The 57,671-nt window shown below is 61.5% G+C and carries 50 protein-coding genes (1 of these 50 only partly in view); 15 read left to right on the plus strand and 35 right to left on the minus strand.

Annotation, left to right across the window (positions count from 1 at the left end; all coding sequences use genetic code 11):
- From GSQ77_RS21025 to GSQ77_RS21060, 9 genes are all read right to left on the minus strand, one after another.
- Positions 1-305: type II toxin-antitoxin system VapC family toxin (locus GSQ77_RS21025; RefSeq protein WP_158904693.1), on the minus strand; the 305-nt coding region annotated here is incomplete at its 3' end.
- Positions 302-538, minus strand: coding sequence for a type II toxin-antitoxin system Phd/YefM family antitoxin (locus GSQ77_RS21030; RefSeq protein WP_158904694.1), 237 nt, complete (start codon positions 536-538; stop codon positions 302-304). The genes GSQ77_RS21030 and GSQ77_RS21025, both read right to left, overlap by 4 nt.
- 135 nt (positions 539-673) lie before the next feature.
- Positions 674-889 (minus strand): bestrophin family ion channel, encoded by a 216-nt coding sequence (locus GSQ77_RS21035; protein ID WP_158904695.1) that lies wholly within the window; start codon positions 887-889, stop codon positions 674-676.
- A 61-nt stretch (positions 890-950) separates the two neighbouring features.
- Positions 951-3,236 carry an FdhF/YdeP family oxidoreductase gene (locus GSQ77_RS21040; RefSeq protein ID WP_158904696.1) on the minus strand — a complete coding sequence of 762 codons (2,286 nt, stop codon included), beginning with the start codon at positions 3,234-3,236 and terminating at the stop codon, positions 951-953.
- Between the two features lie 12 nt (positions 3,237-3,248).
- The gene (locus GSQ77_RS29850) at positions 3,249-3,371 is read right to left on the minus strand and encodes a hypothetical protein (RefSeq protein WP_301951177.1); all 123 of its coding nucleotides are present in this window, start codon (positions 3,369-3,371) and stop codon (positions 3,249-3,251) included.
- Between the two features lie 5 nt (positions 3,372-3,376).
- Complete coding sequence (gene cydB, locus GSQ77_RS21045) at positions 3,377-4,375, minus strand: cytochrome d ubiquinol oxidase subunit II (RefSeq protein WP_158904697.1); 999 nt, start codon at positions 4,373-4,375, stop codon at positions 3,377-3,379.
- A gap of 71 nt (positions 4,376-4,446) precedes the next feature.
- A complete protein-coding gene (locus GSQ77_RS21050) occupies positions 4,447-5,835 on the minus strand; it encodes a cytochrome ubiquinol oxidase subunit I (protein WP_158904698.1) in 1,389 nt (462 codons plus the stop codon).
- A gap of 210 nt (positions 5,836-6,045) precedes the next feature.
- Positions 6,046-6,390, minus strand: coding sequence for a BON domain-containing protein (locus GSQ77_RS21055; RefSeq protein ID WP_158904699.1), 345 nt, complete (start codon positions 6,388-6,390; stop codon positions 6,046-6,048).
- A 455-nt stretch (positions 6,391-6,845) separates the two neighbouring features.
- Positions 6,846-7,817 (minus strand): alpha/beta hydrolase, encoded by a 972-nt coding sequence (locus tag GSQ77_RS21060; RefSeq protein ID WP_158904700.1) that lies wholly within the window; start codon positions 7,815-7,817, stop codon positions 6,846-6,848.
- A gap of 291 nt (positions 7,818-8,108) precedes the next feature.
- On the opposite strand from GSQ77_RS21060, the gene GSQ77_RS21065 reads away from it, so the two are divergent.
- Together GSQ77_RS21065 and GSQ77_RS21070 are read left to right on the plus strand one after the other, a co-directional pair.
- Positions 8,109-9,137, plus strand: coding sequence for an alpha/beta fold hydrolase (locus tag GSQ77_RS21065; RefSeq protein WP_158904701.1), 1,029 nt, complete (start codon positions 8,109-8,111; stop codon positions 9,135-9,137).
- Between the two features lie 45 nt (positions 9,138-9,182).
- Positions 9,183-9,836, plus strand: a complete 654-nt coding sequence (locus tag GSQ77_RS21070) for a MarC family protein (protein ID WP_158904702.1) — start codon at positions 9,183-9,185, stop codon at positions 9,834-9,836.
- 6 nt (positions 9,837-9,842) lie between these two features.
- Here GSQ77_RS21070 and GSQ77_RS21075 read toward each other — a convergent pair whose 3' ends face one another.
- The 8 genes from GSQ77_RS21075 to GSQ77_RS21110 form a co-directional block, all read right to left on the minus strand.
- Positions 9,843-12,389, minus strand: coding sequence for a TonB-dependent siderophore receptor (locus tag GSQ77_RS21075; protein WP_254067724.1), 2,547 nt, complete (start codon positions 12,387-12,389; stop codon positions 9,843-9,845).
- Positions 12,386-13,405 carry a FecR domain-containing protein gene (locus GSQ77_RS21080; RefSeq protein WP_254067725.1) on the minus strand — a complete coding sequence of 340 codons (1,020 nt, stop codon included), beginning with the start codon at positions 13,403-13,405 and terminating at the stop codon, positions 12,386-12,388. Before GSQ77_RS21080 ends, GSQ77_RS21075 begins: the two co-directional genes overlap by 4 nt.
- Before the next feature lie 51 nt (positions 13,406-13,456).
- Positions 13,457-13,975 (minus strand): sigma-70 family RNA polymerase sigma factor, encoded by a 519-nt coding sequence (locus tag GSQ77_RS21085; RefSeq protein WP_158904704.1) that lies wholly within the window; start codon positions 13,973-13,975, stop codon positions 13,457-13,459.
- 242 nt (positions 13,976-14,217) lie between these two features.
- Complete coding sequence (locus tag GSQ77_RS21090) at positions 14,218-14,835, minus strand: helix-turn-helix domain-containing protein (RefSeq protein WP_158904705.1); 618 nt, start codon at positions 14,833-14,835, stop codon at positions 14,218-14,220.
- 53 nt (positions 14,836-14,888) lie between these two features.
- Positions 14,889-16,220: an MFS transporter gene (locus GSQ77_RS21095; RefSeq protein WP_158904706.1), complete on the minus strand. Its 1,332-nt coding sequence runs from the start codon at positions 16,218-16,220 to the stop codon at positions 14,889-14,891.
- Between the two features lie 27 nt (positions 16,221-16,247).
- Complete coding sequence (locus GSQ77_RS21100; protein WP_158904707.1) at positions 16,248-17,258, minus strand: dipeptidase; 1,011 nt, start codon at positions 17,256-17,258, stop codon at positions 16,248-16,250.
- Positions 17,255-18,550, minus strand: a complete 1,296-nt coding sequence (locus GSQ77_RS21105; RefSeq protein WP_158904708.1) for an FAD-binding oxidoreductase — start codon at positions 18,548-18,550, stop codon at positions 17,255-17,257. Before GSQ77_RS21105 ends, GSQ77_RS21100 begins: the two co-directional genes overlap by 4 nt.
- A gap of 123 nt (positions 18,551-18,673) precedes the next feature.
- Positions 18,674-19,594: a LysR substrate-binding domain-containing protein gene (locus GSQ77_RS21110; RefSeq protein ID WP_158904709.1), complete on the minus strand. Its 921-nt coding sequence runs from the start codon at positions 19,592-19,594 to the stop codon at positions 18,674-18,676.
- A gap of 237 nt (positions 19,595-19,831) precedes the next feature.
- On the opposite strand from GSQ77_RS21110, the gene GSQ77_RS21115 reads away from it, so the two are divergent.
- Together GSQ77_RS21115 and GSQ77_RS21120 are read left to right on the plus strand one after the other, a co-directional pair.
- Entirely contained in the window at positions 19,832-20,659 is an 828-nt protein-coding gene (locus GSQ77_RS21115; protein WP_158904710.1) for an oxidoreductase, read from the plus strand.
- Between the two features lie 43 nt (positions 20,660-20,702).
- Positions 20,703-21,494 (plus strand): IclR family transcriptional regulator, encoded by a 792-nt coding sequence (locus tag GSQ77_RS21120; RefSeq protein ID WP_158904711.1) that lies wholly within the window; start codon positions 20,703-20,705, stop codon positions 21,492-21,494.
- A 23-nt stretch (positions 21,495-21,517) separates the two neighbouring features.
- On the opposite strand, the gene GSQ77_RS21125 is transcribed toward GSQ77_RS21120, so the two are convergent.
- Positions 21,518-22,846, minus strand: coding sequence for an MFS transporter (locus GSQ77_RS21125; RefSeq protein WP_158904712.1), 1,329 nt, complete (start codon positions 22,844-22,846; stop codon positions 21,518-21,520).
- Between the two features lie 256 nt (positions 22,847-23,102).
- On the opposite strand from GSQ77_RS21125, the gene GSQ77_RS21130 reads away from it, so the two are divergent.
- Positions 23,103-23,927 (plus strand): enoyl-CoA hydratase/isomerase family protein, encoded by an 825-nt coding sequence (locus GSQ77_RS21130; RefSeq protein ID WP_158904713.1) that lies wholly within the window; start codon positions 23,103-23,105, stop codon positions 23,925-23,927.
- 33 nt (positions 23,928-23,960) lie between these two features.
- Positions 23,961-26,117, plus strand: coding sequence for an acetate--CoA ligase family protein (locus tag GSQ77_RS21135; RefSeq protein WP_158904714.1), 2,157 nt, complete (start codon positions 23,961-23,963; stop codon positions 26,115-26,117).
- Between the two features lie 12 nt (positions 26,118-26,129).
- Here the strand turns inward: GSQ77_RS21135 and GSQ77_RS21140 are convergent, their stop codons facing one another.
- Positions 26,130-27,572: an aldehyde dehydrogenase family protein gene (locus GSQ77_RS21140; protein WP_158904715.1), complete on the minus strand. Its 1,443-nt coding sequence runs from the start codon at positions 27,570-27,572 to the stop codon at positions 26,130-26,132.
- A 113-nt stretch (positions 27,573-27,685) separates the two neighbouring features.
- Here GSQ77_RS21140 and GSQ77_RS21145 point away from each other — a divergent pair, with 113 nt between their 5' ends.
- The gene (locus GSQ77_RS21145) at positions 27,686-28,579 is read left to right on the plus strand and encodes a LysR family transcriptional regulator (protein WP_158904716.1); all 894 of its coding nucleotides are present in this window, start codon (positions 27,686-27,688) and stop codon (positions 28,577-28,579) included.
- A gap of 115 nt (positions 28,580-28,694) precedes the next feature.
- Here GSQ77_RS21145 and GSQ77_RS21150 read toward each other — a convergent pair whose 3' ends face one another.
- Entirely contained in the window at positions 28,695-31,418 is a 2,724-nt protein-coding gene (locus GSQ77_RS21150; protein WP_158904717.1) for a glucosidase, read from the minus strand.
- Positions 31,419-31,643: 225 nt separating this feature from the next.
- Positions 31,644-33,794 (minus strand): amylo-alpha-1,6-glucosidase, encoded by a 2,151-nt coding sequence (locus GSQ77_RS21155; RefSeq protein WP_254067727.1) that lies wholly within the window; start codon positions 33,792-33,794, stop codon positions 31,644-31,646.
- Positions 33,795-34,279: 485 nt separating this feature from the next.
- On the opposite strand from GSQ77_RS21155, the gene GSQ77_RS21165 reads away from it, so the two are divergent.
- Genes GSQ77_RS21165 through GSQ77_RS21175 form a run of 3 tightly spaced genes read left to right on the plus strand, consistent with a single transcriptional unit; the run spans position 34,280 to position 36,142 of the window.
- The gene (locus GSQ77_RS21165) at positions 34,280-34,633 is read left to right on the plus strand and encodes a helix-turn-helix transcriptional regulator (protein ID WP_158904718.1); all 354 of its coding nucleotides are present in this window, start codon (positions 34,280-34,282) and stop codon (positions 34,631-34,633) included.
- A complete protein-coding gene (locus tag GSQ77_RS21170; RefSeq protein ID WP_158904719.1) occupies positions 34,614-35,117 on the plus strand; it encodes an SRPBCC family protein in 504 nt (167 codons plus the stop codon). The genes GSQ77_RS21165 and GSQ77_RS21170 overlap by 20 nt, the downstream gene beginning before the upstream one ends.
- Before the next feature lie 44 nt (positions 35,118-35,161).
- Positions 35,162-36,142: an alpha/beta fold hydrolase gene (locus tag GSQ77_RS21175; RefSeq protein ID WP_158904720.1), complete on the plus strand. Its 981-nt coding sequence runs from the start codon at positions 35,162-35,164 to the stop codon at positions 36,140-36,142.
- A gap of 69 nt (positions 36,143-36,211) precedes the next feature.
- Here the strand turns inward: GSQ77_RS21175 and GSQ77_RS21180 are convergent, their stop codons facing one another.
- A complete protein-coding gene (locus tag GSQ77_RS21180; protein WP_158904721.1) occupies positions 36,212-38,053 on the minus strand; it encodes a DUF4153 domain-containing protein in 1,842 nt (613 codons plus the stop codon).
- A 220-nt stretch (positions 38,054-38,273) separates the two neighbouring features.
- On the opposite strand from GSQ77_RS21180, the gene cueR reads away from it, so the two are divergent.
- Positions 38,274-38,669, plus strand: a complete 396-nt coding sequence (cueR, locus tag GSQ77_RS21185) for a Cu(I)-responsive transcriptional regulator (protein WP_158904722.1) — start codon at positions 38,274-38,276, stop codon at positions 38,667-38,669.
- Here cueR and GSQ77_RS21190 read toward each other — a convergent pair.
- Positions 38,663-38,812 carry a hypothetical protein gene (locus GSQ77_RS21190; RefSeq protein WP_158904723.1) on the minus strand — a complete coding sequence of 50 codons (150 nt, stop codon included), beginning with the start codon at positions 38,810-38,812 and terminating at the stop codon, positions 38,663-38,665. The two genes, cueR and GSQ77_RS21190, sit on opposite strands and share 7 nt — an antisense overlap.
- Positions 38,813-38,902: 90 nt before the next feature.
- Here GSQ77_RS21190 and GSQ77_RS21195 point away from each other — a divergent pair, with 90 nt between their 5' ends.
- Both GSQ77_RS21195 and GSQ77_RS21200 read left to right on the plus strand, forming a co-directional pair.
- Positions 38,903-39,103, plus strand: coding sequence for a heavy-metal-associated domain-containing protein (locus GSQ77_RS21195; RefSeq protein ID WP_158904724.1), 201 nt, complete (start codon positions 38,903-38,905; stop codon positions 39,101-39,103).
- 82 nt (positions 39,104-39,185) lie between these two features.
- On the plus strand, positions 39,186-41,711 hold the full coding sequence (locus tag GSQ77_RS21200) for a heavy metal translocating P-type ATPase (protein ID WP_158904725.1): 2,526 nt from the start codon (positions 39,186-39,188) through the stop codon (positions 41,709-41,711).
- Here the strand turns inward: GSQ77_RS21200 and GSQ77_RS21205 are convergent.
- The 9 genes from GSQ77_RS21205 to GSQ77_RS21245 form a co-directional block, all read right to left on the minus strand.
- Positions 41,680-42,519 (minus strand): anti-sigma factor, encoded by an 840-nt coding sequence (locus GSQ77_RS21205; RefSeq protein WP_158904726.1) that lies wholly within the window; start codon positions 42,517-42,519, stop codon positions 41,680-41,682. The genes GSQ77_RS21200 and GSQ77_RS21205 overlap by 32 nt on opposite strands.
- A complete protein-coding gene (locus GSQ77_RS21210) occupies positions 42,519-43,055 on the minus strand; it encodes a sigma-70 family RNA polymerase sigma factor (protein WP_158904727.1) in 537 nt (178 codons plus the stop codon). The genes GSQ77_RS21205 and GSQ77_RS21210 overlap by 1 nt, the downstream gene beginning before the upstream one ends.
- Before the next feature lie 59 nt (positions 43,056-43,114).
- Complete coding sequence (locus GSQ77_RS21215; RefSeq protein WP_158904728.1) at positions 43,115-44,428, minus strand: MFS transporter; 1,314 nt, start codon at positions 44,426-44,428, stop codon at positions 43,115-43,117.
- Positions 44,429-44,559: 131 nt separating this feature from the next.
- Entirely contained in the window at positions 44,560-45,522 is a 963-nt protein-coding gene (locus GSQ77_RS21220) for an NAD-dependent epimerase/dehydratase family protein (RefSeq protein ID WP_158904729.1), read from the minus strand.
- Entirely contained in the window at positions 45,519-46,301 is a 783-nt protein-coding gene (locus GSQ77_RS21225) for a hydroxypyruvate isomerase family protein (protein WP_158904730.1), read from the minus strand. Before GSQ77_RS21225 ends, GSQ77_RS21220 begins: the two co-directional genes overlap by 4 nt.
- Entirely contained in the window at positions 46,298-47,197 is a 900-nt protein-coding gene (locus tag GSQ77_RS21230) for an NAD(P)-dependent oxidoreductase (protein ID WP_158906432.1), read from the minus strand. Before GSQ77_RS21230 ends, GSQ77_RS21225 begins: the two co-directional genes overlap by 4 nt.
- Entirely contained in the window at positions 47,194-48,978 is a 1,785-nt protein-coding gene (gene ilvD / locus GSQ77_RS21235; protein ID WP_158904731.1) for a dihydroxy-acid dehydratase, read from the minus strand. Before ilvD ends, GSQ77_RS21230 begins: the two co-directional genes overlap by 4 nt.
- Positions 48,979-49,133: 155 nt before the next feature.
- Entirely contained in the window at positions 49,134-49,829 is a 696-nt protein-coding gene (locus GSQ77_RS21240; RefSeq protein WP_158904732.1) for a GntR family transcriptional regulator, read from the minus strand.
- Between the two features lie 279 nt (positions 49,830-50,108).
- Positions 50,109-51,995, minus strand: a complete 1,887-nt coding sequence (locus GSQ77_RS21245; RefSeq protein ID WP_158904733.1) for a methyl-accepting chemotaxis protein — start codon at positions 51,993-51,995, stop codon at positions 50,109-50,111.
- 333 nt (positions 51,996-52,328) lie between these two features.
- Here GSQ77_RS21245 and GSQ77_RS21250 point away from each other — a divergent pair, with 333 nt between their 5' ends.
- Entirely contained in the window at positions 52,329-53,978 is a 1,650-nt protein-coding gene (locus tag GSQ77_RS21250; RefSeq protein WP_158904734.1) for a tannase/feruloyl esterase family alpha/beta hydrolase, read from the plus strand.
- Between the two features lie 124 nt (positions 53,979-54,102).
- Entirely contained in the window at positions 54,103-55,515 is a 1,413-nt protein-coding gene (locus GSQ77_RS21255; protein ID WP_254067728.1) for a TAXI family TRAP transporter solute-binding subunit, read from the plus strand.
- On the opposite strand, the gene GSQ77_RS21260 is transcribed toward GSQ77_RS21255, so the two are convergent.
- The 3 genes from GSQ77_RS21260 to GSQ77_RS21270 all read right to left on the minus strand — a co-directional run.
- Positions 55,457-55,822 (minus strand): 2Fe-2S iron-sulfur cluster-binding protein, encoded by a 366-nt coding sequence (locus GSQ77_RS21260; protein ID WP_158904736.1) that lies wholly within the window; start codon positions 55,820-55,822, stop codon positions 55,457-55,459. The genes GSQ77_RS21255 and GSQ77_RS21260 overlap by 59 nt on opposite strands.
- A gap of 4 nt (positions 55,823-55,826) precedes the next feature.
- On the minus strand, positions 55,827-56,306 hold the full coding sequence (locus GSQ77_RS21265) for a hypothetical protein (protein ID WP_158904737.1): 480 nt from the start codon (positions 56,304-56,306) through the stop codon (positions 55,827-55,829).
- Between the two features lie 107 nt (positions 56,307-56,413).
- On the minus strand, positions 56,414-57,671 hold the 3' portion of the coding sequence (locus GSQ77_RS21270; RefSeq protein ID WP_158904738.1) for an ATP-binding protein. The gene runs 266 nt beyond the window's last position; only the last 1,258 of its 1,524 coding nucleotides appear in the window; its start codon lies off the right edge, out of view; its stop codon occupies positions 56,414-56,416.

Consider the following 57,671-nt stretch of genomic DNA (forward strand, 5'->3'; position numbering starts at 1 on the left):
ATCCTGTCAGCCGGGTTCTTATGAAAGTCGCCCGGGAGGTCAACCGACTTAATTGCGATTTCCGCGTCAACCGGCATGAAACGCACGCCCTCGATGCCCGACACTGTTGCGAGCCAACTGCCTACATCCATCGATAAGACAAGCTTTTCGCGCTCAACTAGCATGGCAATTTCCCATGCAGAAATTGCCGAAACAATGATTTCGCCGCCCGAAAGTTCGCGCTCTATAGCGGCTTTGGCCTTCTTGCTCAGCGTAGAGTCACCAGCCACCCACCATACGAGCGCATGCGTATCCAGAACGATCACTGCGCGGCCTCCCAATCGCCTTCTGCCACTGGATCGGTCGGATTGTCGTAACGCACCACCGATCCCCGCAGCACGTCGAGCGGGTTACGTTCGATGCCTCGATACGGCCGGACTTCAAGCGCGGGCTTACCATGATCCGTGACGATTACACTTTCGCCAGAAGCCTCCACTTGCCGGAAAAATTCAAGGGCTCTCGCCTTGAATTCGGATTTGGATACCTGATTGCTTTCCATGATATGCCTATAGTCATTTGTCTACAGTCATAATCATATCACTTATGACTAGCGCAACAAGTCATTTTGATGTGCGGCGAACGAAATCCCCGTCCGACTCGGATTGCAATGAAGCCCAATCGCACCACCGCTTTCTCAGCCCTGCCGCCCCGTCACAGCACCACGTAGTCCTTGCGCCGCGAGCAGGCCGAAAGGCTGCGAGCTCGGCAACAAGCTGCCACGACGCTGCAACCATACGGCCAACAGCGACAACGCAAAGATGAACGACAACCGCGGAATCAAGCCGGGCAGAACGGAACCGCGCCAAGCCGTCAGTGCCCTTAGCCAGTCCAGCGGTGGTCGTACGATCATGTTTGCCGCCCCGGCGAGAACCCGAAATAACAGTGCCGGCCCAAGCCGGCACCGTCCCCCATCAACCCGCTCGACGCAAGATACGAACCGGGATGGACTTGTAAGACGGGGTACCGCATTCCTTGTCGAAGTAGTTCAGCGGCAAGAGCACGTTCGCTTCCGGGTAGTAGGCACCCACCGAACCGTTGGCGATCTTGTAGGCGACCACCGTATAGCCGAGCAGCCTTCGTGGGCGATCGGAAGGAAGAGCAGTCTCGACATCGACGATATCGCCATGCTCCAGGTTCTGCGCGGCCAGATCGTCTTCGCTCATGAAGATGACATCGCGTCGCCCGAACACACCGCGGTAGCGATCGTCGAGTCCATAAATAGTGGTGTTGTACTGGTCGTGGCTGCGCAGTGTCGTGAGCTTAAGCACATCGCTAGCACCGGCTTGCGGATCTTCGATAACGCCTTGGAACGCGATGAATTCCGCTTTACCTGAGGAGGTCGGCCAAACACGCTCGGTAGGCGGCAGCGACAAACGAAAGCCGCCGGGCTTGAGGATGCGTGTATTGAAATCGGCGAAGTCCGGAAAGACCGCTTCGATCCCATCGCGGATCCGATCGTAATCGGCGACCATTCCCAGCCAATCGACCTTGCTTTGCGTCAGCGTCGCATGAGCCATGCCACCGATGATGCTGATCTCGGACCGCAGATGCTCTGAGGCCGGCGGCAGCTTGCCGCGCGAAGCATGGACCATGGACATGGAATCCTCGACCGTGATCGATTGCGGGCCGCCCGACTGCATGTCCTGCTCGGTGCGTCCCAAGCAGGGGAACAGAATCGACTCCTTGCCCACCAGCAGATGTGTACGATTGAGCTTGGTGCCGATATGCACGGTGAGGTCCAGCGTGTGCATGGCCGGGAAACATTGATCCGCATCGGGCAGCGCCACGATCAGGTTGCCGCCCAGGCATACCAGCACCTTGGAACGCCCATCGATGATCGCCTGCATGGCCCGGACCGCATCATGACCATGTGCTTGCGGCGGCTTGAACCCAAACGCTTGCTCGATTCTATTGAGCATGTCCGCCGACGGTAGCTCGGTGATCCCGACCGTGCGATCGCCTTGCACGTTGGAATGACCGCGCAGAGGGCAGATGCCGGCACCCGGCTTGCCGATGTTACCGCGCAGCAAAAGCAGGTTCGCGATCTGATGCACGTTCGAGGTGCCCGTGCTGTGCTGCGTGATCCCCATGCCGTACGTCACGATCGTCGCATTCGATTTGGCATAGGCCTGCGCCACAGCTTCAAGGGCCGCTTGCGGCAATCCGCTGGCGGCTTCGATATTCGGCCATGGCGTTGCACGCAGATCCTCGGCGAAGGCCTCATAACCGTGCGTGTGGGCAGCGATAAAATCATGATCCAGAACCGTGCTGTCCGGACCCGCAGCGGCATCGAGCGCGATCAATGCCTTCATGATGCCTTTGAGCGCGGCGGCGTCACCGCCCACCTTCACCTGATAGTAAGACGAAGCAATCGACGTCGAGCCGAAGGTCACCATCTCCATCGCGTTTTGCGGATCGGCAAAACGTTCGAGCGCACGTTCGAGCAGGGGATTGAATACGATGATAGGGACACCGCGCCGTGCCACTTCGTGCAGCGTTCCCATCATGCGCGGATGGTTGGTGCCGGGGTTATGGCCCATGGCGATGATCATTTCGCATTGGTCGAAGTCGTCGAGCGACACCGTACCCTTGCCGATCCCGATGGATTGAGGCAAGCCGACGCTAGTGGCCTCGTGGCACATGTTCGAGCAATCGGGGAAATTGTTCGTGCCGTATTCGCGCGCGAACAATTGATAAAGGAAGGCGGCTTCGTTGGAAGCGCGGCCGGAGGTATAAAACTCGGCCATGTTCGGGTCCGGCAGCCCCCGCAGAATCTCGCCGATGCGGGCGAACGCCGCATCCCAGCTGATCGGTCGGTAAGTGTCGCTCGCGCGGTCATACGCCATCGGGTGGGTCAACCGCCCTTCATTCTCCAGCTCGTAATCGGTGCGCTCCAGCAGCGACGAAACCGTATGTGCTGCGAAGAACTCGGGCAACACGCGCTTCTTGGTCGCCTCCCAGGTTACGGCCTTCGCGCCGTTTTCGCAGAACTGAAAGGTCGACGTGTGCTCTTTGTCCGGCCACGCGCAGCCGGGACAATCGAATCCGTCCGGCTTGTTGGTCCGAAACAGCGTGATCGGCGCCTCGACGGTTTCCATCTGCTCGCGCACGGCTTTGGCAGTGGCGGCCAGCGCACCCCAACCGCCCGCCGGACTATCGTATCGCTTGATTCCCGGGACGTTACGCTGATCTGACATTTCACGCTCCACTTACCGCATAGCCATATGCATCAACACTTCGAACGGCAGCGCGAGCAGCAACGCGCCGCCGACACCGACACACCATAACGCGATGAACCAGAAGGTCCGGCTTTGCCTGAGATCTTTTCGCATATACGCTAGTGATATTGCGCACCCTGCGCCACTTTGCCTCTGAATATCCAGTAGCCGGCGGTGGTGTACGCGAGGATGATGGGCACGATGATGACCGCGCCGACGAGCGTGAAAATCTGGCTCGAGCGCGGCGCCGCAGCGTCGGCCAGCAGGATCGTGAACGGAATGGCGTAAGGCCAGACACTGACCAGCAAGCCGATATAGCCGAGCAGGACCAGCAGCAGCGTCAAGAAGAACGCGGTTTTTTCGCGACGACGCCTGATCGCGACAAACAAGCTCAGTGCCACTATCGCCACCAGGAACGGCACCACGATCAGCCGCGAAAGCAAGCCGGAGTCAAACCACCTGTGCGCAATTTGTGGGCTGACCATCGGCGTCCACACCGACACCCCCAGGATGAAAACCAGCAGCACCAAGGTCAGCGGCGTGACCAGGCGATACAGACGACGTTGCAGGTCGCCGTCCATTTTCATGATCAGCCAGCATGCGCCCAGCAAAGCGTACGTGGCCATCAAGCCCAGGCCGGTCAGAATGCTGAATGGGTGGAGCCAGAAGAACGAGTCGCCGGCAAAGGATTCATTGACGACCGGGATTCCTTGCAAATACGCGCCCAGAATAATCCCCTGGAAGAACGAAGCGCCCGCCGACCCGACGATGAAAGACAAGTCCCAGAGGTGCTTCGTGCGCTTCGCCTTGCCGCGGATCTCGAACGAGACGCCGCGAAAGATCAGGCACACCAGCATCATGACGATGGGCAGGTATAGTGCCGACAAGGCCACGCCATAGACCACCGGAAACGCGGCATAGAGCGCGGCGCCGCCGAGCACCAGCCAGGTTTCGTTGCCATCCCATATCGGTGCGACGCTGTGCATCATCATGTTGCGCTCTTCGTCGTCGGGAAAGAACGGGAAGATCAGTCCGATGCCAAGATCGAAACCGTCGAGTGCCACATACACGAACAATCCAAACGCGATGATCGCGGCCCAAGCTGTCGTGATACTCATCATGTGGCTCCTGTCTACGGGTCCTGTCTACGGGTCCTGTGACCCGAACGCTGCTGCGTCACTCATTTGCCTTACTCAACAGCCGACATGGGTCGGCGGCCGCTGTGGTCGGCGTCGAGCTCCGGAATCTCCGAGCGCGGGACGGAGGTTGACGACGGGCCCTGCAAGAGCAGCTTAAATATGTAGTAAATCCCGGTGCCGAACACAACGAAGTACACGAGGATAAACACCATCAGCGCCAGACTGACGGCCTGGGCGGAGATGGGCGACACCGCGTCAACCGTGCGCATGACGCCATACACCACCCACGGCTGACGCCCGACCTCGGTGGTGACCCAGCCGGCGATCAGCGCGATCAAGCCCGTTGGGCCCATCAGCAAGACGAATCGTTGATAGAACCGGCTTTCGAATAAGCGGCCACCGCGCCTGAGCAATAGGCCGAGCAGTGCCAGCAGGGTCATCAGCATGCCAAGCCCGGCCATCAGCCGGAAGGTCCAGAAGATGATCGAGGAGTTCGGCCTGTCCTCTTTGGGGAACTCCTTGAGGCCGCGAATTTCGCCATCCCAGCTATGTGTAAGGATCACGCTGCCCAGATGCGGAATCTGCACGGCGTAGCGCGTCGTCTCCGTGTTCATGTCGGGAAAGCCAACCAGGTTCAGCGCCGTGCCGCCGTGTTCGGTTTCCCAGAGCCCTTCGATGGCAGCAATTTTTGCGGGCTGGTATTTACGCGTGTTCAAGCCGTGCTGGTCGCCGACCAGCATCTGGATGGGGGCCAGCGCGAGGAGCAGCCAAAGCGCCATCGAATACATGGTTTTGACGGCAAGGTCGCGCCGCCCTTTGAGCAGATGCCAGGCACCGGTTGCCGCGACGATCAGCGCCACCACGATGAATGTGGCAATCGCCATGTGGGCCAAGCGATAGGGGAAAGACGGATTGAAGATAATCTTGAACCAATCCTGAGGCACCACGTGGCCGTTCTCGACCGTAAACCCCTGCGGCGTTTGCATCCAGCTATTGGACGAAAGTATCCAGAAGGTCGAAACCAATGTCCCCAGGGCCACCAAGACGGTTGCGGCGAAATGCGCGCCGCGACCGACTTTATCCCATCCGAACAGCATGATTCCGAGGAAGCCGGCCTCGAGGAAAAATGCCGTCATGACTTCGTAGGTAAGCAGCGGACCGGTGACCGGGCCGGCAAATTTCGAAAAGCCGGCCCAATTGGTGCCGAACTGATACGCCATGACGACGCCCGACACCACGCCCATGCCGAAGCCGATCGCGAAGATTTTCGACCAATACAGGCAGAGGTCCTTGTAGTGCTCTTTACCGGTTTTCAGCCATGCGCCTTCGAGCACGGCGATGAAACTCGCCAAGCCTATGCTCATCGCCGGAAATACGATGTGAAACGAGACCGTAAACGCAAACTGCATTCTCGAAAGATCTAAAGCGCTGAGATTCATGGCTGGCTTCCAGGTGAAGTGCACATTGCCCCGTGACCCGCAATGAGAGGCTCGCCTGGCGGCGCCAGGGCGCCGCCAGATCTCCCCCGACTCAAATCTCTTTGAGTCAAATCCCGTGAGTCAAATCGCTCTGACTCAAATCTTTGTAACTCAAATCTTTGTAACTCAAATCTTTCTAACTTAAATCGATCCGACTTAAATCGATTTAACTCAGTGACCCACTACCCGAACGGTCAAATTGTTTTTCACGCTTTTGACGCCTTCGACTTGCCCTGCAGTATCACCCGCAACAGGAATCTGCGAGGCATCGGCCACTGTGCCGACAAGGTACACCGCGCCTGCTCGCGCGAGAATCGTAATGTCCGCTGTAGGAACATGCGACCGGTCAAGGTGCCTGCGCACGTTAGCCGCCAACGCACGGTCTTCTTTGCGCATCATCTTCTTGGTGATCGGCACGGAATTCGCCGAGGTGTCCTGCGCATAGACAGTCTCGACGGAGGTCAGCAAGGCCAGAGCAACGAAGGGAACGACGAGTATTTTCCAAGGGCTTTTCATAGCGATCTCCATGATTTCGGGTGGATAAAACCTTGTTTGAAACCGATGCCAGTATATTTTTGTTGATCGGCATGCGTCACATCAACGTTGAAGACTGCCGATCGTCGAACCTCCTTCATTGAATAGATCGCAAATGCGCCCCTCGATGGGATCGGTCGCGCCCGTTATTAATCGCAGCTTGCCAGTGTTGCGCAGCGATATCTTTCAAATTCGCACGGTTCTGACGCCGTATTGCAAATTTGCACGTTTCAGGCAATATTTTCTGATTTTTGGGCTCTTTGATCGATTCGCCGCTTTGATCGACCCGTAGGACAGAAGAAAGACCTGAGCGCGACGTTGTTTGTCAGCGACAGCACTGGGCTAGTCGATTGCTTTCGCTTATGGCCAGCCTTATAGCCCCATTTTTATGCGCGTTGAATAAATGCGGCGCTCGCCCGCTCTGGCATCACCCGGCATCACCCACCATCAGCGCGCGCATCGGGGCTCGAAGCGGGGCTAGAAGCGGGGCTCGATGCCGCCGGGACGTAGCGCCGAATAAACGCCGCCGCCAATCGCAGGCCCGCACGCGCCTCCGGAATAAACGGTGTAAAGCAATGCCACGCATGCGGCAGCCCATGCCAGACGGAAAGCTCCACCCGGCCGCGCGACTGCATCACGCGCCCGGCGAGACGGCAGGTATCCTGATAAAGCGCTTCGGCGTCGCTGGTCTGTATTTGGAGCGGCACAAGCCCATGTAGCGGCGCGCGGGCGGGAGAGGCAAACGGCTCGCCGGGGCTGGCATCTTGCAGGTAAAGCGCGGCGGCCGTTCGCATGGCACGGCGGCTCTGTGCGAAGGCATCGCCGCCGCTTTCCTCATCGGCGTTTAGGTCGGCCCACGGCGATAACAAGATCGCGCACGCGGGCAGCGGCACACCGTCTTCTCTCAATGCGACAAGCGTGGCCAATGCAAGGCCGCCACCGGCAGAGTCGCCCGCAAGCACGATGGCTCCCGGCGCGATGCCGCGCGCGATCAACGTTTGGTAGGCGAACCTCGCGTCATCGAGCGCGGCGGGAAACGGATGTTCGGGCGCCAGCCGATAATCGAGCGCGAAGACGCGGGCGCGCGCCGCGTTGGCCAGCTCGGTGGTGACCGCGCGATGCGTGGCCGGCGATCCCATATAGTACGCACCGCCATGTAGATACAAGATGACGACGCCATCGGTCTGCACGCCGTCGTTGGGCCACACCCACTCCCCCTGGAGCTGCGCATCGGGTCGTGTCGATGAGTGCCGGTACAAGCATCTCGATGCCCATCGACTTGCACCCGACAGCCGATGCGCGCGCTTGCGCAATTCGGCAACGTCGGGTGTCGATTCACGGATGGACTTGAATCGCAGCGCGATCAAAAGCACAATGGCGCCGCGCAAAACCCGACTTCGCCAGCTCATGCGCCGACTGCCTGCTGAATGGGCTTTGAAGCACCGGGGGCGACTGTTGGAAAGCATGACGAACCACCTTGGGAAAAGGCCAGTCTGCCTACCCAGAGTTAGTCGTGAATTAGGTCACTCAATCCATGCATCTTCGCGGCCCGACGGAAAAACCAGGCTTCTTGCTCGACGGAAAAACCGGGCTTAGTACCCAACACTTCGCGCTCAAATTCGCCCCGCCGATCATCGATCTTGTAGACGCCTGGCATTGCCCGTAGTAACTTCGCCGTATCTCATTTACGCCGAGGTCCTATGAATCCTGCCAAGACCGCCGCATCACTGAACGCACCGAACGCTTCGGAACCCGAGGCAGTTTCGGTACGCGAAATAGGGAGTTTTCATCTCGGCGGACGCCTGACGACGCTGTCCGGCATGAGCCCGCGCCAACGCGTCAGTACGACGGGCGGCCCTATCCATTCGATCGACCCGAACGGCGAGATCATGGTCGGCCAGCTTTATGTGCAATACGTCAAACTTGCGGCGCCATGCGGCGCCCATCCTCTGCTGCTCTGGCACGGCGGCGGCATGAGCGGCGTCAACTGGGAAACGACGCCGGACGGCCGGCCAGGCTGGCAGATGTTCTTCCTGCGCGCCGGTTTCGACGTGTTCGTCTCCGACGCCGTCGAACGCGGCCGTGCGTCTTGGGCGCCGTATCCGCAGGTGTATGCCGAACCACCCTACTTCCGCACGGGCCGTGAGGCGTGGGAACAGACGTTTCGCTTCGGCCCCGACGGCTCATGGAACGCCGACGCCGCGCTGCGCGTAACCCATCCAGGCCAGCGTTTTCCGGCCGCGTATATGGAACAGTTCATGAACCAGTTCGTGCCTCGCTGGGGCACGAATAACGCCGCGACCCAGCACGCCTACGACGCGCTCATCGCGCGCCTGGACAGCAGCATCGTGCTGACCCACAGCCAAGGCGGCAATTTCGGGCTGCACGCTGCGCTGCATGCCCCCGATCGCGTGCGCGCCGTCATATCGCTGGAACCGTCCGGGGCACCCGATCCTGAGCAAGTCGATCCGGCAACATTGCGCGGCGTGCCGCACCTGTTCGTGTGGGGCGACTACCTCGACCAGCATCCTTTTTGGGTCAACTCCATGCCGGCGGTGCGCCGCTGGAGCGAAGCGCTGGCTCAGGCCGGTGTCGATGTCGAATGGATAGATTTGCCGGCGCGCGGCATCTCAGGAAATAGCCACGCGCTGATGGCCGACGACAACAGCGATGACATCGCCGCTCTGGTCCTCGACTGGATGCAGCGGCATGGCTTGACGAGGAAGTAAGCCACGCACCTGCGTCTGCACCCAACAAGAAAAACAAGGATCACGATGGCAAATTTTATCGGAACGTTCCTGACCATCGTAGGCGGCTTGCTACCTGTCGTGAACCCGCCTGCAACAGGATTCATTTTGTTCGGCATGCTGCCCAATCTGTCGATCAAAAGCAGGAATTCAATGGCGCTGGCGGTCGCAAGAAACAGCTTCATTATTTTGATTCTTTCGCTATCGATCGGGGCATACGTATTTCAATTCTTTGGCATCTCTCTTCCCGTCTTGCGCGTGGTCGGCGGACTCGTCATCTCGGCCGCAGGCTGGAAACTGCTGCACAAGGAAGACACCCCCGCGACCGGGGCGCAAAACGTCGATGCCGCGGACCCGGCTGAGGTCAAGAATGCGTTTTTCCCTTATAGCTTTCCATTGACCGTGGGTCCGGGTTCGATCGCCATCGCCGTCGCCCTCGGGACCGGTTCGCCAGACGAGGGGCTTTCCGCCAGTCACATCATGGGTGTAGGTGCGGCGCTTGTTTGCGTATGCGCGCTCGTCTATCTATGCATACGGTTTTCGCACTACATGCCCAAGCTGTTGGGCGCAGGCGGCGTCGAGGTCTTTGCACGTCTGTTTTCTTTTATTTTGCTTTGTATCGGCGTGCAAATTTTGTGGAAAGGCTTATCTCAGCTCATTGTTAGTCTGCATTCGATGTGAGCGTAGTCAGTCGAATTTGTACGTCAAGGTCGCCAACAACGTGCGGCCTATGCCCGGCACCGCTCGCCCGCCATCAGAGTTGAGCAGTGCGGTGTAGTAATTTTTGTTGGTCAGGTTCTGCAGATTTAGCCGGACATCATATTTCTTTTGATGGTAGGCGACTTCGGCATCCCAGCGCGTATAAGCGGGCGCCTGCACCAAATCGTTGTTCACCGCGTAACTGGCCGACACATAAGTCGGCCCTCCGCCGATCTCCCATTGCGGCGTGATCTCATAGGTGCTCCACAGCGTCACGGTATTGCGAGGCGTGTCGGCAGGAACATTGCCCGCGGTACCGTCGTCCGCCGCCACGATGCGCGCATCGAGGTAAGCGTAGCCGGCATACACCTGCCACTTGTCGGTGATGTGTCCAACCACACCGGCCTGCACGCCGCGCACGCGCACATCGCCGTCCAGCATGAACTCTCCCGCGCTGATTTCGCTGCGCGCATTGTCCTCCTCGATCTGAAAAGCCGAGGTCGTGACCGACAACTTCCCGTTCAGGAAATCCCATTTGCTGCCGAGCTCGTAGGCTTTGTTGGTCTCGGGCGCCAGGTTCTGCGTACCGTTCACGACCATCAGTTGTTCGAGCGAGGGGTTGAACGACGTGCCATACGAAACATAGTAAGACTGCGCGTCGTTGGGCTGGTAGATGATGCCGCCCCGCACACTGGTGAAATCGTTGGCCTGCGACGTGTAGCCCGGCGCACTGAGCGTGTTGCTGATTTCGGGCCGAAAATTATCCCAGCGCACGCCGCCGATCACTTTCCAATGCTGGCCCAACGATACGGTGTCGTTGAAATAGGCAGCGAATGTGTTGGCCGACGCTTCCTCCAGATTGCCGAGCGAGGTCGTGACATTGGCCGGCGTGGCCTCGGCGACAGGATCGAGCAGCGACAGGATCGGCAGGTTGTTGCGTATCGTCGCCTGGTCCGTAAACGTTTCGTGACCCAGTTCGATGCCGACATCCACATCGTGCTTGATGAAACCCGTGTTGAATGTGTAAAGCAGGTCGGTGTCGTTGTAGAGCGTGTGGTTGCTGATCGTCGCGTCGTGGCTTTGCAACGTCACGAACAATTGCGAGAGCGGCAGCGTCGTGAAGTTGCCGTTGGCCAGCGCCGGGCTGGTCGCAAGAGGTCCGGTCAATACCGAGCGCGCACTGGTTTCGCGCTCATCGACCGTGTAGTTCGCCCATTGCGTCTGGTTTTGTATCGTCAGGTTCTCGTCAACCTCGTGCTTGATCGTGGCATTGAAGATCTGCACATCGATCTGCGAGCTGTCGTCGGTCAGGCCATAGAAGGTGCTCTTGTTCACCGGTGCCAGGTGTCCGTTAATCGGCGGCACGCCAAAATCCGGCATGTCGTCGTTATGCTGGATCAATGCCGACAGCGTGATTTCCGTGGGCGTCCCGATGCCGAAACGCAGCTCGGGCGCGATGCCGTAATCCTTGTTCTTCATCACGTCGCGGGTCGAACCCATGTCTTGCCCGAAGGCATTGATGCGAAATGCCGACGTGTCGGAGAGCGGGTGATTGAAGTCAACCGCCGTGCGATATTGGTCGCCGGTGCCTATCGTGGTCGAGACTTGGCCACCCTGCGTCAAGTTGGCTTTCTTGCTGACCTGGTTCACCACGCCGCCGGTCGAGCCGCGTCCGAACAGCAGCGACGATGGACCGTAGAGCACGTCGATCGATTCGAGATTGAAGGTATCTCGATAGTACTGGCCACTGTCGCGAAAGCCATCCAGATAAATATCGGTCTGCGCGTTAAACCCGCGCAAGTTGATGTTGTTGCCGATCTGTACGCCCTCGGCACCGCCTATCGTGATGCCCGGTACGTTACGCAAGGCATCCTGGAATGAAGTCAGGCCCTGGGATTCGATCAAGCTCTTGGTGACCACCGTTGTAGCCTGTGCAATATCGTGCGGGTCGGTCGTCACCTTTGAACCGACGCTCGTCCGGTCCGCTAGAAAGGAGCCACGATCCGTGCCGCTCGTTACGCTCACTGCAGGCAAGGTCACGGGAACGCCACCGACAACCGCGCCCGCAGCGGTGGTCGCAGCGGTGGCCCATTTTCCCAGCGCGTAGCCGCCGCCCGACTGCGCGGTGGCGCTCAGACCTGTGCCTTCCAGCAATGTGTTCAGGCCGTTCGCGATGCTGAACTGGCCGCTTAATCCCCGGGTGGTTGCGCGACCGATCGAGGCTGCGTCATACGACAGGTTGATGCCCGAGATTCGCGCGAAGTAATCCAGCGCCGGCTCCAAAGGGCCGGGGGGAATATCGAAGGTCCGCGTTGTAATGTTTTTATTAAGCTTTTTCTCAACATCTTCCGCGCTGTTTTGCGTGGGCGCGCTCTGCGCATGAACCTCTTGCCCGGGAACCGCGACGCCGAACACCACGCAAAGCAGTACGCTCGGCATGGCGCGTGCAAGCGGCTTGAGCACCGGACGGCGGACTTTGGCCGCAGGCGCGTCGGGGCGAAACCGCGACAGAGTGTGTATTGATTGAGGGTTCAAATATCGGCCGGCCCTACCGTGACCCAGAACCGCGTTCGATAATCGATACGCAAGCGTAGTGTCTGCGCGAGGAATGCCAGCGTGCGGTCCGTGTCGTCGACCTGATAAATGCCGCTCACCGGCAGATCGGCCACCGCCGGGTCACAGAAAATGCGGCCGCGACGGTAGCGTGACAATTCAACCAGCAGATCGGCCAAGCGCATCTGCCGCGCCTTGATGACGCCGTCGGTCCAGCCCGTCGGATCGAACGCGGACTGGCTCATCCGAACGAGACGCTCGGCGCCCAGACGCCAACTTTCACCGGGGTGGGCGATGGCGCTAAAGCCGGTGTTTGCCGTATGCATCTCGACCGCCCCCTCCTGCACGGCAACCCTGGCGTCGTCGCCATCGAGTCGCACCGCGAAGCGGGTTCCCAGCGCCTGCATGCGGCCAAACGACGTGTCTACCCAGAACGGACGCCGGTTTGGCAACCCCAAGTCGGGCCCGGTGGTCGCGAGCATTTCGCCACGCCGCAGCACGATCACGCGTTGCTCGCCGCTGAGCTTGATGCTGACAGCGGTGTCCGTGTTCAAGACCAGTCGCGTGCCGTCGCTCAGGCTCAACGCGCGCCGCTCACCGGTGTCGGTGCTGGCGTCGGCAATCAGGCGTTGCCACGGCGCTTGCTCGCCGGCGATCCAGCCGGCGGCGCCGATCACACCGGCAATCGACAGCAGCTTGAGCATTTGCCGACGGCTGACACCGTTCGCAATCAATTTGGCTTCCGCCGCCCGCAGCGTGTCCAAGGCCAGCTTCGGCGGGAGATTCGCGAAATCGTGTTTGAGCGACTGGATCCGATGCCACGCAGTCGCATGAAGCGGGTTGGCACTGAGCCACGCATCGAAGGCACTTTGTGTCGCGGTGTCGGGCGCGTTGAAATCGATTTTGACTGCCCAGGCAATCGCTTGGTCGATCATGACCGCCGGCACCGCGTCGGCCGGACCGCCGCGCTCGCCGGGAGGAGAATTCAATGAGCTCACCGAGCTGTCCGAAGGCCGCGTGCTCCTGCTCATGCGACACCTGCGCGCGACTTAATCATGGAAGCGCAACGCATAGCAATGGCGCAACGCCGTGGCAATGTAACGCTCGACCGTGGCCAAGGAAACACCGAGGCGTTCGGCGATCTGCGGGCATGTGAGCGCTTCGAGCCGCGCGCACAAAAATGCCGCGCGCACCTGCGGCTTCAGTCGATCGAGCATCGCGTCGATGCCGATCAGCGCTTGCAGAACCATCTGCCGCGTTTCGGGCGAAGGCGCCTGCGGCTCGGGCATCAATGAGAGCGTTTCCAACCAGGCCTGCTCTAGCGCGCGACGGCGCCAGTGTTCGACCACCAAGCCCCCCGCAATTGTGCGCAGATACGCGCGAGGCGCGTCCAACCCCTGCTGCACTTCGGCCTGCCGCTTGAGCAATACCCGCAGAAACGTATCCTGCGCGAGATCCGCGGCGTCCCAGGTACTCCCTAGTTTTTTGCGCAGCCAGCCCTGCAGCCATCGATGATGGCTGCTGTAGAGGTCATGCACGGCAATAGAAGCGATGTCATGGGTCGGCACGGAGCACGCTCGGAAGGTGGGCCTGCATTATTGTAAATGAGAATCGTTACCGATTATATACAAAATGCAATCGACAAACACGATCGTCGTGCGAGACGGGTTCCGGCGCGACGAAGCTGTCGCTTTAACCCCGAAAACCATCGTTCCGGGCTGCTGAATGCGTCGGTCTGGAAAGCTGCCGCTTAGTTGCCCCTTAACTGCCAGATAAGCCGCCGAACGCTTTCGGCTTGACCTAATGAACGCTACCTCGGGTCCGGGACCGAATTCGTACAAACCCAGAGCACCTCGGCATCGACTTCACTCGTCGATACGCAGGCATGCGCCATCGTGCTGTCGAAGTAGCAACTGTCTCCTTCAGCAAGATCGAACGGCTCGTAGTGCTCGAGATGCACCTTGAGCGAGCCCGACAGCACATAGATGAATTCCTCGCCACTATGTGCGAGCGGCCTATCGAACTCTTCCGGCGAGCGGGCCTTGATGATCGTTTTCAACGAGATAAGCCGGCGCTGCGACAAATCCGTATGCAGCATCTGGTAGATATATTGCTCGGTTTCATGGGTCGCACCCAGGCCGCTACGCGTGATGCTGCGCCGGCCAAGCGGCAACGACTTCCCACCGTCGTCGAAGAGCTGCGCCACGTCGATGCACAGACCCTGCGCCAGACTGACGATCGCTTCATAGGTCGGCGACATCTGGCTGTTCTCGATTTTCGACAACGACGATTGAGCCAGCCCGGTTGCCTCACTGAGCATTTGCAGCGTCAAGCCGGCTTGCTTTCTCAACTCGCGTACGCGCCTGCCCAGCGGAGCGAGGTCTCGTACGCGTTTCTTTCGAGGCGGTCTAAGTACAGTAGTTTCCATGTTCAACGATTGATGAGTCAGTGACACTGACGGATGCCATGACTATAGCCTGTTCAAGCGAGTTCGCTCTTGGCGGTTTCCTTCAGGCACAGCACGAAGATCCCGCCGATGATAGCCGTCGCTATCACGTAGTAGGTGGGTGCCAATGGCGTGCCCAGAGCACCGATCAGCCAGGTTGCGACAAATGGGGTAAATCCACCGAAGATCGCAACCGATACGCCATAGCCCAGCCCCAGCCATTTCGAACGGATGCGGGTTGGAAATAGTTCGGCCACGGTTGCGCCCGCCGGTCCCGAATACATGGCAAGCATGCACGAGAACAGCAATAGGATCGCCACGTAGGCGGGGGTACTGACACCGGCCAGCAGTAGCTTAAACAGCGGATAGGTCAGCACCGCGATGCCGACGCAACTGGCAAGCAGCACGGGCTTGCGACCCACTTTATCCGAGACGAAGCCAAAGGTCGGAATGAGCACAATGTAGAGCAGCAAGGCCGCCGTATTGGCCTTGAACACCAGCGCCGGCGCCAGGTGCAGATAGCGTTGCGCGAAGGTGGTCATGTAGGTCAGGAAGATGTAGTAAGCGACCGACCAGAAGATCAGGAAGATGCCAGCCTTGACCGAAAGCTTCCACGGCTGCACGCTGTACATGCGCTCGTCGGCGGTGGGCGCGGCCGAAATGGCGCGGCGGAATGCGGGCGTTTCATCGACGCCGCGTCTGAGCCAGTAACCGATCGGCCCGACCAGTGTGCCGAGCAGGAAGGGCACGCGCCAGCCCCACGCCTGCAGTTCCGCGGCGCTAAGACTATGCGTGATCCACGTGACGCTCGCCGAGCCGAGCAGCAAACCGCAGCCGCTCGCTACCGATTGCAGGCTGCCGATCACGCCGCGCCGCCCAACCGGCGCCCATTCGACCAGATAGGCCAAGGCGGTGGTGCCCTCGCCGCCGGCCGACAGCCCCTGAATCACGCGCGCCAGCACCAGCAGCACCGGAGCCGCCGTGCCCCAGGTCTCGTAGGTGGGCATGATGCCGACCAGGCCGGTGACGGTGGCCATCAATATCATCGTCAGCGTGAGCGATGCCTTGCGGCCGTAGCGGTCCGCGTAGGCGCCGAACAGCAAGCCGCCGAGCGGTCGCGCGAGGAAGCCCACGCCAAAGGTGGCGAACGCGGCCAGCAGCGATGCGGTGGAGTCGCCCGAAGGAAAGAACGCGTGTCCGAGCAGCGCGGCCAGGTAACCGTAGGTGACGAGGTCATACCATTCAAGCGTGCTGCCCACGCCCGCGGCCAGTGCCGCACGGCGTGCAGTGCGCCAAGTGGGTGCCGCGGGCGGCACGAATTCCGCGGCGGTACGCTTCATTTCGATCACTTCGTTCATTTCGCTCATTGGATCCCCCGGTTCGCGCACTGCGGACTAACCCCAAACGCTGCGATAGACGCGCAGCCAGTTCTCGCCCAACACCTTGCGGATATCGGCGTGCGCAAAGCCGCGCGCGACCAGGCCTGCGGTCAGCGCCTGCAGGGTTGCAGGCGTTTCGATGCCCTGCGGATAGTGGTAAGGCGGCGGCGGATACGACTCCCCGGTCCAGTTGCCGCTCGCCACCTCTCGCTGGTAAAGCGTAAGTGCGACGTCATCGGGACAAATCGGCGCCTGTCCGGCGTAATAGTCGATACCGAGGCCGACGTGATCGATGCCCACCAGGCTCGCGATGTAGTCGATGTGATCGATGAATTGGTCCAGCGTAGGCCGCGTGCCCGGTGCGACGAACGCTGGAAAACCGACTACGCCAATCACGCCACCGGTCGCCGCGATCGCGCGGTACAGATCGTCGTCCACGTTACGTGGAACTCGATGCACGCCGCGTGCGTTGGCGTGCGACAGGATGACGGGCGCGTTGGATGTCTCGATGGCATCGAACGAAGTGCGCACACCCGTATGGGAGCAGTCGACGATGATGCGCAGTTCATTGAGCCTGCGTACCACCGCGCGGCCGTGGCGACTCAATCCGCCGTCCACCTCTTCTTCGCATCCGTCGCCTACATGGCAGCGTTTGTTGTAGGTAATCTGCACGACCCGTAGCCCCATCGCGTGATAGGCATCGAGTATGTCGACGCTGCGATCGAGCGGTTCGGTACCCTGGAAATGCATGATCAATCCGAGCTTGCCGGTCTGCTTGGCTGTGACAATATCGTTGGCCGTGCGCACCAGGATCAGGTCGTCGCGCTCGCGGCACAGCTTGTGCCACATGGCGAACTTGAGAATGGCGTCGGCGCTGGTGCCGCGCTTGGCGGGGATAGTCGGCGCGACCGCGGTCAGTCCACCGCGTTTGTATAACTCGAGGTGAGCCGGCTCTTCCGACAAAAGCGGACAGGTCGCGTCGATGATGATCGCGTCGCGATGCAGCTGCTGGGAGATATCGTTCATGTGTTTAGTCTGCGGGTTGAGAGATCGGTGTGACCGAAGCGGTCGATACGAAACGGCGTCGCGTCGAGCGCCGCAGGTGCACCGTCGACCAGCGCCTGCACCAGTTCGGCGGTGATGGCTGCCAACGTGAGCCCCAAATGCTGATGTCCAGTCGCCACGAACACATTGCGATGGCTCGGCAGCGCACCTATCATGGGCAGATAGTCCGGCAGCGTCGGACGGTCGCCACTCCAGCATGAGAGTTCGCGCGGCGACGCCGGCTTGAAAAGCTCGCGAAAGTGCTGAGTCAACAACGCGGCGCGCCGCCAATCCGGCTCGCTTGCCGCGCCCAGCTCGACAGTTCCCGCCAAGCGGATCGCCGATCGCATGGGATTGCAAATGAACCCGCGTTCGACGAAGGTAATGGGCAACCGGATGTCGGTCGCGCCGAAGTCGTCGAGTTCGACGTGATACCCGCGTTCACGCGCAAGCGGTACGCGATAGCCGAGCGGCTCGATCAGCGCGGCGCTATCTACCCCTGCACACACGAGCACGCCGGTGCAGGGAATCGCGCCTTCCGAAGTCATTACCCGAGTGGCGCGGCCGTTCAGGTGTTCAATCGCCGAAACGTGGGCTCGTGTGTGGACCGCTCCGAGTCGTTCAGCGGCCGTAACCAGCGTGGTCACTAGCGCGTGAGGATCGATCACGCTCATCATCTGCGGAAAGTAGCGCGCACGGGCACAGGGCACCGCCAGTTGCGGCGAGAAGTCGGCGGTGACGCGCGCGGGCGAAATCTCTTCAAATTGCACACCGTACTCGTGCAATAGTCGGTCGCCGGCATTGACTCCGCGCAGCGCTCGTTCGTAGACATACAGCACGCCGCTATCGCGAAACAACGCCTGGGCGTCCGCGATTTTCGCCAAGGACTGCCAAGCTGTGCGCGCAGCGCCAAGCAAGGAGGCCAGCGCCGCTGCGCCATGCTCGAAACGTGCCCGGCTCGATGCCCGGACAAAAGCGCCCAGCCATGCGGCCATGCCCGGCAGACCGGCAAGACGCAGGAACAGCGGACTCGATCGATCCAGCATCAGCGCGGGTAAGGCGCGCAGCGTGGCCGGACTCGCCAATGGCGCGATGTGATCGATTGCGATCAAACCTGCGTTGCCGTATGAACAGCCGCGGCCCGCAGCCGCAACGTCCAGCAGATGGACAGTGTGCCCGGCCTCTTGCAGCCGCAGCGCGCACGCGGCGCCTATGATGCCGGCCCCAACGACGACAAATCGGCCGGACGGCGGTGCCTCTTTCGACGAGTCCATCTACCCTCCTTCGAATCTCATTTTTTTAGTATAAGCATAAAATATTCGTAAAGGAAACATTTAAAAAAGCCCGTCGCAGGAGTGCTATGGGGTGCTTAGCTACGGCAAAGCTCGATAGAAGCGCTAGGCCCGCATACTCAACTGCACGCGCCGGGCTTCTTCGGCGGCAATGTCGATAAAGTCGAGGACCAGCGGATTGCTCTCGTCTGGGCGGGAAAACCGATGGACAGTCAATGCATCGAACCCCTCGATCGGACACGCGAGCAATCCCGCGGGCAATGAGGTGAACACATACGCCGCGCCTAGCATGGTCCCGAGCCCCTGCTCCACGAGCGCGTAGCCGACCTGAGACTGCATGGTCTCGTAGACGAAGTTGGGCATGAAGCCTGCCGCCCGGCAACGCTCGACCGCGATGTCATACAGCGGCGGATTGACCGCTCGCGCGAAGATGATCAAACGTTCCGCAGCGAGGTCGCTGATCTCTAACCGTTCCAGAGAGGCGAGCCTATGGTCTGCCCGCATCAGCAGCGACCACCGCGCGGTCAACAAGGGTTCGCATTGCAGTTGCGCGTCCGGCGGCAATGGCGCGGTCGGCACGCCGAAGCCTATGTCGATTTGCCGTTTTGCGAGCGCATCGATCTGCTGCACGCTGTTCATCTCGTGGCGCACGATCTTGACATCGGGATAGAGCGCTTGCAGACGAATCAGTGCCGGCGGCACGAACGGCAGGTTGGTGTACTCGACCAAGCCGATCGATAGTTCGAACGTGGCATGATCGCCCGCCTCGCGCGCAAGACGCAGCGATAGCTCGATTTGCGCGAACACCTTGTCCAGCCCATCGCGTAACGCGGCACCGGACGGCGTGAGCGTCACTTGCCGGCGATCGCGCACGAAGAGTTGCATGCCAACCTGTTCCTCCAGTTTTGCGATCTGCTGGCTCAAGGCGGGTTGGCTGACGAAGGCCAGATCGGCGGCACGGCCGAAATGCAACTCCTTCGCCAGAATTGAAAAGTAGCGCAGTTGCCGCAGTTCGATCGATCGCATCAGGGTGTCCGAGTTGAAATGTGGCGGTTCAGGCGACACTAATCCTGCCGCCGAGCCATTGTAGTGAGTTTGCGGCCACCGTACCGGCCGCTCATTGGCGTGGACTCGTTAGCATGGTCATTGGCGTGGCTTATCACAGACGTGCTCACTTCGAATTGGCCGTTCGAACGCCCGGCGCGCACACTACTTCTATCGCATGCCCGCGATAAACCCATCTCATCTCAACGGAGTCGCACAATGAAAACGTGGTTCATCACTGGCGTAAGCAGCGGCTTTGGCCGCGCATTGGCGCAAGCCGCCGTCGCCCGCGGCGATAAAGTCGTCGGCACACTGCGTAACGAAGCCCAGCGCGCCGCCTTCGACGCGCTCGCCCCCGGCCTCTCGTTCGGCGTACTGCTGGACGTTACCCACAATGACGACGTCCCGCGCGTCGTGGCATCGGTCGAGCAAGACATCGGCCCTATCGATGTGCTCGTCAACAACGCCGGATACGGCCATGAAGGCACCGTGGAGGGCACGCCGTTAGCAGAATATCGCGCGCAATTCGAAGTCAACGTGTTCGGCGCGGTCGCGGCGATCCAGGCGGTATTGCCTTATATGAGAGCCAGGCGCCGTGGCCATATCATCAATGTCACGTCGATGGGCGGCTTGGTCACATTCCCGGGGCTGGGCGTTTACCATGGCAGCAAGTTTGCGCTCGAAGGTATCAGTGAGACGCTCGCGAAAGAAGTCAGCGGCCTGGGCATCAAAGTGACGGCCGTCGAGCCGGGCGGTTTTCGCACTGAGTGGGCCGGCGGTTCGTTGAAACGCGGCGAGCAAAACATCGCCGATTATGAAGCGCTCTTCGCGCCGTTGCGACTGGCGCGTGCCGAGCGTAGCGGAAAACAAGCGGGTGATCCGGCTAAAGCGGCGCTGGCGTTCATGCAGATCGTTGATGCCACCGACCCGCCCGTGCATCTGCCGCTGGGCACCGATGCTGTAAGCTTTATACGCACCAAGCTCGAATCGCTTAAAGAAGAGATTGATCGCTGGGAAGCGTTGAGCACGAGTACCAACTTTTCATAACACGCCACCGCACCACGCCATAGCCCAAGGGTCAGCATCCCCGATGCCAGAAAAAAAGCCGCAGCGCCCTGAACGAAAAGGCACGCCATCGAATCGCTCGCTTGAGCGTGGCCTTTTGCTGCTAAGGGCGTTTGCCCCGGGCGCCGCGCTGCTCGGCAACGGCGACCTCGTCGAGCGCACGGGCTTGCCGAAAGCCACCGTGAGCCGCCTTACGCGAACGCTCGTGGCCGACGGTTATCTCGAGCACGACTTGCTGCGCAAGGCTTATCGTCTTGGCGTCCCGGTACTGAGCTTGGCGCAAGCGATGCGCAGCGGTTCGACTATTTTGCAAACCGCAGCTCCTCTCATGCGCGAGCTAGCGCAAAAACTGCGCATCAACGTCGGCTTGGCCTCCGCCGACGGCGAGGAGATGGTCTACCTGGAATCGATCCGATATAACCAGCGCGTATCGTTGCGCAACGTGGTATCAGGCCAGCGGGTGCCAATGGAGCTGACTTCGCTCGGCCGGGTGCACCTCGCGATGCTGTCAGACGTAGCATTCGATTCCATGATGGCCGCATTCGAGCGACGCGGACGCAGCGGTTGGCCGCAACTCAGGACGCAGATCGATGAAGCCGTACGCAGCGTGCGCGAGCACGGCTTTTGCGTGGCGAGCTGGCAACCTGAAGTGATTGCGTTGGCCACCCCACTTGCGATCCCCGGACACAGTCTGCTAGTGCTGAATCTCAGCGTACGCTCCGCGGAATCGAAAGCGAGCATAGTGCGCGAACTGTCGACTCCGATGTTGAACCTGCGCGACCAGATCATTACCGAGGTCGCGAGGATCGAAGATTAGCCCAAGACCGATTGAGGACTGGCTCAAGATTCCTTGATAGCCTTGGCCGGAACACCCCAGACCACCGCCAATCCACCGAGGATGGACACGACCGCCACCGCATACAGCCCTATCGCGCTGCTGCCGAAATGCGTAGATGCATAGCCGATTGCCGATGGCGCGGAGATGCCGCCGAACTGTCCGAGACTGCTGATGAGACCGATCCCGCTCGCCGCAGCCGTACTCGAAAGATAGGCCGGCGGAATAGTCCAGAACAAGGAAAGCATGCCGAGATAGCCCGCCGTCGCGATACAAAGCAACACGACCAACGCCGTGGCGCTACTGGCCGCAGCCGGTAGCAACGCCACCCCGACAGCTGCCATCACCGCGCTCGCCATGAAGTGCCAGCGGCGCTCCAGCATACGATCCGAATTGCGGCTCAGCAGGTACATGGCCGCAGCACCCGTCACATAAGGGATCGCCGACAGCAGGCCGATGTGCCAGAAGTTCTGCACGCCGCTTTTCTCGATCACGCTCGGGGCCCAGATATGCACCACGATGCTTGCCCATGGCACGCTGAAATAAGCAAAGGTCAGGAAGTAAAATTTCGGCTCTTTGAGCGCCGCCCAAATCGACCCTTGCGCATGCCCCGACTTGACCTGTGCGTCACGATCGAGCTCCCCCAGAAGAAACCGCTTCTCCTGCGCGGATAACCAATCTGCCTGCTCGGGCCGATCGGTCAGGAATACGTAGGCGAACAGCCCCGCAATAACGGACGGCACCCCTTCGATTACGAACAGCCACTGCCATGCGCGCAAGCCCCATAACCCCGACATGTTCTGCAGGATGAACCCGGACAAGGGGCCACTCATCACGCCCGATACACAGATTGCCATCATGAAGATCGAGGTGACGCGGGCACGCCGTGCCGACGGAAACCAGTAGGTAAAGTAAAGGATAACGCCGGGAAAAAAGCCGGCTTCGGCAGCGCCGAGCAAGACGCGCGCGATATAGAACTGCATCGGTGTCTGGACGAATGCCGTGCCGGCCGAAACAATGCCCCACAGCGCCATGATGCGCATCAAGGTCTTGCGCACGCCGACTCGCTGCAGCAGCAGATTGCTCGGCACCTCGAACAGCATGTAGCCGGCATAGAAGAGACCGACGCCCAGCCCGAACGCCGCCTCCGAGAGACCGACGTCTTGCGAAAACCGCAGATGCGCGAAGCCGATATTGGCGCGATCGAGGTACGCAAACATATAGCAAATGAAAAGAAACGGCAGCAACCGCCAGGTCACTTTCTTGTAGATGGCTTCGGCGACGTTGCGATCTATCGCGTCGGCTTCCAGCGCATGGGATGGTGCTGCTTGCATGGCGTCTCCGTCTTTATAAGGTCGTTGCGACTTCTCTCGAATGGCTCGATGCGTTCGCATATGTGGCAATTATCGGCGGCATTGCTCGATTGCCAAGACCTGAGTTTCACAGAGTGAAACTGCTGGGGTGTCACCGCATCGTCGCAGAGCTAAGCTTGGTCACTCGGATCGGCACGTGATTGCGCGCAGATATCACGCCACACCGCGCCGGACGAGCCGAAATTCCCATTTGCCTATAGTTTTCCCTGAGATCGCCATGAGTACATCGACCATCGAACTGACGCTCGATTCGCGGATCGCCACGATCACGTTGAATCGCCCCGAAAAGCGTAACGCCATTACCGACGACATGCGCACCGAATTGATTGCCGTGTTGGAAAAGGTATCGCGCGACAGCCAAGTGCGCGCCGTCGTGTTGACCGGCAACGGCCGGGGCTTCTGTGCCGGCGGCGATGTCAGCGGCATGGCGCAACGCATGGATGCGCCAACCGGCGAGGTCGCGTTCAACGGCTGGTCGCGCCAGCAACGCGTGCATCACACGGTCAACCTGCTGTATGCCATGCCCAAACCGACGATCGCCGCGGTCAACGGCGCGGCGGCAGGTTTGGGCGCCGACATGGCGCTCAGTTGCGATTTCATCATCGCATCCGATCAGGCGAGCTTCGCTTGGAGCTATATCCGACGCGGCTTGATTCCCGATGGCGGCGGCATGTACTTCCTGCCTCGCCGCGTTGGGCTCGCACGGGCCAAGGAACTGATCTTCAGCGCACGCAAGGTCGAGGCGCAGGAAGCGCTGGCGATCGGCATCGCCGACCGCATCAGCCATCCGGAAACGCTGCTCGCCGACGCGCAGGCATGGGCGATGGAACTCAGTAGAGGTTCGCCTACGGCGCTCGCGTTGGGTAAGAGCATTCTCAACCAAAGCTATGAGCTTTCCGCGCAACAGGTGTTCGCGCAAGGCAGTCAAGCGCAGGCGGTGTGCTACACGAGCCACGAACATCGCGAGGCGGTACTCGAATTTTTAAACAAGACGCCGTCGAACAAAACCGCGAATGAAACCCGCACCGATAAGGCCCAGTAAGTGCGCACCAAAGACAGTACGAAGGACACTCAAATGAACGCAATTTCACGCCTGATGCGCCCACGCAGCGTCGCGGTAATCGGTGCTTCGGCCGATGCCATGAAGACCGCGGGACGGCCCGTCGCCTACCTGAAGAAGCACGGATTCACCGGACAGATCTACCCCGTCAACCCGCGTTACGAAACGATCGCGGGGTTGCGCTGTTACCCCGACATCGCGTCGCTGCCGCAAGCGCCCGATGTCGGCATCGTGCTGCTCGGCGCTGAGCGGGCGCACCTCGCGGTGAAAGACCTCGCCAGCGTTGGTACGAGCGCGGCGATCGTATTGGCAAGCGGCTATTCCGAGGTCGGCGAAGAAGGTCAACGGCGCCAGGCGCAGTTGATAGAAGCCGCGGGCTCCATGCGCATACTTGGGCCCAACACCATAGGGCTGGTGAATCTCACCGACCGCATCACGCTCTCGGCGAGCGGCGCATTGGAAACCGATGCTTTCACCACCGGTGCGATCGGTATCGTGTCGCAAAGCGGCGGGATCCTCGGCTCGATTCTCTCGCGGGCGGCCGCGCGCGGAATCGGTTTGTCGAAACTCGTATCCACGAGCAACGAGGTCGACCTCGATATGGCCGACTTCGTCGAGTACCTGGTGGACGACGAATCGACCTCTGTCATCGCGCTGTATATGGAAGGCCTGCGTAATGCCGATAAGTTTCGCGCGGCCGCGTTACGTGCCGCGGCGGCGGGCAAGCCCATCGTCGTGTTCAAGATCGGGCGATCCGAATCGGGCGCTCGCTCGGCCGTCTCGCACACGGGTGCGCTCGCGGGCGCGGACCGGATGTATGACGCATATTTCAAGGAATTGGGGGTGATACGTGCAGAAAGCTTCTCCGACCTGCTCGACATTCCCAATGCCCTAGCCATGCGCCGGCCGCTCGCAGGCAAGCGGGTTGCGATCCTGACATCGACCGGTGGCGCGGGGACATTGGTCACCGATAGCCTCGGCATGGCAGGCTTCGATACGCCGCCCCCCGATGCCGAGACCGCGAGTCAGTTGAGAGCACTGCAGACCGGCGATCATGCCGCACTCGACCGCAATCCGATCGACGTCACGCTTGCAGGTTTGCAGCCGGACTTGCTGCGCGGTGCGATACGCACGCTTCTCGCTAGCGCGAGCTATGACGCGGTGGCAGTGATCATAGGCTCTTCGGGCCTCGCGATGCCCGACCTCATGGCCGATGCCATTCGTGACTCCATCCCCGGCAGCGACAAACCGCTGGTTGCCTTCGTGAGCCCGCATGCACCAACGATCACCAGCCTATTGAACGGACGGGGGATACCCGCATTTGTCACGCCGGAAAGTGTGGCGAGCGGGCTTGCGGCCATGTGGCAGCACGGCGAATATGCGCGTCGCAGCGCGGCGTTCGCGCTGGCCCTATCCGCCGGATCGACATCGGGATCGGCGTCAGCATCCGCATCGACGATGCGGCCGCGTCCCGACATCAGCGATCTACCGAGCGGCTCACTGAACGAGGCCCAAGCCAAAGACCTTTTTGCGCGATTCGGTGTAACGCCTGTGCGTGAACGGGTGGTGGTCAACGGCGACGAGGCGCAAGCGGCTGCACGCGAACTCGGCGGCAAAGTCGTTCTAAAGCTGCTGTCGAACGAAATCACGCACAAGAGCGATGTGGGCGGTGTGGCGGTCGGCCTGACGGCCGAGGACATCGGGGGCCGTCTGGCGAAAATGCGCGATGACGTGCAAGCGGCAACAGGCATTCAGCCTGCTGCTTTTCTCGTACAGGAAATGGTATCCGGTGGCACCGAGCTGATCTTCGGCTTGCATCGGGACCCGCTGGGCGTCGCAATGCTGCTCGGCATGGGCGGTGTCACGGCTGAGCTGTTCAACGACACCACGTTGCGGCTTCTGCCCAAGGACCGTCCTCTTGCGCGCGACGAAGCGCTCGAAATGATCCACTCGCTGAAAACGTGGCCACTGCTCGACGGCTATCGCGGGCGCCCACGGGCGGACGTTGAAGCGCTGATCTCGGCGATCGTCGGCTTCTCGCGTATGGCAGTGCAACTGGGCGAGGGCCTGGTGGAAGCCGAGGTGAATCCGTTGTTCGTACTACCCGTTGGACAAGGCGTGCGGGCAGCGGACGGCGTCGCGGTGCTGGCGGCGCAACCGCGCATCGAATAACGTAACGCCGCGTCATGCCGCGCGGCGTATGCCCAGCACCGCCTTGGGCTCCAAGTGCGCTTCGAGTCCAAACACGCCATACTCGCGGCCCAACCCCGATTGCTTGAAGCCGCCAAACGGCGCAAGCGGTTCGTGGTGAAAACCGTTGATCAGCACGCGTCCGGCGACCAGTTGCATCGCCACTGCGTGTGCCCGCTCCTCGTTCGATGAACTGACATAAGCATGCAGGCCATAGACGGTATCGTTGGCGATAGCAATCGCCTCCTCTTCCGTCCGATAGCTGATGACGCACAGCACCGGACCGAAGATCTCTTCCCGAGCAATGCGCATGTCATTCGTGACGTCGACGAATACGGTCGGTTTGACGAAATAGCCTTCATCAAGATCTGCCTCAAGACCTGCAGGACGCCCCTCGCCGCCGATCAACACCGTTGCGCCCCCTTGCGCCCCAAGCTTGATGTATTGCTGGACTCGCTCGTATTGCGTACGGCTAACGAGCGGGCCGACCGCCGTATCAGCGTCACGCGGATTGCCAACCTTGACCGCCTCGACTGCGGTTCGCAACAGCGCGCAAAACTCGGCCAGCCGAACTTCGGGCACGAGTATCCGCGTGCTGGCGATGCAAGCCTGCCCGTTGTTGGAAAAACCTGCGAGCAGCGCTTTCGGCACGGTGTCGGCGAAGTCGGCATCGTCCAGCACCAGCAAGGCTGATTTGCCGCCCAGTTCGAGCGTCACCCGCTTCATCGTGTCGGCGCTGTTGCGCAGGATCGTCTTGCCAACGACGGTCGAGCCGGTGAAGGACATCTTGGCGATATCCGGGTGTGTGCTTAGCTGCGCACCAACAACATCGCCGCGTCCGTTCACGATGTTCATGACGCCGGTCGGCAAACCCGCTTTGTGCAAACACTCAGCCAGCACCTGAGTCTGCGTCGCACTCATTTCGCTGGGCTTGATCACGGTCGTGCAACCTGCCGCAATCGCCATAGCGAGCTTGCCGCAGATGAACCCGTAATTGTTGTTCCATGGCGTGATGACACCGACCACGCCGAGCGGCTCCATGACCACCTCCGCGTCCTTGATCCAGCGCGTGTAAGCGTAGTCTTCAAGCGTTTGCGCTGCGCTAAGAAACGATGCTGCGGCCAGCGATGCCCGCCATGAGGCTTGCGCGATCGGGCCGCCATACTCCTCGACGGCGGCAGCGGTCAGTGCGTCGGCACCGGCTAGCACGACATCATGCAGCCTATGCAGCATCGCGATGCGCTCCTGCTTGCTCGTGCGGGAGAAAGCCGGAAATGCGCGCTTTGCCGCAGCAATCGCACGATGCGTGTCCTCTTCATCGCCTAGCGTCACGTGACCGATTATTTCGCCCGTCGCCGGATTAAAAAGCGCCCCTCTTTCGACGCCGTGCGGCCGAACAAAAGCGCCGTCGATGTAGATGTGTTCGATGTTGCGCATTGCTACTCCTTACAGGGACTCGCGGAATTGCCCGCTGACGTCCCACTATATGCAAGTAGAATTGCGTTGATAAGAGGGATAAATCGACGCGACTTGATGATGGAATCGGGACAATGCACAAAACCGGGCTGGTCGAACTGAACGCGGTGGTGGCTGTCGCCCGGCACGGCAGCTTCCGTGCTGCGGCGATCGAACTAGGCATGTCGTCGTCTGCACTGAGTCACGCCGTGGCGGGACTAGAGGCGCGTCTAGGCGTGCGGCTTTTCAACCGCACCACGCGCAGCGTCTCGTTGTCGGCCGCGGGACAAGAGTTTGTCGCCGAGGTCGCCCCCGCGTTGTCGAGCATCCAGGGTGCGATCGAATCGATCAACAGTCATCGCGATACACCGACCGGGACGCTGCGCATCAACAGTTCGGTCGGTGCTGCGCGGCAAATTCTCGCGCCGGTCGTATTGGAATACCTGCGCCGCTATCCGGAGATGCGAGTCGACCTAGTCACCGAGGCGCGCATGATCGATATCGTGGTGGAAGGTTTCGATGTCGGCATACGCACGACCGACACGGTTCCCGGCGACATGATCGCCGTGCCGTTCGGCCCGATCAGGCGTCACGCAGTCGTCGCGTCGCCCGCGTATTTCGCGCAGAACGCGCCGCCGCGTACGCCCGGCGATCTGCTCGCGCACCGCTGCATTCGAGCGCGGCTCGCGAGCGGCACGATCTATCGATGGGAATTCGAGCGCGGTGGGGAAGCATTGAGCATCGACGTTCCCGGTTCGCTCACGCTCGACGATCCCACCTTGATGGTCGAGGCAGCGCTGGGCGGGGCCGGCATCGTTCACGTTGCGCAGTGGTCGGTCGCCGCCGATATCGCGGCGGGACGGCTGGTCCCGGTCCTGGAAGACTGGACGCCGCCGCTTTCCGGGCTATGTCTTTATTACCCCGGTCGCCGCCATGTACCGGCAGGGTTGCGCGCGCTGATCGATCTGATTCGGGAGATCGGCCGCTGAATCGCCTGCAAGCAGACTGCAGGCGTGCTGTTTGCAGGGTCCATAGAAGGGCGGCTCCATCGGCGCTGCGTCGATAGTCGCCGCTTCAATCCGCGCCGGGTTGATTCGACGCTAATTACTTCGTCACCAGTGCCTCCTCCTGTTCCCCGGCCAGCGGCACATTCCCTGACGGACTCATCGCTCGCGGTTGCAGCAACAAAGCAACCAATCCACTCCAACCCGTTTGATGCGACGCGCCTACCCCGCGCCCATTGTCGCCATGGAAATACTCGTGGAACAGCACGAGATCGCGCGACCGTGGATCAGCCTGCAACTGCGGATACGCCGCCATCACCGGTCGGTCGCCATTGCGGTCTTTGAGGAACAGCCTCGTCAAGCGCCGCGCGAGCTCGTCGGCGATCCGGCTTAGCGACAGCTTCTCGCCCGAGCCGGTCGGATATTCGACCTGGAAATCGTCGCCGTAGTAACGGTGAAACTCATATAGCGACTCGATCAACAGGTAGTTGACCGGCATCCATATCGGGCCGCGCCAATTCGAATTGCCGCCGAACACGCGAGTATCCGATTCCGCCGGCAGATACTTGACGCAAAGGTCGGTGCCGTTGTGATGGAACACAAACGGTTCATCGCGATGCACGCGCGACAAGGCCCGCACGCCGTAATCGGAGAGAAATTCCGTTTCGTCCAGCATGCGCCGCAGCAACGCTTTCATGCGATGCCCGCGCAACACGGAGAGCAGCAGGCTATTGCCCTTGCCCGGTTCGTTCCAGCGCGATACCAGCTTGGCGAGATCGGGGCGATGCTCGAGAAACCAGCTCAGCCGTTCACGCAATCGCGGCAGGTCGCCGTGCAGCCGCTGCTCCAGCACGCGCACCGCAAACAGCGGAATCAAGCCGACGATGGAGCGCATGCGCATCGGGATGGTGTTTCCATCGGGCAAACGCAGCTTGTCGTAGAAAAACTCGTCCTCTTCGTCCCATAGCCCGGTATCGCAGCTATCGCTGCAACTGACGGCCTCGGCGATGTACAGGAAATGCTCGAAGAACTTCACGGCAATATCGACGAATACTTTGTTTTCGATCGACAGTTCCAGCGCGATGCGCATCAGGTCGAGTGCGTAGGCCGCCATCCATGCGGTACCGTCGGCCTGATCCAGACGACCGCCAGTGGGCAACGGCGCCGAGCGATCGAAAATGCCGACGTTGTCCAGCCCGAGAAAACCGCCCTGGAAAATATTGTGGCCGTCGGCATCCTTGCGATTCACCCACCACGAGAAGTTGAGCAGCAGTTTATGGAAAATCAATTCGAGGAATTCGCGGTCGGGCTTGCCGGTGATCGCCCGGTCGATCTCGTAGACGCGCCATGCGGCCCATGCATGCACGGGCGGATTCGCATCGCCAAACGCCCATTCATAAGCCGGCAACTGGCCGTTCGGATGCTGATAGCGATCTTTGACGAGCAGCAATAGCTGGCGCTTCGCGAACTCGGGATCGATCAGTGCAAACGCCGCGGAATGAAAGGCCAGATCCCACGACGCGTACCACGGATATTCCCACTTGTCCGGCATCGACACGATGTCCGCATTGCACAGATGGCGCCAGTCGGCGTTGCGCCCACGCCTGCGAGCGCTCGACGGCTTGGGCTGCGCCGGATCGCCATCGAGCCAACGCGTGACGTCGAACTGGTAATACTGCTTGGACCACAACATGCCCGCGAGCGCTTGGCGCTGGACCAGGCGCGCATCGGCGTCGTGCATATCCTGTTGCAGCGCTGCATAAAACTGATCGGCTTCGGCGATGCGGTGCGCGAACAGCGCGTCGATATCGAGCGGAACCTCGTCGGGCGCCGACTCCGGGCGCCAACGCATCGTCACGACCGCGCGCCCATGCGGCGCCAGTACAAGATGCGCATGAGCTGCCGCGCGCGTACCTGAATCGCGGCGCACCGCCGCGGCGCGGCCCTCCACGATGCAATCGTTGAAACCATCTTTGAACGGGCCCGGGCCGTCCATGTTGAACAGGCGCTTGACGTTGGTTTCGTTTTCGCAGAAGAGCCATTCGATGGTCGGCGCGTCTTGTGTCGATGCCGTCACGACGATGGACTCGTGGCCGCCATGGCGCCCGATCACATGTGTCTCGCCGCGCACCGATGCGATGGTGAGCGACGGCTTGGCGCTCGGCGTCTTCCACGACCACGTGTTGCGCGCCCAGATCTGCGGCAGGACATCGAGCGTGGCACTCTTGTCCGCACGATTCTCGACTGTCACGCGCATGACGATATCGTCCGCGGTGTGCTTCGCATACTCGACTTGCACGTCAAAATAGCAGTTATCGTCGAACACGCCGGTATCGAGGATTTCGTACTCGGGCATGTCGGCACCGCGCCGCGCGTTTTCCTGGATCAGGTCATCGTAGGGAAACGCCGCATGCGGATACTTGTAGAGCATGCGCATGTACGAATGCGTCGGCGTGCCGTCGAGATAGAAGTACAACTCTTTCACGTCTTCGCCGTGATTACCCTGTGCGTTGGTCAGGCCGAACAGCCGCTCCTTGAGAATCGGATCCCGGCCGTTCCACAACGCCAGCGACACGCACCAGTTGAGCTTGTCGTCGCCGAAGCCGGCCATGCCATCCTCGCCCCATCGATACGCGCGGCTGCGCGCATGGTCATGCGGGAAAGAGTCCCAGGCGGTGCCGTTATCGCTGTAATCCTCACGCACCGTGCCCCACTGCCGCTCGCTCAGATACGGCCCCCAACGCTGCCAGCGCGGACAATCGGTTCCATGCAGGCGAGACCCTTCGATGGTCTCCAATAGGTTCGTTTTTTTCAACGGTGGCATGTGCACATCCCCTGGCTTTACGCCGTTAGGTAAGGCTTGCAACCTGACGGTGCCGCGAACGAGCGTTCTCGTTCGCCTATCGTCTCGGCGCGTTGTCTTGGTACTTTACTCCTCGGCCAGTCGGCTGGCGAAAGGTGTGTGAGACTCAGCAAACCCAGCAAACCCAGCAAACCCAGCAAACCCAGCAAGCTGATTCCCACGCACACTCGCAGGCCTCGGTCTTTATTATTCGGCCAGCAGGCTCTCGATGCGCAGCAGCTCGCCAAGCGACCACGCCTGGAACGGCGTGCCGCCCGGGGTATGAGGCGCATCGCCATCGGCGACTTCGCTGATATGGTCCAGCCCCGCATGATCGAGATGCGCATGCAGCGGCGCGAGAAAACGCGTGCGCGCCTGCGCTCGGCTTGCAGGGTCCGAGCCGTGAACGCGCAGCCACGCTTGGACGAACGGCCCTAACAACCACGGCCACACTGTCCCTTGATGATAGGCGCCGTCGCGTTCCAGCGGCGCTCCACTGTAGCGCCCGCGATAAGCGGGATCGGCGGGCGCGAGCGTTCGTAAGCCTAGCGGGGTCAGTAGATGCGTCTCCACCTGCTCAACCACGGCGCGCGCCATCTCGCCTTCCAGCAGTGAGAACGGGAGTCCGCCGACCGTAAAGATCTGGTTCGGTCGAATCGAGCGGTCGACCGCCCCCGCCACATGATCCACGTCGACGACATCGAACAGCGCACCGGTAGATGGGTCGATGAAACGATGCTGGAATGCAATCGAAGCCTGTGCCGCCGGTTCATCCCAGCGCGTATCCCAGTGTGCGGCGATACGCAAGGCGTTGATCCATAGCGCCTGCACTTCGACCGGCTTGCCGATGCGCGGTGTCACGACCCAGTCGCCCGCTTTTGCGTCCATCCAGGTCAGTTGCACGCCCGGCACGCCGGCGCGTAGCAGCCCGTCGTGATCGGCGCCGATAGCAAAACGAGTGCCACGCGTGTAGCTCTCGAGTATTGCGTCCACGGTATGTTGCAAGGTGTTGCGCGTGGCGTCGCCTGCATGATTCGTGGCGAGATATTCGTGCACGGCGATGACGAACCACAGGGATGCATCGACGGCGTTGTACTCGGGCGTCCCGCCCGAGTCGGGGAAACGGTTCGGCAGCATGCCTTCGGAGAGAGCGCCGGCCCATGCAAGCAGGATGGCCTCGGCATCGTCGTGGCGCCCCGATGCGAGCAGCAGGCCACGCATCGAGATGAATGTGTCGCGGCCCCAATCGGTGAACCATGGAAAACCCGCGACTATGGTGTGGCCCTCGCCACGCGCGACAACATACGCGTCGGCGCTGCGTAATAGGCGAGAAGCGAAGCCAGAAGCGAAAGCAGAAGCGAGGCGTGGACCAGGAGCGAAGAGTGAATCCAAAGCAGGACGTGAGTCTGAGGCGAGGCGTGAATCGGAAGCGAGACCTGAACCGAAAGCGGCGCGGCGTGCCTGCTCGATTTCGACCAGATAATTCGCATGCTCGACGACGGATGTGGCACCGCCTGCTCCTGCTCCTGCTCCTGCTCCTGCTCCTGCTCCTGCTCCTGCTCCTGCTCCTGCTCCTGCTCCTGCTCCTGCTCCTGCTCCTGCTCCATCGACAGTTCCTGCTCCATCGACAGTTCCTGCGCTCAAAATCATCAGCGCCTCTGCTTCGGCAAGGTTGAAAGCGAACACCCCAGGCGTGGCCAGATCCTCACTGAAATCGAGTCCGCGTTCACGCTCGCGGAGATAACAAAAGCCTCGGTACCAATCGGGCTCGTGCGTATAGGCGCCGTTCGTGCAGGCGACGATCGCGGGTAAATCGCCATAGGGCTGCCACCTGACTTGGCCCCGATCGACTCGTGCGTCGAAATTGAATGCGGGGTTTTCGTGGTGAAGCGCGTGATAGTCGCGCCCGGAGAGTAAAGGACGGACCTTCAACGTGACAGCGCGCGGCACGCCGTCGTCGCAATGCCATCGCCAGCGCAATACGGTTTCGCAGCTCGCCTTCGCGACAAACAGTTCGGCAACCACGACCGAATGCTCATCGATGCGGAAATGCCACGTCGGCCACGGCGTCGTATCGAAGCTCGATAGACACGCCGACAGATCGGGGGAAACCACATCGGGCACGTAACGCTGCGTACTCAGTGGATAACGTTGCCCCTGCACTTCTAGCCATGCTTCGATGCCGTTGACCAGGACGACGCGCCCGACCGGCGGGTGCAACGCGGCGAGCAGCACAGCGTGATAACGACGCGTACGCGCAGTTCCAACGGTGCCCGATGCGAAACCGCCGTAACCATCCGCTTCCAGCCATTCGTCGTCAGTACGGCCGGCGTCGAATGGCTTGTCGATTTGGGTCATTGCTCGTGTTGCCGACGTTAGGCGGCAAGTCTCCTGCATGCGTCAGAGGCTGAGCGCGTGAACGACGAAAAAGTCGCCGAAGAAGCGCGAACGCTCAGCCGCTCAACGATAAGGCACCGGACGATGAGGCGGCGGCCGATGGCGGTGGTGGTAGTAGTGTCGCGGCGGCAGCGGCCGGCAGTGGCGGACCCAATGCCCGCGGACCCACACCCGGTTACAGACCATCCGCGGGCGCGCCTGCGCAGGCGACGGCGCCAGCGATGCCGACGCCGCAGCAGCGAATAAAAGCGACACCACAAGTTTCCGCATAACGGCTCCAATGGAAAATCGATTGTTCAACTGCTTAGGACATAACGTAGCTAGTATCTCACCGCGCCCCGGATCGCGCAGGAATCCTCCTACGCGGGAATCCTTTTGGACCGATCTTGACAAAACAACCTGCGCAATATACTTTACCAATAGGTTAATTAACCAATAAGTATTTTATGCCCTCTGATGCACTCAGCAGCACCTTCGCCGCACTGGCCGATCCAACACGCCGGGCGATCCTCGCGCGCCTCGCGCTAGGCGAAACATCCGTGACCGAACTCGCCAAGCCGTTTGCCATCAGTGCCCCGGCGATAACGAAGCACCTCAAGGTGCTGCAGCGCGCTGGGCTCATCTCGCAGGGCCGCCAGGCGCAGTGGCGACCGTGTCGACTGGAAGCGCTACCGCTGCGGGAAGTCCGCCAATTCGTCGAGCAATATCGGCAGTTTTGGGAACAGAGTTTCGATCGGCTCGATGCCTACCTTCAAGAATTGCAAACCCAGGAGAACCATCATGTCGGAAAGAAAAAATAGCCCCGCCGCCGCGGATGCCACGGGCACTGCGGATCGAGAGATCGTTGTCTCGCGTGTTTTCAACGCGCCGCGCGAGCTTGTGTGGGAAGCGTGGACCAATCCCAAACACGTGGCGAACTGGTGGGGGCCGACCGGCTTCACCACCACCATCGAAAAAATGGACGTCAGGCCGGGGGGTGAGTGGAAGCATGTGATGCATGGCCCGGATGGCACGGACTTTTCCAATCACAGCGTGTTCACTGAGGTCGTGAAACCGGAGCGCATCGTTTTTTCGCATGGCGGCGGCAAGCAAGGCGCACCGGAGGTGAAATTCGAGTCGATATGGACGTTCGATGCGCTGGGCGACAAGACCCGCATGACCGTGCGCATGGTGTTCGCCACCGCTGCGGAGAGGAACATTGTTGTCGACGTCTATGGCGCCATCGAAGGCGGCAAGCAAACCTTCGAACGCCTCGCGCAATACCTGTCTAGCGTTGAGCTTTAGTCTAGACTGGCCATCATTGCCTCCTCCATCCGGGATGGTCTGTCATGACTAAAACTCCACCGACTCAAAATGCCGTGAGTCAAAACCCCATAACTCAAGCGTCGGGAACGCCAACACCGCTCGCCCACGGGTCATTTGCGCTGCGGCATGTCCGCACGTCGGTATTGGATCTCGCCTTTGAGGAGCATGGCCCCCAAGACGGCGAGCCGGTCGTGCTGCTGCACGGCTTTCCCTACGATCCGCGCGGCTACGACGCCATGGCGCCGGAGCTGGCTACACGCGGATATCGGGTGATCGTGCCTTACTTGCGCGGCTACGGGCCCACGCGGTTTCTATCGGCGCAGACCCCGCGCTCGGGACAACAGGCGGCTCTCGCGCGCGACCTGCTCGAGCTGCTGGACGTTTTGTCGATCGAGCGCGCGGCCTTGGTCGGCTACGATTGGGGCGGCCGCGCCGCGTGCATAGTCGCCGCACTCTGGCCGCAGCGCGTGCGCTGTCTCGTGACGGGCAACGGCTACAACATCCAGGACATCGCCGGATCGGTTGCTCCGCAGGCAGCGGAAAAGGAATACCGGCTGTGGTATCAGTATTACTTCCATTCGCCGCGCGGCTACGACGGCCTGACGGCAAACCGGGCCGAAATATGCCGGCTGCTGTGGCGCCTTTGGTCGCCTTCTTGGCGCTTCGACGACGACACCTATGCGCGCAGCGCCTTGTCGTTCGACAATCCGGATTTCGTCGATGTCGTGACCCACTCGTATCGTCATCGATTTGGCTATGTGCCGGGCGACCCCGCGCTGGAAGATATCGAGCGCGAACTCGCCAAGCGCCCCGCCATCGCCGTACCGACCATAGCGCTGTGGGGTGCCGATGACGGCGTCGGCCCACCGTCCATCGAGGATAAAGACGCGCCTCGTTTCTCCAGCCGCTATGAGCGCCGTGTGCTGCCGGGGGTCGGCCACAATATCCCGCAGGAAGCCCCGGCCATGACGATGACCGCGCTCATCGATTTGCTGCACGCATGACGGCGGCTTCTGGCACCAGGCGCCACAAGGGCGAGTGGCAGTGCACGGATGGCTCGCAGTAAGCGTAGATCATCGTTTGCACTCAAGGGGCTCCGAGGCGGCGGCTTCCACACGTATGCGCCGTCCGTTGATTTCGAGGTCCGGCAAGAGCGGTGGCACCGCCTTATAAGACCCCTGCATCAAGGCCGCGCGCTCCTCCACGCAGCCAGGCGGGATCTTGAGCCTGCCTAGCACTTGCCACGTACCGGCAGCGTCTTGATCGAATAACGTGCCCTCACTGCCTCGCGGTGCCAGCAATAATATGTTCTGCCGGCCGTCGCCGCTTAGCCGGACAAGATACGCATCGCACTTGTCGCCCTCTGTACTTAAGCACGACGGCACCCTCCAGGGCCAACCCTTGACGTTTTTCCAGTCGTTGGCCATGAACGATGGCGGCAGGTTCTGCCCCGGCGTGCGCACATCGATGTTATGCACGACATTGACGACGTGCGGACCGGATTTCTCCGTGTCGATCAGTTGCTCCGTTTCTAGGCTCCTGTCCCTGATGGCGGCTGCATTGGGTCCAACAGAGGTTGACTGCAACCGCGCCAACGCATTGCGGCCATAGACTGTCGACTGAAAACGCAGGAAACGGAAATCGAATTCATCCGGTGCAATGCGCCCGGACAACAACCTGTCGACCTGGCTGGCCACGGCCAACCGCGCCGGGTCGGCAATCGGTGTAAACAACGCAACCAGCAACGCGAGCGTAATGTAGCTGGTCAGGACATTGGTCGACGCTACGCGCTTGAGCCAACCACTGCGCTCCAACGCTGCCCATGCATATCCAAGCGCGTAACAAAGCGCAACTAGCGCGCACGCAGCGCCCGAAACGCGGCTGATCGTCCAACCATATTGATCGATACGCAGCTTCAGCGCATAGACCGCCAGCGCAACCAACGCCAGCAACATCAGGCAAGCGAGACGGGCACACAGGCGCAGGATGCGAGGCACGGTGTCCGCTTCGCCCCCGCTCGCCTCCATCCCGTTCTTGTATGTCGCGTTGATCAACACGATCTCCAGCGCCGCGACGCCCAGCAGCAGAGCTGTCGCATGGCGGGTTTCCCATAGCGGCGCGAGGCCCGTCACCGGCAAGCTCAGCAAGAATCCCGCGACGATCAGCACCAGCAGGGGCAACAGCCACGACAAGAGCGTAAGCAGCAGCGTCCTGATGTCGCGAATGATATTGGGCCGCACGTCCGTGATATGCAGACCGGTTGCGAAGGTCATGGCAAGTACCGGAACGTTGAACCACAACCGATCGAGCAGATCGCGCAGAAAATTTAGCTTCAGCAGCATGAACAAGTTGGCGCCGAGCACGAGAATAAGAAAAAAGACGCCGGCAAACATCAGCGACAGGCCGATCTGCAGCGCCAGTTTCCAACTGGATTCGAAATACGATTCATACGGTGCCAGCCACCGATGCGTCGCTTCACCGGCACTAATCAGCGCGTAGCCAATAAATACAAATACAGCGCTAAAAAGGCTGACTTCAAACGAGGGCGGATCCATCGTGAACGAGAGATCCTCCCGTGTCGCCAGGGCCTGCAGGTCCATGACGCGCCACGCGTCGTTGTATCCCAAGGCGGCCACGACCGCGGCCAATAGCGCGCACCATAAAAGCAGCCTGAGCCGCGGCAGGTGACCCACCCCGACAATCAGCACCGGCGGAATCAACGAGCTCACCAGCAGCAACGGGATGAAGTACACGCCATGCGTCGCGGCCCATATGCCCTTGCCGTCCGATATCACCGTGAGCAAGATGTAGAGAATGTACCCTTGCAAAAACCCTATCCCCAGGCGCGTCAACCATAACGCTTTCGAAGACAGTGTGTGGCCATCGGGGGCCGGCCCAACGTGGTCATTTAGCATGCTCTTGCCCCTACGCTCGTTGCGACGAAGACTGCCTATTCATTTAGAACGTTAGCACCGCTTAATTCTCCAGCGCCTTGCTAGTCATCATAGAGGGTTCTACCCGAATTTTCTGGGATATGTTCCTGGCTTGACCTTCCCATTATGGTAAGGTTGAGAATGACGTTGTAGCGCACACTCGGCATACCTGCCCCCTTTTGCCTTTCCAGGAGAAAACGCGATGAATATCGGTGAAGCCGCCAAGGCGTCCGGCGTCTCGGCAAAAATGATCCGTCATTACGAAGAAGCCGGCTTGATTCCCGCCGCCACGCGTACGGAATCCAACTATCGCGTGTATTCCACCAACGACGTGGCCATGCTGCACTTCATCAAGCAAGCCCGACGCCTCGGCTTCGCGATGAAGCAGATCGCCCTGCTGCTCAGCTTGTGGCAAGACCGCAGCCGCTCCAGCCGCGAGGTGAAAGCGCTGGCGCGCGAGCACGTCGACGAACTGAACCTGCGCATCCGTGAACTCACGGAGATGCGCGACACGCTGGATGACTTGGTCAAGCACTGCCGCGGCGACTCTCGGCCCGAGTGCCCGATACTCGAAGGCATCTCGGCCCACTGTCATTGAACGCAAATGCGATTTATCGGCAAGCAATTGGCCAAGGCATCGCCCAAGAAAACCGCCAAAGAAAGCGGCAAAAAATCCGGCGATGCGGCATTTTCGATATTTCGCTTAAAAAGCCTTGACCCTCCCATGATGGGAATGTCCATACTAGATTCATCGAGTCACTTACCGGCTTATCTGCCACCTCATTTACCGACTCATTTGCCTCTCATTTACCTTATCAAGGAGCGACGAAAATGGAATTCGAAGTGAACGACATGACATGCGGCCATTGCGCTAGCCGCATTACCCAGGCGGTCAAAGCGGTCGCGGCCTCGGCAAACGTCGATATCGACATTACAAGCAAGCGCGTGAAGGTTGCCGCCACGACGACGCCGGTCGAAGTTGTGCTGAACGCCATCGCCGAAGCGGGCTACACCCCGGTTCTGCAGCCATAGGCCCAAGCGGCGCGCTAACGCCTCGCCAACGACCCGCTAGCACCCCGCTAATAACGCAGCACTGCACCAAAGGAGAACAAACATGGCAGCCGGCACCGCATTGCCCCAGGAACCCGGGCGCGCCCGACAATGGTCTGTCCCGATCGAGGGCATGACCTGCGCATCCTGTGTCGGCCGCGTCGAGAAAGCGCTCGCCGGCGTGCCGGGGGTGAGCGGCGTCAGCGTCAACATTGCGACCGAACGTGCCCAGCTCGACACCGACGCCAGCGTCGCATTGGATACGATAGTCGATGCGGTCAAGCGTGCCGGTTATGCAGTGACGCAGGACTCGATCACGCTCGATGTGCAGGGCATGACGTGCGCGTCCTGCGTGTCTCGCGTCGAAAAAGCATTGCAGCGCGTGCCCGGCGTGGCCAAAGCCTCGGTCAACCTGGCCACGCAGACGGCGACGGTCGGCGGCGTCGGTCTTGAGGCCGACGCGCTGATCGCCGCTATCTCGAAGGCCGGCTACGAAGCTGCGCCGCATTCGGATGACACGGATCAGGTGGCACGCCGCTCGCCCGGGCTGAGCGAAATATCCGCCGTGGTCATATGCGCGCTGTTGGCCGTGCCACTGGTCGTGCCAATGGCGGCCCAGGCTCTGGGCACGCAAGTCATGCTGCCGATTTCGGTGCAATTTGCGCTCTCGACTCTGGTCCAGTTTGTATTCGGCGCGCGCTTCTATACTGCCGCCTACAGAGCGGTGCGGGCCAAAGCCGGCAATATGGATTTGCTGGTCGCGTTGGGAACCTCCGCCGCGTACGGCTTGAGCGTGTACGAGATGGTGGCGCACCCCGGCGACATGTCGCATCTGTACTTCGAGGCTTCCGCCGTTGTCATCACGCTGGTGCGCTTCGGCAAATGGCTGGAGATGCGCGCCAAACACAAGACCATGGCGGCGATCCAGGCGCTCAACGCGCTGCGGCCGGCAACGGCGCGGGTGCGCACGGGCGGCGAAGACCGCGATACCCCGGTATCGCAGGTGCGGCTTGGCGATCTCGTGATCGTTCGCCCCGGCGAGCGGATGCCCGTGGATGGCGTCATCCTCGAAGGCCAGAGCGAGCTCGACGAGTCGCTGATCACCGGCGAGAGCCTGCCGGTTTTCAAGCAGATACACGACACCGTGGTGACGGGCTCCATCGTGGCGAACGGCTATCTGGTGGTACGCACCGCCGCCGTGGGCGCGGACACCATGCTCTCGCAAATCGTGCGCCTAGTCGAATCCGCGCAGGCGGAAAAAGCGCCGATCCAGCGTCTGGTGGACAAGGTCAGCGCCGTTTTCGTGCCAGTGATACTGGGCATCGCTCTTTTGACCTTTATCGGCTGGATGTTCTTCAACGGCAATGTTGAGGCGGCGGTGCTCAACGCCGTCGCGGTGCTGGTCATCGCTTGCCCTTGCGCACTGGGTCTGGCCACACCGGCGGCGATCATGGCGGGCACCGGTGTAGCAGCTCAGCACGGGGTGCTGATCAAGAACGCAGAAGCGCTTGAACTCGCGCATCGGATGAGCGTGGTGGCCTTCGACAAGACCGGAACACTGACTGAAGGCAAGCCCAGCCTCGCCGTGTTCGAGGTGGACCACGTTTCCCGGCAAGCGGCTTTGCAACTTGCGGCTTCGATCCAACAGGCCAGCGAACACCCGCTTGCACGGGCCATTATCGAGGCGGCAAAGGCCGAAGGCGTGTCGTTGCGCCCAGTGAGCGACGCTCAAGCGATGCCGGGTCAAGGCATACGCGCCACGGTCGACCAGCTTGATCTGTTTATCGGCAGCGACCGGTGGCTCAGTGGGCGAGGTGCCGAGCCGGGCGTGGGTTCGGGCGTGAGTTCGGGCGTCGATCGTAACGCCGGATCAGTCGCCGAACCCGCCGACGACCGAGCCGCCAAGCACCTCGAACCGAGCCCGGAATTACGGGTGGCCGCCGAGCGCGCGCTCGAATCGGGCTTGACGGTATCGTGGCTGGTGGAGACGGCACCGCAATCGCGCGTGCTCGCCCTGATGGCTTTCGGCGACGCGATCAAACCGTCCGCCGGCGAGGCAATCCGAGGTTTGACCGCGATGGGTATCAAGACCGTGCTGCTGACCGGCGACAACCGCCATAGCGCGCAACGCATCGCCACGCAACTGGGCATCACCGAAGTTCACGCCGAAGTATTGCCCGAGGACAAAGCGCGGGTCATCTCGGCTCTGCGCGGCGGCAACGCGGTGGTCGGCATGGTGGGCGACGGCATCAACGACGCGCCCGCGCTGGCCGCGGCAGACGTGGGCATCGCCATGTCCACCGGCACCGATGTGGCCATGCATGCGGCCGGCCTGACGCTGATGCGCGGCGACCCTAAGCTGATCGCCGACGCCATCGACATTTCGCGCAGAACCTACGCCAAAATCCGCCAGAATTTGTTCTGGGCGTTCTTCTACAACCTGGTCGGCATCCCGCTCGCCGCTTTCGGCCTGCTCAGCCCCATGGCAGCAGGCGCCGCGATGGCATTCAGCAGCGTGAGCGTGATCTCGAACGCACTATTGCTGAGGACGTGGCGCCCTAAGAGGACAACTGACCGCGCAAATCCGTGACAAAGCCGTGCAATTCGTCCTCGCCGGCGTCGGTAATCGCCCAGTAAGTCATACCACCGGCGCTCCAGTGGGCAAAGTGATAGCCCTGCCGCTCGTGGATAGCGGGTTCGCGTAGCTGAGTCGTGCCAGTGCCGATGCCGGTTCCATTGCTAGGCCACACATACAGGTTGATCGGGTGCAGCTTGTACCGGTACACCATGACCGCGACCGCGCGCCCATCGACATAATCCAGCCTGCCACCGATCAGCGGATACCCCTGCTGAACCAGATCGATCACCGGCGGTGCGAAATCGAGCTTGCCGTTGAACCAGGGCTTGACGGTGTGCTTGTCGGTGGAGATCACGTCCGAGAGGTGATTGAATTGCAGCGAGCGGATGTGATCGTCCACCACCTCTTGCGTCAGACGGTCTTCACTCGAAGGGACCGCGAGGTAGAGGCTCATGCTCACACTGAGCGCGGCCACGCTTGCCACCATTACGCCGGCCGTGGCCCAAGTCGGCCACGTCAGCCACCGGCTACCGACATTTCTGCTGTTTCCGTTATCCTGCCCCTTGAAGCGCTCGCCCAGCCGCGCCCATGGCGCACTGCGACCCGGCAGCGCGGCCTCGATCCGTTTGACCAATTCGGGTGGCGCGTCCATCCGCAATTGCGCCGAACGCAGTTGAGCGCTGACGTCGCGGTGCTGCGCAAGCACCTGCGAGCATTCACCGCAACTATCCAGATGACGCTGGAATTCCAGCGCTTCCGACAAACTGAGCTCCTCATCGAGATAGCCCGGCAATAATTCCAACGCCTGTTCGTGATTCATCACGCCTCCTGATCCATCGGTGCGAGGAGCGTCGCGAGCAACTGACGACCGCGCCCGAGACGCGACATCACGGTGCCCATCGGAATGCCGACCACGGCAGCGATCTGCTTATACGACAACTCCTCCAGCTCCCGCAACATCACGACCTCCCGAAATTCGAGCGGCAACGCCCGCAATGCCTGATGCACACGCTTCTGGCTTTCGCTGCGTATCAGCATCGCCTCCGGATTGTCATGGGGGTGCGGCGCCGCCATCTCGGCGCTGTGTATCTCCTCATCGAAAACGGTGGCGGATGCCTGCCCACGATTTTGCTGATACCAGGTGTAGAAGGTATTGCGCACGATGGCCAGTAACCAAGACCGCGGGTCCTCACCGCGAAACCCCGGGAAAAACCTGTACGCACGCAGATACGCCTCCTGCACCACGTCCTGCGCGTCGTGATCGTTGCGCGTAAGCCAACGCGCCAGATTGAAGGCCGAATTCAGATGAGGCAGTACAAGTGCCTTGAAGCGTTGCGCGACGATCGGATCGGCCATTCCATATTCCCGCGAGTTTCCTTGCTTACCCAATCTACAAGACTGCCGGGATGCGGTTTTTATTCCCGAATCCCCATCTCGATCTTCCCGCTCAGCGACTTCAAACCGAAACTCGCCACCAGTGCCAACGCCGCACACGCCGCCATGAAATACGCAGGCGAAGCCGTGTTGCCGGTGGCGCTGATCAGCCAAGTCGCGATCAAGGGCGCGGTGCCACTGAACACCGTGAAGCTCACGTTAAAGCTCAATGCCACTCCGCTGAAACGCACCCGGGTCGGGAACATATCCGCGATGATGCAGGCAAACGTGCCGTTGGCCAGGCATGCAGCCAGGCCGGCCAAGACCAGCAGCACGACCACGTCGAGGCTGTGATGGCTGGCCGCCAGATAGAACGGGTAACTCAACACCAGCAACAGCGCCGAACCAATGCGCAACACCAATCGCCGGGGGACTTTGTCGCCGAGCCAGCCGGAGAGCAAAATGCCCACCGAAATCACCATCAACGAAACGTTCTGAGCAACCGCAACCCGCTGCGGGTCGTAATGCAGCACCTTCACCAGATACGCAGGCATATGCGCGAACAACAGGCCGTTGAATGCGGCCACCACCGCCGTTGTCGCGATACCGAGCAACACCGGGCGCCAGTGGTCGCGCAGCAATTCGGCCAGCGGATGCTTGGCGGCCAGATGCTTCATCTGCGCAAATTCGGGCGTCTCCTCGAGTTTGCGACGCAACCAGAAGCTAAGCAAGCCGATCACGCCGCCAAACAGAAACCCGATACGCCAGCCGTAGGTCGCGATATCGTCGCCGGTAAGAAACGTATGCACGCCCAGATTCACCACCGCGGCCAGCGCCACACCTGAGTTTACGCAAAAGAACACGATGCCGCACACCAGCCCTGCGCGTCGAGGTACGGTTTCGACCACATAGGTGATCGACCCCGGCAACTCGCCGCCCAGGCAAAAGCCCTGGATCAAGCGCAGCAGCACCATCAGCATGGTCGCACCGATGCCCCACGTGGCGTAGGTCGGTATCAATCCCATGCCGATGGTGGACAGCGACACCACGATCACCGAGACGATGAATACTCTGCGGCGCCCGTATCTGTCACCAAAATAACTCAGCACCACCCCGCCCACCGGGCGCGACAGATAGCCGATCGCAAATACCGCAAACGACAGCACCAAGCCAACGATAGGATCGTGCATCGGGAAAAACGCTTGCCCGATATATTGCGCAAAAATGCCGTAGACGACGAAATCGTAGAACTCCAGCGCGCCGCCCAGGCTTGCCAGCACGATCATGCGCCACTGCCCGGCCGTCAGGCGCGCCGATGCGCCCGGCAGTGTTCTGGTGGATTCAAAACTCGACATGGTGATCTCCTTGGCCCGGCTTATTTGATGGTGGACTGAGATGGCATGAGCTCGACGCGGGCTAGTCACCCGGCGGCGGCTTTCTGTTCGGGTCTGTTCTGGTCAGTTGCGCTGGATTGCGGCATTGCGATTCAGAGATCGACCAACACTGCACGTATCAATTGACTCAAGTCGCCGTCGTGACGAAAACCCAGACGATCGGCGCACGGCGTGGCCAGCGGCGGAAGCCGGCCGAATTGCGCTTCGAGCTGCGCATCCGGCTCGTAGCGAATCAATTCGCGTACGCCAGTGCCAAACTCGTGTGCAAGCGCATCGACCAGGCACGCGACCGAAGTGTGTAACGCCGGCAGCGTGAATGCGCGCCGCTCAGCGGCAAATGCAGCGCCGGGGACCACCGCTGCGTGCAGCAGATTGTCGACGCAGCGTTGCAGCGACATCAGCCACAAGGTCGCCTGCGCGGACACCGGGCAGGTGTAGCGCTGACCTGTGGCCAATGCGCGGATCAAATCGGAGTTGAACGCGGACAATGCGCCACCCTGCACGAGCGGCCTTGCGACGATGCCCGGCAGCCGCAACGAGCGAGTGTCGAGCCAGTTGCGGCGGCTATAGTCGGCCAACAGGATTTCGCCAATCTGCTTTTGCGCCCCGTAACTCAGGGCCGGCATCAGCGGCGTGTCGTCGTCGATGTGATCGGGCATCGGTGCGCCAAATACCGCGATCGAGCTGGAGTACACCACGCGCGCACCGCGTGCCTGACGGCGCAAGCCTTCGAACAGATGGATGCTGGCTTCGAGGTTGACACTGTGGCCCAGCTCGAAATCGGCTTCGGCTTGCCGGCTCGTGATACCGGCCAGATGAAACAACAGGTCGACCGGCTGCGCGAGCGCTTCGGTGCGAACCCGCGCATCGGCAATGCTGCCGGCGACGCAATGCACGCGCGCATCGTCGGCGAGCTCCGCTGCATCGAAGCGCAAGTCGACCAGCGTGAGCTGGGTGAATGGCGTTTGTCCTGGACCCGTAGCGCCGACGCTGAGCAGGCGTCGCACCAGGGCACGGCCGATATAGCCGTTTGCGCCCGTAATTAGTATATTCATTGCAGCCATCCCCGTTGGATTAACACTGTGCGCCAACCGAGTCCATCGGACGGTAGGCCGCGCGGCCGGTATTCGCAACCGACATAGCCCGCGTAACCGGCCGCGGCCAGATCTGCGAAAGCCTGTTGCAGCGATGGTTCCGAGAGATCGGGTTCGTGGCGCCCCGGCACGCCCGCGACTTGCACGTGATGGGTCCACGGCAGTGCCGCGGCAAGCTCGGCGCGCAGATCCAGGCTTTCCCGCATGGCATGGTAGAGGTCGAATTGCAGCCGAACGCGTGGCGTATTCAGCGCTCGCACGATTTCAAGCGCGGCGCCAGGCACGTGATAGAAATAACCGGGCGAATCGGCCCGGTTCAGCGCTTCTAGCAGCAACACCAAGTCGGGCGAACGAGACTGGGCCCACGTGAGATTGTCCTGAAGCGTGGCGCGCTGCGCAGCGTACTCGAACTCGCCACGGCGCATGCCCGCCATCACATGAATTGCGCCGCAGCCACATGCCGCGCATACGGCCTGCGCCTGTTCGAACCCCGTCTGAAACGCGGCGACCGAATCGGGTTGAGCCGCGTACCCTTTTGCCTGTGGCGCCGCTCCGAGCGGTGTGTTGATCAGCACCAGTTTGAGCGCGTGTTGTGCGAGTTGTTGCGCGTACCACTCGGGCGGATGGTCATACGGAAATAGAATCTCGACCGCGTCGAAACCATCGGCACGCGCAGCCGCAAAACGCTCGGCCACCGGCAAATGTCCGTATAACAACGTCAGGTTGGCGGCTAGTTTCATGGTGTCGATTTCCTTGGCGTGTTCAGCTCACCCGGTTGCGACAAGCGTGCAATCTCCGACAAGTCGGCCCCGCCCAATCCCAGCGAAGACGCGAGGCGATAGGCCTGTTGCACAGCGCCGCTGACCAGCATCGGCGTGCCGCTTTCGCGTGCCAGCACTGCTACGCCATCGAGGTCTTTCAGCATGGTGTCGAGCGCGCCGATCGATACCTCGGGCGGCGCTGTCATGCGCGGCACAAAAATCTGCAGCAGTTTCGAATCGGCCCAGCCGCCGGCAAGCGCCTCGGTCAGCTTGGCGGGATCGATCCCGCTGTTGCGCGCCAGCCCCACGGCCTCGCCGATCGCCGCGATCGTCGCCGCCACGATGGTCTGGTTGCACAGCTTGGTCGCCTGCCCGGCGCCCACCGGCCCCATATGCGTCACGCGTGCCGCATAGGCCGTGAGCAAAGGCGTGATCTGGGCGATGGCGCCAGCCGGGCCGCCTGCCATCACCGCCAAGGTGCCGGCCGCAGCGCCCGCGACACCGCCCGAAACAGGCGCATCGATCCAGACAGCGCCGTTCGCTTTCATCAGCCGGCTCGCAAACGTTTGTGTGGCTCCTGGAGCGATGCTCGAATGATCGATCACCCAACGCGCACCGGTGACGCTGGCAATGCCCGCCGGTCCGAACACCACCGATTCGACCGCCGCGGCATCGAGCAGGCACATGCAAATCGCGACGCTCTGAGCCGCCAGCGCGGCAGGCGTCGCTTCGATGATCGCGCCGGCCTCGGCCAAAGGTGCGAGCTTGGCGACGGTGCGATTCCAGACATGTACCTCGTGGCCCGCCGCAAGCAGGCGACGTACCATAGGCGCGCCCATCAGGCCCGGTCCGCAAAATCCTATTTTCACGTTCAGCCCTTGTTTGGGTTATTGGCGTTGTTGGCGTTGTTGGCGCCATGTGCTTGAGGAGCACCGGCTGTGCCATCGGCCTCCGGCGTCTCATACGGCCACACGACACCGCCCGAATGCGTGACCGCACCGTGTTTGGCGGGTCCCACCAATTTTTCGTACTTCTCCAGCGCGCCGCCCAGCGACGCGCGCGCGACCGGCCGCCACGCTGCGCGACGTGTCTCCAGTTCAGCGTCCGAGAGCTCGACGCGCAGCGTGTTGGTTGCGGCATCGATCACGATGACGTCGCCGTCCTTGAGTAGCGCAATCGGGCCGCCCAGCACCGCTTCCGGTCCCGCGTAGCCGATACACATACCGCGCGTTGCACCCGAAAACCGGCCATCGGTCAGCAAGGCAACCTTCTCGCCCATGCCTTGGCCGTAAATGGCCGCCGTGACGCTGAGCATCTCGCGCATGCCCGGCCCGCCTTTGGGGCCTTCGTTGCGTATCACCAGCACGTCGCCTTCACGATAATCGCGCGCCGAGACCACCTTCATGCAGGCCTCTTCGTTTTCAAACAGACGCGCACGGCCCGTGAATTGCAGCGATTTGAGGCCGGCGATTTTGAGTAATGCACCGTCGGGCACGAGGTTGCCTTTCAGCACCACGACGCCGCCACTGTCGTGCAGCGCGTGCTCGCAACTGCGCACCACGAGGCCATCGGGTTCGCGCACGTCGCGCAACGCTTCTTCGAGCGTCTGGCCCGTCAGCGTGAGTACGTCGCCGTGCAAATAACCGGCCTTGAGCAACGCTTTGAGCACGGCAGGAACGCCGCCCACATGATGCAAGTCGCGCGCGAGGTAACGTCCGCCCGGCTGCAGGTCGGCAATGAGCGGCGTACGGCTGAACACGGCGGCCACATCGGCGAGCGTGAAGCTGATGCCGGCCTCGTGAGCGATCGCCGGGATATGCAACGCCGCATTGGTCGAACCGCCGGTGGCCGCGACCGCTGCGCACGCGTTCTCGCAACTCTTGCGCGTAACCAGATCGCGCGGCAACGGGCCACCCGCGTTGAGGATCTTCATCACGGTTTCGCCGGCGCGACGCGCCAGCGCGATCCGCTCGCTATAGACCGCCGGCATCATGGCCGAGCCCAGCGGCGACAATCCCAGCGCTTCGGCCACCATCGCCATGGTGTTGGCCGTGAATTGGCCCGGGCAGGCGCCCGCGGTCGGCGAACACGCATGCTCGATCGCCGAGAATTCCTCCGCGGTGATGGCGCCGGCCTGGAAACGCCCGACCGCTTCTATCGTGTCGAGTATCGTGATCTCCCGACCATCGGTGCCGGTGCCCGGTAGCATCGCGCCGCCGTAGATGAATACCGACGGCACATTGACGCGCACCATCCCCATCATCACGCCGGGCAAGGTCTTGTCGCAGCCGGCGAAACCGACCAGCGCGTCGTAGGCGTGTCCGCGCACCACCAGCTCGATGCTGTCGGCCACCAGCTCACGCGAGAGCAGGCTCATGCGCATGCCGGCATGATTCATCGAGGTGCCGTCGGACACCGACACGGTCGAAAACGCGATCGGCACGCCACCACCCGCGGCCACACCGAGCTTGGCGTTTTCAGCCTGCGGTCCGAGCGACATCGAACACGGGGTATTTTCACCGGCGGTGCTGACGATGCCGACAAACGACTTCTGCATCGCTTCGTCATCGAGCCCGGTGGCGCGCAAAAAAGCGCGATGCGGCGCACGCGTCACGCCGTCGGTCACCATTTTGGAGCGGTGTTTGTGCAGGGACATTTTCGAGCTTCCTTTACGCCCATTCATTAGGCGATGTTTCTCAGTGTTTCTCTCAGCCGCGGCGGCGTGGGTCGATTTAGGCGAACGCCTTATGTGGGCAGCTCACGTGGCCGAGTCATGTCGCCAACGCAGGCGGACAATTCATGTGGGCCAATTCATGCAGACTCGATGCGCGCCACCGACGGCTGCAGATGATCGAACGCCCAGCAGATATCGCGCTCGAGCGCGGCGCGTGCAGCCACGGCGTCACCGCGTTCGATGGCGTCGACGATCTGGGCGTGTGGTTCGTTCAGGGGACGGCTGGCCTCGGTATGCATGAGCTCGCGCGCCGCGCGCAAGTACGGTCCCGATTGCAGCCACAGGCTTTCTATCGTCGCCATACTTACCGGCGAACCTGCCGCACGATAAATGGTGAAGTGGAACACCTGATTACGCTGCAGGCCTTCGCTGGCTGCACGCGGCGATTGCAAGGTGCCCTCGATCTCGTCGGCGAGCTTGCGCAGCAAGCGAATCTGCGCCACGGACAAGCGCGGTGTCGCCCACTCGGTGGCCGCACCTTCGATCAGCACGCGCACGCGGCGTATGTCCTCCAGGCGCTCCGGCGTAATCAAGGGCACCCGCAGCGAACGGCTTTTCATCGGTTCGATCGCCCCGTGAGTCGCGAGACGGCGCAGCGCCTCGCGCACGGGCATGGTACTGACGGCAAGCGCGTCTGCCAGCTCCTGTATGCCCAGCACTTCGCCTGCGCGATATTCACCGCACATCAAGCGATCGCGGATGGTCCGATAGACCGCTTCATTGATCGACGTGTGCTCGATCGGCTTGAATGCAGACGATGGGTTTATCGACATATCAGCCCCACGAGCCACTTGCCGCAAGGCAAACCATATGCCGCGTCGTGATGCGCGTTCAGGTACATCGTCGTCTCCCTCTGTGCTCCGGCCGGGTTCAGGCATAGGCCAAACCCATCGTCCGAGGCACGTTTGATTTTTGATCAAAGATCATTTTGCCGACGATGACAGACGCCGACAATCAGGGTTTGCGTGAAGCGGGGGGATTTTGGCGATGCGATGAAATGCGATGTGCGCGCCAGCCCGATATTGGACTGGCGCTCGGGGCCTCGCTGGGGCTTAAAACGTCTCCCAGTCGTCGTCCGATCCAGCTTTAGCCGCCAGTTTGGGCGACACGGCTAATGGCGCGATCGACGCGCCCTTCGGCGCCGCCGAGGGTCGGGCGGCTGGTCGGGCGGCGGCCTCTACCGCCCGAGGCGGCTGTACCTCGGCGCCAGATCGATGCGCCTCGGTCACCGCGCTCACTGTGCCGGCCGCAGCCGCTGTGCTTGCCGCACCGGTGCGCGCTCGGCCCAACACCGATGGCTTATGCCCCATGCCACGCCGCACCGCGGCAGGCGTGCCTGCAGGACGCGTCGCTTGCACCGCGCGCGTCGGCGCGGCCACAGCAGCTTGCCCGTCGAGCTTGAACACGGCGATCGCCTCTTCAAGCTTGGCGGTCTGCACCGTCAGCACGGCGGCCGACGCGGATGCTTCTTCGACCAGTGCCGCGTTGCGCTGCGTCGTTTCGTCCATGTTCGCCACCGCCTGGTTCACCTGGCCGATGCCACTCGATTGTTCCTCCGAGGCCGCGCTGATTTCGCCCATGATGTCGTTGACTCGACGCACCGCAACCACCACGTCCGCAATGGTGGTACCCGCGCGCGTCACGAGCTGCGCGCCTGTTTCTATCCTGCCGGCCGACTCTTCGATCAAGCCTTTGATTTCCTTGGCCGCCGAAGCGCTGCGTTGCGCCAGCGTGCGCACCTCGCCCGCCACCACGGCAAAGCCGCGCCCTTCTTCACCCGCCCGCGCAGCTTCCACCGCCGCGTTGAGCGCCAGGATATTCGTCTGAAAGGCAATGCCTTCGATCACGCTGATGATCTCGACGATCTTGTTCGACGACACCGAAATGTCCTGCATCGTCTCGACCACTTCGCCTACCACGCTGCCACCGCGCTCGGCGGTCTCGGACGCATTACGGGCCAGTTGGCTCGCCTGACGCGCGTTGTCGGCATTTTGCTGCACGGTGGCGGTGAGCTGCTCCATGCTCGATGCGGTTTCGCTGATCGACGCCGCCTGTTGTTCGGTGCGGCTCGACAAATCCGAATTGCCGGCGGCAATCTCGCGCGCGGCCTGGGTAATCTCGCCGGCACCGTCGCGGATCTGACCGATCGTCTGCACCAGCTTTTGCTGCATGCGCTGCAGCGCCGCCAGCATGCTGACCGTGTCGCCAGGTCGAGTCGCCACCACCAGGTTCAGTTCGCCGTCTGCAATACGCGTCACCACGTCGGCCGCGTAACTGGGCTCGCCCCCCAGCAGTGCATGGATATTGCGCGCGATCAGTATCATCAGCGCCGAAATCACAACGCACAACAACCCGCCGGCAAGCGCATACTGGATCAGCAGGCCGTAAAAAGCGTGATCGATATCGTCGGTGAAAACGCCCGTTTCTAGCGTCCAGTCCCACGGACGGTAGAGTCGGACGTAATTGATCTTGGGCGCCATCACGTTGGTGACCGGCTTGAGGAACAGCAGATCCTTGTAACCTTCGCCGCTGCTGTGAGCGAGATCGACGGAGTCGCTGAACACATGGCGGCCCTGCGGATCGGTGAAGCCGCTCATATCCTTGCCTTCGAGATCGGCGCGCACACCATGCATCAAGACTTTGGAGTGCGGGTCGACTACGATGAGGTAGCCGCCCGATCCGTCATAGTGCATGACGCGCAGGTCGTCCAGCGCATTACGCTGAGCCTGGTCCAGCGGCATCTTGCCGGCGCTCGCCAACGACTGATAATGGTCGACCACGCCGTAGGCCACGCTGACGATATTTTTCAGCTCGGCCTTGCTGCCGTCGATCATGCTCTGTCGGGCCTGATACGCGCCCCAGCCGGAGATTGCGAAAATCCCGATGCACATCACGGTAAGCGCCAACCACAGACGGGAGCTCAGGCGAGCTTGATTCATATTCCAACTCCAAATCTCAGGGTAACGAGCCATACGCCGTAGAGCGGGCAAGCGTATAACCGGCTTAACGGCAACTTCGCGACAATTCTTTAGGAGCGAGGCCGTGCCCGGCACACTATTTTCGTGGCAGAATTTCGGCGCGGGCTCGTCACGGCGAGCGTGGCCCTGCCCGCCAACGCAAGGAATCCGATTGACCTCCACCAGCCAAATCACTGCATGACCGCGCGGTATCCTGCCGACCTCCCCTGCATTACAGCGTTTTCGCCGGTTGCCGTCGGCTGCGGAATCGCGTCCGTAGAAATCACGTCCGAGGAAATTGCGTCTGAAGAAATCATGCGCCCGGAAATCGCGCCCGTGGCAGCGCGGTCCGTGGCAACCCTGATCAGGCTCGCCTGTGCGGTGCTGGGTGCGGCGCTGTTCGGTATGGTCACGCCCGCCCACGCCCAGTGCGTCCAGTTCGCCGGACAAACCATTGCCGCTGGCGAGATCGGCTTGCCCACCCGCGGCGCGCTCGTGACCAGCGCGATGATGGTCGGCGCCACGCAATCCGGCAACGGCAACGGCGATTACTGCCGGATCACGGGCGAAATTCACCCGGTGCGCGACGACGCCCCCGACATTCATTTCGAACTCAACCTGCCCAAGCGCTGGAACGGCCGCGCCTTGCAGCTGGGCGGCGGCGGCTACAGCGGCGAGGTGGTCAGCGGAACGGACATGGTGCCCTTCGCGCCACGCACCACCCCTCTGTCGCAAGGCTATGCGACCTTCGGCTCCGACTCCGGGCATATCGGCACGTCGGCGCGTGCCGAATTCGCAGTCAACGACGAAGCGCTGTTGAATTTCGGCTACGGCCATCTGAAGAAAACGCATGATGTGGCGCTGGCGCTAATCGCCCAGAACTACGGCAAACCGCCGCGGCGCGTCTATTTTGCGGGCGGCTCGACCGGTGGACGCGAAGGCTACACCGTAATCGAGCGCTTTCCCAACGACTACGACGGCGTGATCGCCGATGCACCGGCGATCAATTTCTCGGGCGTGCGGCTGATCGGCGTAAAAATCGGCCAGATGGCCTACGACGTGCCCGGTGGATTTGTCCCGCCAATCAAACAAAAGCTCGTGTATCACCGGGTGCTGGCGGCATGCGACGCGCTCGACGGCGTCGCCGATGGCATTGTCAGCAACGTCGACGCATGCCATGCGCTCGAACGCCAGATCGTGGCGAGCCTGCGCTGCCCCGATGGTACGGATCAGGGCAACGACTGCTTGTCGGCGGCGCAGATCGACACACTGAACGCCCTGAACAATGGCCTTGATCTGCCCTATGCGCTGGCCAATGGCGCACGGGTCTACCCCGGCTACAACGTATACGCCGGCAGCGATTTCTCCGGCATGCTCGGCCTGGGTCGATCTCCCGTGCGACTCGCGAGGCCCGACATCATCGCCAATGGCTACCTGTTTGCGCAAGCCGACGCCTATATGAAGTATTTCGTGACGCGCGACCCGAACTTCGAGACGCTGAATTTCGATCTTGCGCATCCCGACCCCTATGAGGAACGGCTCGTCGAACTATCGCAAATGGTGGGCGCGATGAACCCCGATTTGTCGGCCTTCGTCGCCCACGGCGGTCGGGTGATTACGCTGCACGGCCTAGCCGACGAGGTCATCAGCCCGAACGAGACGATCGCTTTCTATCGCTCCATCGTGGCGAAATTCGGCCTGGAGAAAACCGACACGTTCATGCGGCTTTACATGGTGCCGGGGTTCCAGCACGGCAACGGCGTGTTCATCCCCTCCTGGGATGCGTTGGGCGCACTCGATAAATGGGTCACCTACGGCGTCCCGCCTGAAACGCTGGTGACAACCGATATCGCAGCGGCCACCAACGGACGTTCGCGGCCGCTGTGCCGCTTCCCGGCCTTCCCGCGTTATCTGGGCAAAGGCAACGTCAATCTGGCGGCAAGCTTCCGCTGCGCGACATCCTAGCGGCCGAACGAACGGCACGGGGCCACCGAACACAAGATGCCCCCGCGCCGTTTGTTCGGCGCCCCCGCTTATGGGGCTCAATACGTGGCATGATTGGATTGTTACCCACCGTCCGGCGCACTCTGTGAAACCGAAAGACCCGCAAGCCGGGCAGGCGTCCGGCGGTAATCGATTCAAGGCGCGTTTCGTCGCGATCTCATGGCACGATCTCGCCATCAGCATCGGCCCGATCGTCATCCTGACAGCGATCGTTGCAGGGCTCGCGTTCTGGCTCGTCAACCCCGCACCCCCGAGTACCATCACCATCGCCGCCGGCCCCAAGGACAGTGTGTTCTGGAGCAACGCGCAAAAATACCAGGCCATCCTCGCGCGCAACGGCGTCAAAGCCGTGCTGTTGAGCACCGACGGATCGGTCGACAACTTGAAGCGGCTGGCCGATCCCCATGCGAAAGTCGACGTCGGCTTTGTCCAGGGCGGCTTGTCCGATGGCGTAGACCTGACCCATTTGATGTCGCTGGGCAGCATCTCTTATGTGCCCGTGGCCATCTTCTATACCGGGACGAAAACGATCAGCATCCTGTCGGAACTCAGCGGCAAGCGCGTGGCTATCGGCCCCGAAGGCAGTGGTTCGCATTTACTCGCGCTCGCACTCCTCAAGATCAACGGCATCGTGCCGGGCGGCAGCACGACGCTCAGCGACGTGTCGGGGGACGAGGCGGCCCAGGGTTTGAGAGACGGCACGCTGGACGCGGCATTCTTGATGGGCGACTCCGCCACACCGCCGACCCTGGCCAAGCTGCTGCACACCCCGGGCGTCAAATTGATGGATTTCTCGCAGGCCAGCGGCTATGCACGGCGCTTCAGTTACTTGAACGAATTGCAGATTCCCAAAGGCGTGTTCGACTTCGGCAGGAACATACCCAATCACGTGCTCCACCTGATTGCGCCCACCGCGGAATTGGTCGCTCGGGACACATTGCATCCAGCGCTGTCCGACTTGTTGATCGATGCGGCCCAGCAGGTGAATGGTCAGCCCGGACTGCTACAGCACGCCGGCGAATTCCCGGCGCCGCTCGCGCATGAGTTCCGCATCAGCGACGACGCATTACGCTATTACAAGTCGGGGAAAAGTTTCCTGTATCGGAATTTGCCGTTCTGGCTCGCCAGCCTGGCCGACCGGCTGTTGGTGATTATCGTGCCCATCATCGTGTTGCTGATACCGGGCGTGCGCCTGGTTCCCGCCCTGTACAGCTGGCGCATCAAGTCGCGCATTTATCGCTGGTATGGCGCGCTGATCGGACTCGAACGCGGCATCTTCGAGCAATCGGGTGACTACGATCACGTCGCGATGCTCAAGCGCCTGGATCACATCGAGGAAGCGGTGAATCGAATGAAAGTGCCGCTCGCGTTTGCCGACCAATTCTATGTGTTACGCGGGCATATCGATCTCGTGCGTTCGCGCTTGATCGAACGCGAATCTAGCCACCATCCGGCCCCCAAAGATCAGACTGAAACGGCAACGGTGCCGGTATCCTGAGCTGCACATCGCTGGTGGCGCACGCCACGCACGGCAGGATCCAGCCCTCGGCTTTTTCCTCGGCGGTGAGGCCCGGCCATTCGATGCTGTAGACCACCTGGCCGCTCAACAAGCTGCACATGCAGGTACGGCAAGTGCCGTTGCGGCACGAACTGGGCAAGGTCAAGCCAGCGGCGCGCGCTGCCAGCAGCAACGAGACGCCCGCGGGCGCTTCGAATCGCCACTCGCCGGGTTCTACGCTGACGGTGCAGGCTGCGGGGCTGGCTTCGGAGTTGGGTGCTGGGTTAGGTGGAACGGGAGCGGCCATGCGATCACAGTACCGAACCGATCCCGCAATACAGTGTCAGCGCCCGGGCTTCGGTCTCGTGCACCTCGACCGGGAACGCGACCGCACCGGCGTAAGCCATGTAGCGCGCGCGATGCTGACCGTTGCGAAACGACACCACACCTTCATGGGCAAGTCCGAACATGCCTAGCAGCGAAGGGCGATGACGCGTCGAAAAAGTCACGTAGGGCATCTCCGGCACACGGTTTGCACGCGGATCGAGGAATTCGCGTATGCCGCGGGCTTTGCCGGGGTGCCAATACGTCACTTCGGGCAACACGTAGTCGGTGGTGTCGCGGTCGGCGCACTGCAATAATTTGCGGGCGTCGACCATCACCACACAGTGGCGTGAGTCGCGCGCAGTGAATGCCGCTTTCAATCGCGTTGACGGGTAGAGATCATGCGATGGCAGCGCCACTTCCCAGACGCTGTCGACAGACTGCCCGACCGTCGCAGGTGCTTCCATTAAGTCTTCCATTCCGACCTGTTCGCATCCCTAATATATGCGGCTAAGTATAGCAGCGCGATCGGGCGCTTACTGTGCTGGCATGGGGCTCGACGACGATACTGTGGCTAAAAAGTCGCACCGCGGGTGGCATGGCTCGGGCCATGGCCGGGGTCGTGTTTGGCGTCGTGGTTGGTGTCATGTCCGACGTCGCGGTTTTCCAGCGGAACCGGCTCCGGCGCAATCCGCCAGCCAACCATCGTAACGGTCAGTCCGGCGACATCTCGAGCTGGCTCGGTGGCGTCCCGAGCAGGCCCGCTGGCCTCCCAATGCGGCGCCGCACGGTTGTGCAAACGCAAGCTCAGGTGGTGGTGTTCGGCGATCCTGTGTGCAATCGCCAGGCCCAGCCCGCTACCGACGGCCCCCGCTTTGGAAGCCGCTATGCCGCGGTAGAAGCGGTCGAACACGCGCTCGGTTTCGCTGTGCGCAATACCGGGCCCCTCGTCCTGGACCTCAAGCACGATGTGTCCGTCCTCGCGTGCGAGTGTCACGTCGACTCGGCTTTTTGCCGGGGCGTAGCGCACCGCGTTGTCGACCAGGTTGCGCAAGCACACGAACAGCGCGGCCGCGTCGCCCTCCACCCAATAGAGACCGGCGTCGCGCACCACCAGTCCGAGATCGATATGCTTTTGGCCCGCCAACGGCGCGTATTCCCCGACGACCTCGCCCGCAAGCGCTTCAAGGTTCACCGGAGCGAACGCCGAGTCCACCGCCGCGTCGCTGCGCGCCAGCATCAATAGCTGTTGCACCAGGTGGATCATCCGGTTCAACCGTTCGTCGAGCTTGGTCAGCATCACCGCGCGGGTCGCTTCGAGCGGTTCCAACTGGACCAGTTGCAGTTGCAGCTTGAGCGCAGTGAGCGGTGAGCGCAGTTCGTGCGCGGCGTCAGCCACGAACAGCCGCTGCGCCTGCAAGGCGGCCGCGAGTTGCCCGAGCAGCGTATTGAGGGCGCTGACCAGCGGCCGGATTTCGGTGGGAACGCTTGCGGCCGACGCAAGCGGCGCGAGGCTGTCCGGGGTGCGCGTGCCGATCGCACGCGCCAGTGTGCTCAATGGCCGCAGCCCGCGCCCCACCACCACCCAGATAAACAGCGCCACCAGTGGCAAGCCGGCGACGATGGGCAGCACCGTGCGCCATGCCATGCGGGCCGCCAACGCGTCACGCACCCATGTCGGTTGAGCGACCTGGACGAAGCGGTCCGGACCGCTGAGCACGAATACGCGCCAGCGCTGATCGTAGGCGCGCAAGTAATTCAGACCAGGCGGTTCGAGATGGGTCAGTGCAAATTTTTCGGAGGATTGGTAAAGCACATGGCCGTTCAGATCC

Origin of the sequence: Burkholderia sp. L27(2015), from assembly GCF_009765705.1 — a bacterium.
In the GTDB taxonomy this organism is placed as follows: domain Bacteria; phylum Pseudomonadota; class Gammaproteobacteria; order Burkholderiales; family Burkholderiaceae; genus LMUX01.

What these genes read in the sequence shown, in the direction of transcription:
- GSQ77_RS21030 (WP_158904694.1), bottom strand. Translation starts at nt 538, where the DNA reads ATGGAAAGCAATCAGGTATCCAAATCCGAATTCAAGGCGAGAGCCCTT.
- GSQ77_RS21035 (WP_158904695.1), bottom strand. Translation starts at nt 889, where the DNA reads ATGATCGTACGACCACCGCTGGACTGGCTAAGGGCACTGACGGCTTGG.
- GSQ77_RS21040 (WP_158904696.1), bottom strand. Translation starts at nt 3,236, where the DNA reads ATGTCAGATCAGCGTAACGTCCCGGGAATCAAGCGATACGATAGTCCG.
- GSQ77_RS29850 (WP_301951177.1), bottom strand. Translation starts at nt 3,371, where the DNA reads ATGCGAAAAGATCTCAGGCAAAGCCGGACCTTCTGGTTCATCGCGTTA.
- cydB (WP_158904697.1), bottom strand. Translation starts at nt 4,375, where the DNA reads ATGAGTATCACGACAGCTTGGGCCGCGATCATCGCGTTTGGATTGTTC.
- GSQ77_RS21050 (WP_158904698.1), bottom strand. Translation starts at nt 5,835, where the DNA reads ATGAATCTCAGCGCTTTAGATCTTTCGAGAATGCAGTTTGCGTTTACG.
- GSQ77_RS21055 (WP_158904699.1), bottom strand. Translation starts at nt 6,390, where the DNA reads ATGAAAAGCCCTTGGAAAATACTCGTCGTTCCCTTCGTTGCTCTGGCC.
- GSQ77_RS21060 (WP_158904700.1), bottom strand. Translation starts at nt 7,817, where the DNA reads ATGAGCTGGCGAAGTCGGGTTTTGCGCGGCGCCATTGTGCTTTTGATC.
- GSQ77_RS21065 (WP_158904701.1), top strand. Translation starts at nt 8,109, where the DNA reads ATGAATCCTGCCAAGACCGCCGCATCACTGAACGCACCGAACGCTTCG.
- GSQ77_RS21070 (WP_158904702.1), top strand. Translation starts at nt 9,183, where the DNA reads ATGGCAAATTTTATCGGAACGTTCCTGACCATCGTAGGCGGCTTGCTA.
- GSQ77_RS21090 (WP_158904705.1), bottom strand. Translation starts at nt 14,835, where the DNA reads ATGGAAACTACTGTACTTAGACCGCCTCGAAAGAAACGCGTACGAGAC.
- GSQ77_RS21095 (WP_158904706.1), bottom strand. Translation starts at nt 16,220, where the DNA reads ATGAGCGAAATGAACGAAGTGATCGAAATGAAGCGTACCGCCGCGGAA.
- GSQ77_RS21100 (WP_158904707.1), bottom strand. Translation starts at nt 17,258, where the DNA reads ATGAACGATATCTCCCAGCAGCTGCATCGCGACGCGATCATCATCGAC.
- GSQ77_RS21105 (WP_158904708.1), bottom strand. Translation starts at nt 18,550, where the DNA reads ATGGACTCGTCGAAAGAGGCACCGCCGTCCGGCCGATTTGTCGTCGTT.
- GSQ77_RS21110 (WP_158904709.1), bottom strand. Translation starts at nt 19,594, where the DNA reads ATGCGATCGATCGAACTGCGGCAACTGCGCTACTTTTCAATTCTGGCG.
- GSQ77_RS21115 (WP_158904710.1), top strand. Translation starts at nt 19,832, where the DNA reads ATGAAAACGTGGTTCATCACTGGCGTAAGCAGCGGCTTTGGCCGCGCA.
- GSQ77_RS21120 (WP_158904711.1), top strand. Translation starts at nt 20,703, where the DNA reads ATGCCAGAAAAAAAGCCGCAGCGCCCTGAACGAAAAGGCACGCCATCG.
- GSQ77_RS21125 (WP_158904712.1), bottom strand. Translation starts at nt 22,846, where the DNA reads ATGCAAGCAGCACCATCCCATGCGCTGGAAGCCGACGCGATAGATCGC.
- GSQ77_RS21130 (WP_158904713.1), top strand. Translation starts at nt 23,103, where the DNA reads ATGAGTACATCGACCATCGAACTGACGCTCGATTCGCGGATCGCCACG.
- GSQ77_RS21135 (WP_158904714.1), top strand. Translation starts at nt 23,961, where the DNA reads ATGAACGCAATTTCACGCCTGATGCGCCCACGCAGCGTCGCGGTAATC.
- GSQ77_RS21140 (WP_158904715.1), bottom strand. Translation starts at nt 27,572, where the DNA reads ATGCGCAACATCGAACACATCTACATCGACGGCGCTTTTGTTCGGCCG.
- GSQ77_RS21145 (WP_158904716.1), top strand. Translation starts at nt 27,686, where the DNA reads ATGCACAAAACCGGGCTGGTCGAACTGAACGCGGTGGTGGCTGTCGCC.
- GSQ77_RS21150 (WP_158904717.1), bottom strand. Translation starts at nt 31,418, where the DNA reads ATGCCACCGTTGAAAAAAACGAACCTATTGGAGACCATCGAAGGGTCT.
- GSQ77_RS21155 (WP_254067727.1), bottom strand. Translation starts at nt 33,794, where the DNA reads ATGACCCAAATCGACAAGCCATTCGACGCCGGCCGTACTGACGACGAA.
- GSQ77_RS21165 (WP_158904718.1), top strand. Translation starts at nt 34,280, where the DNA reads ATGCCCTCTGATGCACTCAGCAGCACCTTCGCCGCACTGGCCGATCCA.
- GSQ77_RS21170 (WP_158904719.1), top strand. Translation starts at nt 34,614, where the DNA reads ATGTCGGAAAGAAAAAATAGCCCCGCCGCCGCGGATGCCACGGGCACT.
- GSQ77_RS21175 (WP_158904720.1), top strand. Translation starts at nt 35,162, where the DNA reads ATGACTAAAACTCCACCGACTCAAAATGCCGTGAGTCAAAACCCCATA.
- GSQ77_RS21180 (WP_158904721.1), bottom strand. Translation starts at nt 38,053, where the DNA reads ATGCTAAATGACCACGTTGGGCCGGCCCCCGATGGCCACACACTGTCT.
- cueR (WP_158904722.1), top strand. Translation starts at nt 38,274, where the DNA reads ATGAATATCGGTGAAGCCGCCAAGGCGTCCGGCGTCTCGGCAAAAATG.
- GSQ77_RS21190 (WP_158904723.1), bottom strand. Translation starts at nt 38,812, where the DNA reads ATGGACATTCCCATCATGGGAGGGTCAAGGCTTTTTAAGCGAAATATC.
- GSQ77_RS21195 (WP_158904724.1), top strand. Translation starts at nt 38,903, where the DNA reads ATGGAATTCGAAGTGAACGACATGACATGCGGCCATTGCGCTAGCCGC.
- GSQ77_RS21200 (WP_158904725.1), top strand. Translation starts at nt 39,186, where the DNA reads ATGGCAGCCGGCACCGCATTGCCCCAGGAACCCGGGCGCGCCCGACAA.
- GSQ77_RS21205 (WP_158904726.1), bottom strand. Translation starts at nt 42,519, where the DNA reads ATGAATCACGAACAGGCGTTGGAATTATTGCCGGGCTATCTCGATGAG.
- GSQ77_RS21210 (WP_158904727.1), bottom strand. Translation starts at nt 43,055, where the DNA reads ATGGCCGATCCGATCGTCGCGCAACGCTTCAAGGCACTTGTACTGCCT.
- GSQ77_RS21215 (WP_158904728.1), bottom strand. Translation starts at nt 44,428, where the DNA reads ATGTCGAGTTTTGAATCCACCAGAACACTGCCGGGCGCATCGGCGCGC.
- GSQ77_RS21220 (WP_158904729.1), bottom strand. Translation starts at nt 45,522, where the DNA reads ATGAATATACTAATTACGGGCGCAAACGGCTATATCGGCCGTGCCCTG.
- GSQ77_RS21225 (WP_158904730.1), bottom strand. Translation starts at nt 46,301, where the DNA reads ATGAAACTAGCCGCCAACCTGACGTTGTTATACGGACATTTGCCGGTG.
- ilvD (WP_158904731.1), bottom strand. Translation starts at nt 48,978, where the DNA reads ATGTCCCTGCACAAACACCGCTCCAAAATGGTGACCGACGGCGTGACG.
- GSQ77_RS21240 (WP_158904732.1), bottom strand. Translation starts at nt 49,829, where the DNA reads ATGTCGATAAACCCATCGTCTGCATTCAAGCCGATCGAGCACACGTCG.
- GSQ77_RS21245 (WP_158904733.1), bottom strand. Translation starts at nt 51,995, where the DNA reads ATGAATCAAGCTCGCCTGAGCTCCCGTCTGTGGTTGGCGCTTACCGTG.
- GSQ77_RS21250 (WP_158904734.1), top strand. Translation starts at nt 52,329, where the DNA reads ATGCGCCCGGAAATCGCGCCCGTGGCAGCGCGGTCCGTGGCAACCCTG.
- GSQ77_RS21260 (WP_158904736.1), bottom strand. Translation starts at nt 55,822, where the DNA reads ATGGCCGCTCCCGTTCCACCTAACCCAGCACCCAACTCCGAAGCCAGC.
- GSQ77_RS21265 (WP_158904737.1), bottom strand. Translation starts at nt 56,306, where the DNA reads ATGGAAGCACCTGCGACGGTCGGGCAGTCTGTCGACAGCGTCTGGGAA.